43 protein-coding genes (2 of these 43 running past the window's edge) are annotated in these 57671 nt (G+C 66.0%); 20 read left to right on the forward strand and 23 right to left on the reverse strand.

The annotated features are described in order from the left end of the window. Both AWB78_RS04900 and AWB78_RS04905 read right to left on the reverse strand, forming a co-directional pair. Positions 1 to 709, reverse strand: the start of a protein-coding gene (locus AWB78_RS04900) for a DNA translocase FtsK (RefSeq protein WP_062602795.1). It extends 2960 nt beyond the left edge of the window; 709 of the gene's 3669 nt are visible here — the first part of the coding sequence; the start codon lies at positions 707 to 709; its stop codon lies beyond the left edge, outside the window. A gap of 200 nt (positions 710 to 909) precedes the next feature. Next, positions 910 to 1512, reverse strand: coding sequence for an META domain-containing protein (locus tag AWB78_RS04905; RefSeq protein WP_062602797.1), 603 nt, complete (start codon positions 1510 to 1512; stop codon positions 910 to 912). A 285-nt stretch (positions 1513 to 1797) separates the two neighbouring features. Here AWB78_RS04905 and purT point away from each other — a divergent pair, with 285 nt between their 5' ends. From purT to AWB78_RS04920, 4 genes are all read left to right on the forward strand, one after another. Further along, a complete protein-coding gene (purT, locus tag AWB78_RS04910) occupies positions 1798 to 3030 on the forward strand; it encodes a formate-dependent phosphoribosylglycinamide formyltransferase (protein ID WP_198399207.1) in 1233 nt (410 codons plus the stop codon). A 25-nt stretch (positions 3031 to 3055) separates the two neighbouring features. Continuing rightward, the gene (locus tag AWB78_RS47535) at positions 3056 to 3232 is read left to right on the forward strand and encodes a DUF6726 family protein (RefSeq protein ID WP_198399208.1); all 177 of its coding nucleotides are present in this window, start codon (positions 3056 to 3058) and stop codon (positions 3230 to 3232) included. A 44-nt stretch (positions 3233 to 3276) separates the two neighbouring features. After that, complete coding sequence (locus AWB78_RS04915; RefSeq protein WP_062602977.1) at positions 3277 to 3633, forward strand: MliC family protein; 357 nt, start codon at positions 3277 to 3279, stop codon at positions 3631 to 3633. A gap of 480 nt (positions 3634 to 4113) precedes the next feature. Further along, on the forward strand, positions 4114 to 5604 hold the full coding sequence (locus tag AWB78_RS04920; RefSeq protein WP_062602800.1) for a DEAD/DEAH box helicase: 1491 nt from the start codon (positions 4114 to 4116) through the stop codon (positions 5602 to 5604). A 61-nt stretch (positions 5605 to 5665) separates the two neighbouring features. On the opposite strand, the gene gluQRS is transcribed toward AWB78_RS04920, so the two are convergent. After that, positions 5666 to 6535, reverse strand: a complete 870-nt coding sequence (gene gluQRS / locus AWB78_RS04925; protein WP_062602802.1) for a tRNA glutamyl-Q(34) synthetase GluQRS — start codon at positions 6533 to 6535, stop codon at positions 5666 to 5668. A gap of 17 nt (positions 6536 to 6552) precedes the next feature. Continuing rightward, positions 6553 to 7416 (reverse strand): sulfurtransferase, encoded by an 864-nt coding sequence (locus tag AWB78_RS04930; RefSeq protein ID WP_062602804.1) that lies wholly within the window; start codon positions 7414 to 7416, stop codon positions 6553 to 6555. 210 nt (positions 7417 to 7626) lie between these two features. On the opposite strand from AWB78_RS04930, the gene dnaE reads away from it, so the two are divergent. Both dnaE and AWB78_RS04940 read left to right on the forward strand, forming a co-directional pair. Next, entirely contained in the window at positions 7627 to 11157 is a 3531-nt protein-coding gene (dnaE, locus tag AWB78_RS04935; protein ID WP_062602806.1) for a DNA polymerase III subunit alpha, read from the forward strand. After that, a complete protein-coding gene (locus tag AWB78_RS04940; protein ID WP_062602808.1) occupies positions 11157 to 12221 on the forward strand; it encodes a glycosyltransferase family 4 protein in 1065 nt (354 codons plus the stop codon). The genes dnaE and AWB78_RS04940 overlap by 1 nt, the downstream gene beginning before the upstream one ends. A 5-nt stretch (positions 12222 to 12226) precedes the next feature. On the opposite strand, the gene AWB78_RS04945 is transcribed toward AWB78_RS04940, so the two are convergent. Further along, positions 12227 to 12988: a glycosyltransferase family 2 protein gene (locus AWB78_RS04945; protein ID WP_062602810.1), complete on the reverse strand. Its 762-nt coding sequence runs from the start codon at positions 12986 to 12988 to the stop codon at positions 12227 to 12229. Positions 12989 to 13343: 355 nt separating this feature from the next. On the opposite strand from AWB78_RS04945, the gene AWB78_RS04950 reads away from it, so the two are divergent. The 3 genes from AWB78_RS04950 to msbA all read left to right on the forward strand — a co-directional run bounded on the left by AWB78_RS04950 (position 13344) and on the right by msbA (position 17708). Further along, positions 13344 to 14480: a glycosyltransferase family 9 protein gene (locus AWB78_RS04950; RefSeq protein WP_062602813.1), complete on the forward strand. Its 1137-nt coding sequence runs from the start codon at positions 13344 to 13346 to the stop codon at positions 14478 to 14480. Continuing rightward, a complete protein-coding gene (locus tag AWB78_RS04955; RefSeq protein WP_062602815.1) occupies positions 14477 to 15799 on the forward strand; it encodes an O-antigen ligase family protein in 1323 nt (440 codons plus the stop codon). Before AWB78_RS04950 ends, AWB78_RS04955 begins: the two co-directional genes overlap by 4 nt. Before the next feature lie 190 nt (positions 15800 to 15989). After that, the gene (gene msbA / locus AWB78_RS04960; protein WP_374729447.1) at positions 15990 to 17708 is read left to right on the forward strand and encodes a lipid A export permease/ATP-binding protein MsbA; all 1719 of its coding nucleotides are present in this window, start codon (positions 15990 to 15992) and stop codon (positions 17706 to 17708) included. Between the two features lie 406 nt (positions 17709 to 18114). Here the strand turns inward: msbA and rng are convergent, their stop codons facing one another. The 9 genes from rng to upp all read right to left on the reverse strand — a co-directional run bounded on the left by rng (position 18115) and on the right by upp (position 26287). Further along, a complete protein-coding gene (rng, locus tag AWB78_RS04970; protein WP_062602821.1) occupies positions 18115 to 19584 on the reverse strand; it encodes a ribonuclease G in 1470 nt (489 codons plus the stop codon). A 7-nt stretch (positions 19585 to 19591) separates the two neighbouring features. Further along, complete coding sequence (locus AWB78_RS04975) at positions 19592 to 20206, reverse strand: Maf family protein (RefSeq protein WP_096031746.1); 615 nt, start codon at positions 20204 to 20206, stop codon at positions 19592 to 19594. 64 nt (positions 20207 to 20270) lie between these two features. Further along, positions 20271 to 20741 carry a 23S rRNA (pseudouridine(1915)-N(3))-methyltransferase RlmH gene (rlmH, locus tag AWB78_RS04980; RefSeq protein WP_061124462.1) on the reverse strand — a complete coding sequence of 157 codons (471 nt, stop codon included), beginning with the start codon at positions 20739 to 20741 and terminating at the stop codon, positions 20271 to 20273. A gap of 14 nt (positions 20742 to 20755) precedes the next feature. Beyond that, entirely contained in the window at positions 20756 to 21208 is a 453-nt protein-coding gene (gene rsfS, locus AWB78_RS04985; protein ID WP_014190904.1) for a ribosome silencing factor, read from the reverse strand. Positions 21209 to 21221: 13 nt separating this feature from the next. Then, a complete protein-coding gene (locus AWB78_RS04990) occupies positions 21222 to 21911 on the reverse strand; it encodes a nicotinate-nucleotide adenylyltransferase (protein ID WP_062602825.1) in 690 nt (229 codons plus the stop codon). Continuing rightward, the gene (gene hemF / locus AWB78_RS04995) at positions 21902 to 22861 is read right to left on the reverse strand and encodes an oxygen-dependent coproporphyrinogen oxidase (protein ID WP_062602827.1); all 960 of its coding nucleotides are present in this window, start codon (positions 22859 to 22861) and stop codon (positions 21902 to 21904) included. Before hemF ends, AWB78_RS04990 begins: the two co-directional genes overlap by 10 nt. Positions 22862 to 23000: 139 nt before the next feature. Then, positions 23001 to 24302 carry a phosphoribosylamine--glycine ligase gene (gene purD / locus AWB78_RS05000; RefSeq protein ID WP_062602979.1) on the reverse strand — a complete coding sequence of 434 codons (1302 nt, stop codon included), beginning with the start codon at positions 24300 to 24302 and terminating at the stop codon, positions 23001 to 23003. Positions 24303 to 24572: 270 nt separating this feature from the next. After that, positions 24573 to 25301, reverse strand: a complete 729-nt coding sequence (locus tag AWB78_RS05005) for a YebC/PmpR family DNA-binding transcriptional regulator (protein WP_062602829.1) — start codon at positions 25299 to 25301, stop codon at positions 24573 to 24575. Between the two features lie 332 nt (positions 25302 to 25633). Next, positions 25634 to 26287, reverse strand: coding sequence for a uracil phosphoribosyltransferase (gene upp, locus AWB78_RS05010; protein ID WP_062602831.1), 654 nt, complete (start codon positions 26285 to 26287; stop codon positions 25634 to 25636). Between the two features lie 274 nt (positions 26288 to 26561). Between upp and AWB78_RS05015 the strand changes: the two genes are divergently transcribed. Genes AWB78_RS05015 through kdpE form a run of 4 tightly spaced genes read left to right on the forward strand, consistent with a single transcriptional unit; the run spans position 26562 to position 29490 of the window. Next, positions 26562 to 27341, forward strand: coding sequence for an SDR family oxidoreductase (locus AWB78_RS05015; RefSeq protein WP_062602833.1), 780 nt, complete (start codon positions 26562 to 26564; stop codon positions 27339 to 27341). A gap of 28 nt (positions 27342 to 27369) precedes the next feature. Beyond that, positions 27370 to 27762, forward strand: coding sequence for a methylglyoxal synthase (locus AWB78_RS05020; RefSeq protein WP_062602835.1), 393 nt, complete (start codon positions 27370 to 27372; stop codon positions 27760 to 27762). Between the two features lie 23 nt (positions 27763 to 27785). Further along, on the forward strand, positions 27786 to 28760 hold the full coding sequence (locus tag AWB78_RS05025) for a quinone oxidoreductase family protein (protein ID WP_062602837.1): 975 nt from the start codon (positions 27786 to 27788) through the stop codon (positions 28758 to 28760). 31 nt (positions 28761 to 28791) lie between these two features. Further along, on the forward strand, positions 28792 to 29490 hold the full coding sequence (gene kdpE / locus AWB78_RS05030) for a two-component system response regulator KdpE (protein ID WP_062602839.1): 699 nt from the start codon (positions 28792 to 28794) through the stop codon (positions 29488 to 29490). Here kdpE and AWB78_RS05035 read toward each other — a convergent pair. The 6 genes from AWB78_RS05035 to AWB78_RS05060 all read right to left on the reverse strand — a co-directional run bounded on the left by AWB78_RS05035 (position 29466) and on the right by AWB78_RS05060 (position 40093). Next, complete coding sequence (locus AWB78_RS05035; protein WP_062602842.1) at positions 29466 to 30158, reverse strand: SDR family oxidoreductase; 693 nt, start codon at positions 30156 to 30158, stop codon at positions 29466 to 29468. The two genes, kdpE and AWB78_RS05035, sit on opposite strands and share 25 nt — an antisense overlap. A gap of 105 nt (positions 30159 to 30263) precedes the next feature. Further along, positions 30264 to 33599: an efflux RND transporter permease subunit gene (locus AWB78_RS05040; RefSeq protein WP_062602844.1), complete on the reverse strand. Its 3336-nt coding sequence runs from the start codon at positions 33597 to 33599 to the stop codon at positions 30264 to 30266. Positions 33600 to 33602: 3 nt separating this feature from the next. Next, positions 33603 to 36725: an MdtB/MuxB family multidrug efflux RND transporter permease subunit gene (locus tag AWB78_RS05045; RefSeq protein WP_062602846.1), complete on the reverse strand. Its 3123-nt coding sequence runs from the start codon at positions 36723 to 36725 to the stop codon at positions 33603 to 33605. Between the two features lie 15 nt (positions 36726 to 36740). After that, positions 36741 to 38114 (reverse strand): MdtA/MuxA family multidrug efflux RND transporter periplasmic adaptor subunit, encoded by a 1374-nt coding sequence (locus AWB78_RS05050; RefSeq protein ID WP_062602847.1) that lies wholly within the window; start codon positions 38112 to 38114, stop codon positions 36741 to 36743. Positions 38115 to 38455: 341 nt separating this feature from the next. After that, positions 38456 to 39289, reverse strand: a complete 834-nt coding sequence (locus AWB78_RS05055; protein ID WP_096031747.1) for an IclR family transcriptional regulator — start codon at positions 39287 to 39289, stop codon at positions 38456 to 38458. A gap of 495 nt (positions 39290 to 39784) precedes the next feature. After that, entirely contained in the window at positions 39785 to 40093 is a 309-nt protein-coding gene (locus tag AWB78_RS05060; RefSeq protein ID WP_062602852.1) for a hypothetical protein, read from the reverse strand. Positions 40094 to 40471: 378 nt separating this feature from the next. Here AWB78_RS05060 and AWB78_RS05065 point away from each other — a divergent pair, with 378 nt between their 5' ends. Both AWB78_RS05065 and AWB78_RS05070 read left to right on the forward strand, forming a co-directional pair. Next, positions 40472 to 40945: a BCAL1086 family glycoprotein gene (locus tag AWB78_RS05065; RefSeq protein ID WP_062602854.1), complete on the forward strand. Its 474-nt coding sequence runs from the start codon at positions 40472 to 40474 to the stop codon at positions 40943 to 40945. A gap of 136 nt (positions 40946 to 41081) precedes the next feature. Beyond that, the gene (locus tag AWB78_RS05070; RefSeq protein WP_062602856.1) at positions 41082 to 43754 is read left to right on the forward strand and encodes a mechanosensitive ion channel family protein; all 2673 of its coding nucleotides are present in this window, start codon (positions 41082 to 41084) and stop codon (positions 43752 to 43754) included. Between the two features lie 7 nt (positions 43755 to 43761). Here AWB78_RS05070 and AWB78_RS05075 read toward each other — a convergent pair whose 3' ends face one another. Then, on the reverse strand, positions 43762 to 44346 hold the full coding sequence (locus tag AWB78_RS05075; RefSeq protein WP_062602858.1) for a cysteine dioxygenase family protein: 585 nt from the start codon (positions 44344 to 44346) through the stop codon (positions 43762 to 43764). 126 nt (positions 44347 to 44472) lie between these two features. Here AWB78_RS05075 and AWB78_RS05080 point away from each other — a divergent pair, with 126 nt between their 5' ends. Further along, entirely contained in the window at positions 44473 to 44946 is a 474-nt protein-coding gene (locus tag AWB78_RS05080) for an Lrp/AsnC family transcriptional regulator (protein WP_062602859.1), read from the forward strand. A gap of 144 nt (positions 44947 to 45090) precedes the next feature. On the opposite strand, the gene AWB78_RS47540 is transcribed toward AWB78_RS05080, so the two are convergent. After that, on the reverse strand, positions 45091 to 45567 hold the full coding sequence (locus tag AWB78_RS47540; protein ID WP_198399209.1) for a hypothetical protein: 477 nt from the start codon (positions 45565 to 45567) through the stop codon (positions 45091 to 45093). Positions 45568 to 45834: 267 nt separating this feature from the next. On the opposite strand from AWB78_RS47540, the gene AWB78_RS05085 reads away from it, so the two are divergent. Next, entirely contained in the window at positions 45835 to 46059 is a 225-nt protein-coding gene (locus tag AWB78_RS05085) for a hypothetical protein (RefSeq protein WP_062602981.1), read from the forward strand. A gap of 22 nt (positions 46060 to 46081) precedes the next feature. Here AWB78_RS05085 and AWB78_RS05090 read toward each other — a convergent pair whose 3' ends face one another. Next, positions 46082 to 48613 carry an FUSC family protein gene (locus AWB78_RS05090; RefSeq protein ID WP_062602860.1) on the reverse strand — a complete coding sequence of 844 codons (2532 nt, stop codon included), beginning with the start codon at positions 48611 to 48613 and terminating at the stop codon, positions 46082 to 46084. A gap of 192 nt (positions 48614 to 48805) precedes the next feature. Here AWB78_RS05090 and recC point away from each other — a divergent pair, with 192 nt between their 5' ends. The 3 genes in view from recC to AWB78_RS05105 are tightly spaced (each overlapping or abutting the next) and all read left to right on the forward strand, a layout consistent with a single transcriptional unit that may run on beyond the window. Then, the gene (gene recC / locus AWB78_RS05095) at positions 48806 to 52213 is read left to right on the forward strand and encodes an exodeoxyribonuclease V subunit gamma (RefSeq protein WP_062602862.1); all 3408 of its coding nucleotides are present in this window, start codon (positions 48806 to 48808) and stop codon (positions 52211 to 52213) included. After that, positions 52210 to 55914: an exodeoxyribonuclease V subunit beta gene (gene recB / locus AWB78_RS05100; RefSeq protein ID WP_062602864.1), complete on the forward strand. Its 3705-nt coding sequence runs from the start codon at positions 52210 to 52212 to the stop codon at positions 55912 to 55914. The genes recC and recB overlap by 4 nt, the downstream gene beginning before the upstream one ends. Further along, positions 55911 to 57671: the 5' portion of an AAA family ATPase gene (locus tag AWB78_RS05105; protein ID WP_062602865.1), read on the forward strand. The gene runs 288 nt beyond the window's last position; the window shows 1761 of its 2049 coding nt (coding positions 1-1761); its start codon is at positions 55911 to 55913; its stop codon lies beyond the right edge, outside the window. Before recB ends, AWB78_RS05105 begins: the two co-directional genes overlap by 4 nt.

The following is a 57671-nucleotide window of genomic DNA, read 5'->3' on the forward strand; positions in this document are numbered from 1 at the left end:
GGCGTTTGGCATAAGCCTCGGCGGTGGCAATGGCGCTCGTACCGGCGCCCGCCGCACGATTCGCGGCGCCCTTGCCCACGGCAGGCGGACGCCACACGGTCGGCCGCTGATAACGGCTGCCACGGCCACCGGTCGGAAGGCCGAGCGTCGGCTCGTCGGGTGAAATGCGCGACGGCGGCGCATCGGAACGTTCGGCGCGATGACTGCGTTCCTGGGTATCGCGCGAGGCTTTCACGCGGGAACGGCGCTCGAACCAGCCGCGCGCCTTATCGCGCTTCGGCGAGGCCTGCCGGGACTCGGCATCGCGCTCGCGAGGCGTGAGCCAGCTTTGCGGCAGGCCGAAGCCGAATGCCTCGTCGGCCCAGGCGAGCACCGAGCGCCAGCTGAACTCGATGAGCCACGGCAGGAAAATCGCGAGCACGATCGCTGCGATCGCGGTTGCGCCGCCCGGATGCGCGAGCGCGCTCAGCGCCGAGGCGAGCGCGCGTCCGAGGCGATTGATATCCGTTTGCGTTTCGAGCGCGTTCACGAGCGCGCCTTCGAGCGTGCTGCTCGAGAGCAGCACGGCGACGAAGCTGAGCCATAGGCGGATCGTGCCGGGACCGCGCCCGCCGCCACCGCCCGGCAGCACTAGTTTGACGAGGCGCCAGAAGAGCGCGAGGAACCAGATGACCGATGCACCGAACCAGCCGAGAACTACCATGTGCATGCTTGAGAATGAATCAATGTTGGGTGAAACGAATGTGACTGCAATCCGAACGATCGCGGCCCGATCGCAGCTTTCGCGCGTGTCGGCCGGGCCGGTCGATCGAGCAGTTTAACGGCTGCGGCACGCACACGAAGCACGTTCCGCAAGTACGCAACACCTGCGTTCGATAAAAGTGTGTGGCGTACTCGCGCACGCGGCTTTTACTTCGCGCGTGGCGTGAAGGTGAGCACCTGACCGTCGTCGAGCGTCAGTCGCAACGCTTGCGGCGGGTTCATCTGCACGCCGCTCTTCGCGACATGCGTGAGCGCGTCGAGATAGGGCCGCTCCAGCGCGGCGCCCGCGCCGGATACACACGCCATGCGCGTGCCGGCGAGCGGGCCGAAGCTGAGCTTGCCGTCCTTCAGCGCGTACGTGCCGCTGAAGCGGTTGCAGCCCGAGAAGCCGCTTGCCCGGCGATGGCCGCTCGCGGTCGACAGATCGAGCGTGATCGGCTGCGCGTTGTCCGGACCGGCGTGCGGCACCGCGCGCGGCTGGCCGGTCGCGTCGGTCCAGCTCGCGAGCTCCCACTGCGTGTCGTCGAGCAATTGCGTGGCGGCGGGATTGTAGGGATCGGTGGGCGGCGCGCCCGCATCGGGATGCTTCGGCATCGCGCAGCCCGCGACGACGCCCGCCGCGACGAGCACCGCGCAGGCGCGGGAAACCAGCGAAAGCGCTTCTTTGCGGCGCGACAGGAAACCTGACGATGAGCGCCGCGACCGGGAGACCGGCGAGGAAGCTGGCGCGCGAAGGAAGTGCGTGGGCATCGATGATCCTGAAGCTGGCTAAACCGTAAGCGTATCGCACTCGTCCTACGATTTGTCCAGCTTTCGCTTGCAACAAAATGAACGGCCCGACTGTTCACGCGCGTTCACCGATCGCGCCCGCGCGGGGAATTCCGACGCGCATTCGTGTGTCAATACCGCTTGTGACGACGCTGTCAATAGACCGGACGGCAAAGTGTCGCTGTGGACGCTGCGTGTTAACATCGCGCCCAATTCGGCCACCTTGCGTTTCATTGGCCTCATCACCCGATTCATTCCGGAGCACTCATGCAGACCGATCCACTCCGCGCGGACGCCATGCGCATCGGCACGCCGCTTTCCCCCAACGCCACGCGCGTGATGCTGCTCGGCGCGGGCGAGCTCGGCAAGGAAGTGATCATCGCGCTGCAGCGCCTCGGCGTCGAAGTCATCGCCGTCGATCGCTATGCGAACGCGCCGGGGCATCAGGTCGCGCATCGCGCGCACGTAATCGACATGACCGACGCCGCCGCGCTGCGCGCAATCGTCGAAAAGGAACAGCCGCATCTGATCGTGCCGGAGATCGAGGCGATCGCCACCGACGCGCTCGCGGACATCGAAGCGGCCGGCCTCGCGACCGTCATTCCGACGGCCCGCGCCACGCAGCTCACGATGAACCGCGAGGGCATTCGCCGTCTCGCGGCCGAGGAGCTCGGCTTGCCGACATCGCCTTATGCGTTCGCGCAATCGCTCGACGAGATGAAGGCGGCGATCGCGAAGATCGGCTTTCCGTGCGTGGTGAAGCCGGTGATGTCGTCGTCGGGCAAGGGGCAATCGGTGCTGAGAAGCGATGCCGACGTCGAACCCGCGTGGAACTATGCGATGGCGGGCGGCCGCGTGAATTTCGGGCGCGTGATCGTCGAGGGGTTCATCGACTTCGAATACGAGATCACGCAGCTCACCGTGCGCGCGGCGGACCCCGAAAGCGGCGCGACGCAGACGTATTTCTGCGAGCCGATCGGTCACGTGCAGGTGGCGGGCGATTACGTCGAATCGTGGCAGCCGCAGGCGATGAGCCCGGCCGCGCTCGACAAGGCGCGCGATGTCGCCGCCAAGGTGACGACCGCGCTCGGCGGGCGCGGGCTCTTCGGCGTCGAACTCTTCGTGCGCGGCGACGACGTCTGGTTCTCGGAAGTCAGCCCGCGTCCGCACGACACCGGCCTCGTCACGCTCGCGACGCAGCGCTTCTCCGAGTTCGAACTGCATGCGCGCGCGATCCTCGGCTTGCCCGTCGATACCGCCTTGCGCACGCCGGGCGCGTCCGCCGTGATCTACGGCGAGCTGGAGGAGAAGGGCATCGCGTTCGAAGGCGTCGCGCAGGCGCTCGCCGTGCCCGGTGCCGATTTGCGGCTCTTCGGCAAGCCGGAGAGCTTCGCGAAGCGCCGCATGGGCGTCGCGCTCGCGACGGGCGTCGACACGGACGAAGCGCGCGAGCGCGCGAAGCGGGCGGCGTCGAAGGTCAGGCCGGTGTCGGCCGTATGACGGGCGCCCGGGCGGGAGCGATGAGTTGAACACGAAGTGGAAAGTGCTGGCCGCGCTCGTCGCGACATCTCTCGGTGTCTCGGGCTGCGGGCTCGCGGCGGCGCCGTGCCGGATCGTGTCGGCGGGCCTCAAGATCGTGCCGGTCGTCGGTCACGTTGCGGCCGCGCCAACCGATGCGTGCGCGGACGTGATCGATCCGTGAACGGCAATGCCCGCATCGACCTCCAACGAATCGCGGATCGAATGATGAAGACACTTCTCGCGCTCACTATCGCGTCGCTCGTCGCCGAGGCGGCATTCGCGATGCCGCTCACCGTGCCGCAAATCCAGACCGCGTCGACGCAAACCACGCGCTACGACTGCAAGGACGGCAAGAGCGTATCGGTGCAGTACACCAGTACGCGCAACCATCAGAGCTTCGCGGCGCTGACCGTCGACGGGCGCAAGCTGCTGTTCGTGAACGTGATCGCGGGATCGGGCGCGAAATACGTCGCCGATCAATACACGTGGTGGACCAAGGGTCCGCAGGCCAATCTCTACGACGAGATGGCCGCGAAGGATGCGCTGCCGCTGCTCGCCGATTGCGAGGCGCGCAAGAAGTAGGCGCGGCGCGTGCCCGGATGCCGCCGGCCGTGCGCTGCGCGCCGCCGGAGCGCTTTGCCGGGCGGTGCTACAATGTGCGGCCTTCCGGTAGTGAAACTCGCAGCCGGACCGCATTTACGGATTTTCCGGCATCGCCGTCGATGCCGGCTCGAGCGGTGCACGGGCTTCGAACGAGCCGCCGCTTGACGAGAACGAGCGATGCCGCGTGCCTTGAAGGCGTCATCGAAGCCGTGTTCCATCTGGGAGCGCGGGCTCGCGAACTGAAACGGACGGCGCTCGAAACGGGCGAGCCAGGCTCGATGAACCGGCCGCCTCATCCAGCGCCGCGCACATTGCGCACGACTGACGCGCCGCGTGCGCCAACGAAATCCATCCGCGTGAGCAACCGATCGCGACGATCGACCGAACCATCCGACCGCCGACCGATTTATCACGCGCGCCGCATCGCGCGGCACTTTAGCGAAAGCCAATATAGTCACCATGTCCGATCCCGTCGCCACGAGCACGTCCACCGCACAGGCCGCCGCGCCTACGTTCGACCAGTTCGGCTTGTCCGCCGACATCCTGAAAGCGGTGCGCGAGTCCGGCTACACCACGCCCACGCCCATTCAGGCGCAGGCGATTCCGGTCGTCCTCGCGGGCCGCGACGTCATGGGCGCCGCGCAGACCGGCACCGGCAAGACCGCGAGCTTCTCGCTGCCGATCATCCAGCGCCTGCTGCCCTCGGCAAATACGAGCGCCTCGCCCGCGCGCCATCCGGTGCGCGCGCTGATGCTCACGCCGACGCGCGAGCTCGCCGACCAGGTCGCCGCCAACGTGCAGACCTACTCGAAGCACACGCCGCTGCGCAGCACGGTCGTGTTCGGCGGCGTCGACATGAATCCGCAGTCCGACGCGCTGCGCCGCGGCGTCGAGATCCTGATCGCGACGCCGGGCCGCCTGCTCGATCACGTGCAGCAAAAGACCGTGAATCTCGGCCAGGTGCAAATGCTCGTGCTCGATGAAGCCGACCGCATGCTCGACATGGGCTTCCTGCCCGACCTGCAACGCATCCTGAATCTGTTGCCGAAGGAGCGTCAGACGCTGCTTTTCTCGGCAACGTTCTCGGCTGAAATCAAGAAGCTCGCGTCCACTTATCTGCGCAATCCGCAGACGATCGAAGTCGCGCGCAGCAATTCGACCAACGCGAACGTGCGCCAGATCGTCTACGAGGTTCACGAGAGCGACAAATCCGGCGCGGTGGCGCAACTCATCCGCGAGCGCGAACTGAAGCAGGTGATCGTGTTCTGCAACAGCAAGATCGGCGCGAGCCGGCTCGCGCGCGTGCTGGAACGTGAGGGCATCGTCGCGACGGCGATTCACGGCGACCGCACGCAGAGCGAGCGCATGCAGGCGCTCGACGCGTTCAAGCGCGGCGAGATCGAAGCGCTCGTCGCCACCGACGTCGCCGCGCGCGGTCTCGATATCGCCGAGTTGCCCGCTGTCATCAACTTCGATCTGCCGTTCAACGCGGAAGATTACGTGCACCGCATCGGCCGCACGGGGCGCGCGGGCGCATCCGGCGATGCACTGTCGCTGTGCAGCGCGAACGAGCGCAAGCAGCTTGCCGATATCGAGAAGCTGATCAAGCGTCCGCTCGACGTCGAGCCGCTCGAAGTGACGACGCGTGCGCGCCGTGACGGCCCGGGCTCGTCACCGCGCCGCGAGGAGCGCTTCGGGCGTCCGGAGCGCGGCGAGCATCGGCATGCATCGCGCGATGAAGCCGGTTCGCGCCGCCGCACGACGGGCACGCATGATCGTCCGCGCGGCCGTCAGCAGCCCATCGACGAGTTCTTCCTGAAGCCGTATGAGCCGTCGCCCTCGGCGATGAAGCGTCAGGAGGAAACGGTCGAGCCCGAGCGCAAGACCGCGCCGAAGCAGCCGCTCGCGGCGTTGCTGGGCGGTTTGGGGATGCCGCGCAAGTCGTCGTGATCTCCATGTTTCGAATGAAAAAGGCAGCCCGCGCGGCTGCCTTTTTTGCATTCGAACGAATCTAGCGCCCGAAGCGCTTCGCCCATTCGGCTGTCGCTGCGCGGTAGAACGCGTCGAGCGTATCGGCCGATGCCTCGATGCCGAGATGCCGCGCCGCCTCGACGAGCGCATCGAGCGGGGCGTGCCGGTCGAGCGGCGCGGCGCCCGTCTGCTTGCTCAGCTTTTCGCCGATGCCGTTGTTGACGACGGGCACGTGCAGATAAAGCGGCGTCGGCACCCCGAGACACTGTTGCAGATAGACCTGCCGCGCGGTCGAATCGAGGAGATCGGCGCCGCGCACGACGTGGGTGATGTCCGCGTCGGCATCGTCGACGACCACGGCGAGCTGATACGCCCACAGACCGTCCGCGCGCTTCAGTGCGAAATCGCCGACGTCGGTGGCGAGATCCTGCGTCTGCGGTCCCTGCCAGCGATCCACAAAGCTGATACGCGCCGCGTCGCCGTCCGGCACGCGCAGCCGCCATGCGCGCGCAGGCTTTCCGTGCAGGCCGTTGCGGCACGTGCCGGGATAGGCGAGCGTGGCATGACGCGCATGCGCGTGCACGAGCGAATCGGCGATTTCGCGCCGCGTGCAGCCGCACGGATAGATGAAGCCCGCCGCCTGCAATCGCTCGAACGCGGCCTGATACGCCGCGCCGCGCTCGCTTTGCCAGACCGGCGTCTCGTCCGAATGCATGCCGAAGTGCGCGAGCGTCGCGAGGATGTCATCGGCGGCGCCGGGCACGGTGCGCGGGGCATCGACGTCTTCGATGCGCACGATCCAGCTTCCGCCGCGCGCGCGCGCATCGAGAAAACTCGCGAGCGCGCTGACGAGCGATCCCGCGTGCAACGGGCCGGTAGGCGAGGGCGCGAAGCGGCCGCGATAGGTCATGGGGCGTTCATTGGGCGTTATGCCGCCTGACTGACCTTGGCCTCGGGATGGCAGGCGGGGCACTTTTCGCCCGGCTTGTAGAGCGGCGATTGCTGATCTTCGATGCTGACCACCGCGCGGCAGCCGAAGCATTGCGCGGTCGCGGTTGGCTGCAGGTTCGGATCGAGCGCCGTGCGGTAATCGAACACGAAGCATTCGCCCGTGTAATGCGCGCCGCCGACTTCCTCGAAGTACTTCAGGATGCCGCCTTCGAGCTGATACACATGCTCGATGCCGACTTCCTTCATGTGAATCGCAGCCTTTTCGCAGCGGATTCCGCCCGTGCAGAAGGACACGACCGTCTTTCCTTCGAGGTCCGCGCGATTCTGCTCGATGACTTCCGGAAACTCGCTGAACTTCGTGATGCGGTAATCGAGCGCGTGATCGAACGTGCCGACATCGACTTCGAACGCATTGCGCGTGTCGAGCATCACGACCGGGCGGCCCGCGTCGTCGTGGCCGCGGTCGAGCCAGGCCTTCAGCGTGGGCGCATCGACGGCGGGCGCGCGGCCGAGTTCCGGCTGGATCGCGGGCTTTTTCATCGTGATGATTTCGCGTTTCAGCTTGACCAGCATGCGGCGGAACGGCTGCTTCGCGGAAAGGCTTTCCTTGAATTGGAGATCGGCGAAGCGGCCGCCGAAGAGCGCGTCCGTGCGCAGGTAGTCGATGAACTCGCGGACTTGGGCAATCGGCCCCGCGATGAAAAGATTGATGCCCTCCGGAGCCAGCAGAATCGTGCCTTTCAGGCCGAGCGCGTTGCAGCGTTCAGTGACGAGCGGCCGCCAGGCGGGGCCGTCTTCGATGGTGACGAATTTGTAGGCGGAGAGGTTCAGGATGCTCATGATCGGATGACGCGAAAAACGGCTGTAACGGGTAAAAAGTGCGGACGGCAATCCGCCGCAAAACACGTATTATCCCGCAAACGGCGCGCGGCTTTCCCGGATTCGCCTCGCCGCGTCGCGAGGCCTTGCGCGCGCGCAATTTCAGCCGCGCGGGCAGGCCTTGTCCGTTCGGCCAACACGGGCGCCGCATCCGTTTTCGAGATGGCCCGCATGTACAATACCGCCATGTCAGATCCCCGCTTCGTTCATCTCCGCGTCCACTCCGAATTCTCGATCGCCGACGGCATCGTGCGGCTGGACGACGTCGTCAAAGCTGCCGCAAAAGACGGGCAAGGCGCGCTCGCGCTGACCGATCTCGGCAATGCATTCGGCCTCGTGCGCTTCTATAAGGAAGCGCGCGGCAAGGGCGTGAAGCCCATCGCCGGCTGCGACGTCTGGATCACCAATCCCGACGATCGCGACAAACCCTCGCGCCTCCTTCTTCTCGTACGCGACAAGCAGGGCTATCTCAACCTGTGCGAGCTGTTGAGCCGCGCATGGCTGACGAACCAGTACCGCGGCCGCGCCGAAGTGATGGTCGAGTGGCTCGACGAAGGTCTGGCCGAAGGGTTGCTGGCGCTGTCGGGTGCGCAGGCGGGCGATATCGGTATGGCGTTCGCGGCCGGCAATGCGGCCAGCGCGCAACGCAATGCCGAGCGCTGGTCGAAGCTTTTTCCGAACGCGTTCTATATCGAGTTGCAGCGCGCCGGTCAGCCGGGCGAACAGGGCTACGTTCAGGAAGCCGTGAAGCTCGCGGCGAAGCTCAAGCTGCCGGTGGTCGCCACGCATCCGATGCAGTTCATGACGCCCGACGACTTCACCGCGCACGAAGCGCGCGTGTGCATTTCGGAAGGCGATATCCTCGCGAATCCGCGTCGTCAGAAGCGCTTCACGCAGGACCAGTTTTTCCGCACGCAGGACGAAATGTGCACGCTGTTCGCGGACATTCCGTCGGCGCTCGCGAACACCGTCGAAATCGCCAAGCGCTGCAATCTCACGCTCGAACTCGGCAAGCCGAAGCTGCCGCTTTTCCCGACGCCCGATGGCATGTCGCTCGACGACTACCTCGTGCAGTTGTCGAAGGAAGGACTGGAAGTTCGCCTGCAGCAGCTTTATCCCGATGAAACCGAACGCGCCGCGCAGCGCGAGACGTACTACGCGCGCCTCGACTTCGAGTGCGGCACGATCATCAAGATGGGCTTTCCGGGCTACTTCCTGATCGTCGCCGACTTCATCATGTGGGCGAAGAACAACGGCGTGCCGGTCGGGCCGGGCCGCGGCTCGGGCGCGGGCTCGCTCGTCGCGTATGCGCTCGGCATCACGGATCTGGACCCGCTGCGCTACAACCTGCTGTTCGAGCGCTTCCTGAATCCGGAACGGGTGTCGATGCCCGACTTCGATATCGACTTCTGTCAGGAAGGGCGCGACCGCGTCATTCAGTACGTGAAGGGCAAGTACGGCGCGGACGCGGTATCGCAGATCGCCACGTTCGGCACGATGGCCGCGAAGGCGGCGGTGCGCGATATCGGCCGCGTGCTCGATCTCGGCTACATGTTCACCGACGGCGTCGCCAAGCTGATTCCGTTCAAGCCGGGCAAGCACGTGACCATCGCGGATGCGATGAAGGAAGAGCCCACGCTGCAGGAGCGCTTCGATTCCGAAGACGAAGTGCATCAGCTGCTCGAACTCGCGCAGCGCGTGGAAGGGCTCACGCGAAACGTGGGCATGCACGCGGGCGGCGTGCTAATCGCGCCGGGCAAGCTCACGGATTTCTGCCCGCTCTACACGCAGGGCGAAGACGGCGGAGTCGTCAGTCAGTACGACAAGGACGACGTGGAAGCCGTCGGGCTCGTGAAGTTCGACTTTCTGGGCCTGACCACGCTCACGATTCTGGATTGGGCCGAGCGGTACATCCGCCGTCTCGATCCGTCGAAGAAGGACTGGAATCTCGCACAGGTGGCGCTGGACGATCCGGCATCGTTCTCGATTCTCAAGAAAGCGAACACCGTCGCCGTGTTCCAGCTGGAAAGCCGCGGCATGCAGGGCATGCTGAAGGACGCGCAGCCGGACCGCTTCGAGGACATCATCGCGCTGGTGGCGTTGTATCGACCCGGCCCGATGGACCTGATCCCGAGCTTCTGCGCGCGTAAGCACGGGCGCGAGATCGTCGAGTATCCGGACCCGCGTGTCGAGCCTGTTCTGAAAGAGACCTACGGCATCATGGTCTATCAGGAGCAGGTGATGCAGATGGCGCAGATCATCGGCGGCTACTCGCTCGGCGGCGCGGACTTGCTGCGCCGCGCGATGGGCAAGAAGAAGCCCGAAGAGATGGCGCAGCACCGCGAACTGTTCGCGGATGGCGCGGCGAAGAACGGCCTCACGCGCGAGAAGTCCGACGAAATCTTCGACTTGATGGAGAAGTTCGCGGGCTACGGCTTCAACAAGTCGCACGCGGCCGCGTATGCGCTGCTCGCGTATTACACGGCGTGGCTGAAGGCGCATCATCCGGCCGAATTCATGGCGGCCAACATGTCGCTCGCGATGGACGACACCGACAAGGTGAAGATCCTCTTCGAGGATTGTGCGACGAACGGCATGAAGGTGCTGCCGCCGGACATCAACCAGTCGGCGTATCGTTTCGAGCCGGTCGCGGAAGCCGACGGCACGCGCTCGAAGACCATCCGCTACGGTCTGGGCGCCGTGAAGGGCAGCGGCCAGAACGCGATCGAGGAAATCCTGCGTGCGCGCGAGGACGGCCCGTTCGTCGATCTGTTCGATTTCTGCGAGCGCATCGACCGTCGCGTGGTGAACCGCCGCACGGTGGAAGCGTTGATTCGCTCGGGCGCGTTCGACACGTTGCACGCGAATCGCGCGCAACTGCTCGCGTCCGTCCCGCTCGCGATGGAAGCCGCCGATCAGGCTGCCGCCAACGCGATGCAGGCCGGCCTGTTCGACATGGGCGACGCGCCGCTCGCCAAACACGAACTCATCGACGAACCCGAGTGGTCCGACAAGAAGCGCCTGCAGGAAGAGAAGACCGCGCTCGGCTTCTATCTGTCGGGCCATTTGTTCGACGCCTACAAGGGCGAAGTGCGCCGCTTCGTGCGCCAGAAGATCGGCGAACTGAAGGAAGGGCGCGACAAGCTCGTCGCGGGCGTGATCTCCGCGATGCGCACGCAGATGACCCAGCGCGGCAAGATGCTGATCGTCAATCTCGACGACGGCAGCGGCCAGTGCGAAGTCACCGTCTTCAACGAGCAGTTCGAAGCGAACAAGGCGCTCTTCAAGGAAGACGAGCTGCTCGTCGTGCAAGGCATGGCGCGTAACGACGCGTTCACGGGCGGCATCCGCTTCACCGTCGATACGGCGATGGATCTCGAGCGCGCGCGCAGCCGCTACGCGCAGTCGGTGAAGGTCGAGATGAACGGCAACGCCGATGCCTTGCGTCTGCGCCGTGTCCTCGAGGCGCATGCTGCCGGCGCGCAAGCTGAAGCGCCGCCACCCGCACCCGCAAGAGAAAACGGCCGGCAGCGGCAATCCGCGCCGATTCCGAACGGTCTGAACGTGAGCATCGTCTATCGCAGCGAGCACGCCGAAGGCGAGGTGCGCCTCGGCGATGCGTGGCGCGTCAAGCCCACCGACGATCTCATCACGGCGCTGCGCGGCGAGTTCGCGGGCAGCGCGATCGAAATCGTCTACTGATGCGCATCGGCATATCGGCGAATGCGCTGAAGCATTCCGGCGGCCTCGAACGCTATGCCATGGATCTCGTGCGCGGCCTCGCCGCCGCGGGCTTCGACGGCAGGCAGAAGCCCGCGTTCTTCGCGCGCAAGATCGATATGTCCCTGCCCGAAAGCCGGTTGATCGAGCCGCACCGCATCAAGGTGTCGTTTCTGCCGGGCAAGCTGCGCGACGCGTATTTCTCGTGGGCGCTGAAGCGCGCGCGCAGAAAAGCGAAGGTCGACGTGCTGATCGGCTGCAATCGCGTTGAAGGCTCGGACATCGCGATTTGCGGCGGCACACATATCGGCTTTCTGCGCGCAACAGGGCGGCGGGAGAAGCGTTCGGACACGCGGCAGATCGCGCTCGAGCGCCGCCAGTATGCGCAGGCACAGGTGATCGTCGCGCATTCGGACATGATGCGCGACGAGCTTCGCACGCTCTACGGCATCGACGATGAAAAAATCCGCGTGCTCTATCCGCCCGTCGACGGCGCGCGCTTCGCTCCGGTCGATGCCGCAGAACGCGCGCGCCTGCGCGGGCAGTTCGGCTTCAAAGCCGATGAAACCGTTCTGCTGTTTCCGTCGAGCAGTCATGTGCGCAAGGGCCTGCCGCTGATCGAAAAGGCGCTCGCCGGCATGAAGGTGGTCGTCGCGGTCGCGGGACGCGCACCCGAGAATCCGGCAGCGAACGTCCGCTATGTGGGATATGCGAAGAACATCGAGGACGCGTACCGCGCGGCCGATTTCACGATTCTCGCGTCGAGTTACGAGCCGTTCGGGCTCGTCGGCATCGAATCGGTGATGTGCGGCACGCCGGTGATTTTCCCCGCGTGCATCGGTTGCTGCGATGCCATCGCGGATCGCGCGAAGCACGTCTTCAAATCGGGCGACGCCGACGACCTGCGCCGCACGGTGCTCGATGCCATCGAAGCGCGGCGCGGCGATGCGCGTGTTTCGGGCGAGACCGTGCGCTACGACACGAGCGTCGCTTCGCACGTGCGCGCGCTGATCGGGCTCGCGAACGACATCCGCCAGACGCGCTGAGACGTTCAGCGCACTTCGTTCAGGTGCGCGAGCTTCAGAAAACGGTAGTAGACGGTCTGCGCGTTGAATGCCGCGATCATGAAGCCGGTCTTGCCGTCGAGAAATCCGCGCCGCAGCACGTAAGTCCGCACGAACGCCCATGCGCCGCGCGCGAGCGCAATGCCGAAGCTGCCGCGTTTGCTCGCGGCGTGGCGTTGCTGCGCGCCTGCCGTCGAGTACGCGTCCAGCTTGCGCAAGACCGCTTCGAAATCCTCGTAGGAGTAGTGCATCAGCTTGCCGGACAGGCGCGCGACGGGCTTGCCCGTGGACAGCACGAGCCGCTCGTGCACGAGATCGGGCGAGAAGCGCGCCGTGCCGCGCCGGAACAGCCGCGGAATCCAGTCCGGATACCAGCCGCTGTGCTTCACCCACACGCCGCAAAAGCTCGACAGACGATCGACCGCGTACACGTCCGCCTGTGGATCGGTGATCGCGGCGCGGATCGAGTCGGCCAGTTCCGGCGACACGATTTCGTCGGCGTCGATGGAAAGCACCCAGTCGGTCGAGAGCGCGTCGAGTGCGCGATTCTTCTGCGGGCCGAAGCCCGGCCAGTCGCGCGCCTCGATCACGCGCGCGCGATGCGCCTCGGCGATGCCCGCGGTGGCGTCGGTGCTGCCGCCGTCGACGACGACGATTTCATCGGCGAACGAGACGGCCTGCAGGCATTGCGCGAGCCGCGCGGCCGCGTTGTAGGTGATGATGGCGATGCCAAGCGTTGTGCGGGACATGGAGCGTGGACCGGCGTGCGTGTTGGTATAATTATTGAATACTGGTGGGCTGGGCGTCATGCGAGGCATTGCGCCATGCTCGGACCAGACGTGAAGAGTAAAGAGGCCGCGGGCCTCTTTTTGTTGTCAGGGTGGACAGAGGCCGATAGTGTGCCTGAGCGGCGCGCGTAGCAACAGATCGGCCGAGGCGAGTCTGGTTCCATCACAGCCGTCATCGAGGATCCGATTTTCACTTCGCGAGCCGCATCGACATTCATGAAAACAAAGCGGCCAGGCGAGCTCCACCTGCAAACGGGAGCGCGCATCGCACCTGTCCCGCCCGCGAGTCGGGCGCGAGCCATCCTGTTCTGATCCTATGAGCCGACTCTCCGGGCGCATCCGCATCATTGCCCGAGCGCTACCCAAGCTTGCGTTGAAGGCGTTTCGCCGGCGCCCGGCCGATGTGTCGAGCATTCTGATCGCGCATCATCTGCTGCTCGGCGACACCTTGCTGCTGACGCCGCTCGTCGCGAAGCTGCGCGATCGCTATCCGCATGCGCGCATCGCGCTCACGTGTCCCAAGGCGATCGTGCCGCTCTATGCCGGACGGCCCTATGGCGCCGACGCGCTGCCTTTCGATCCGCGCGACACGGCGAGCGTTTCGGCGGTGCTGAAGTCCGGCCCGTACGATCTCGGCATCGTCGTCGGCGACAACCGTCACGCGTGGCTCGCCATCGCGGCGAAGTGCCGCTGGATCGTCGGTCACGGCGACGATACGCCCGCGTGGAAGAACTGGCCGCTCGACGAGTCGCATCCCTATCCTGCGAAGCCCGCCGCATGGGCCGATATCGCCGCGACGCTCATCGAAGGGCCGCCGCCGGCGCGCTATCGGCCGGACGACTGGCCGGCGCCGGCCGTTGCGCCGTTCGCGGAAGCGGACGCGGCATTGCTCGCGCGGCCCTACGTGGTGCTGCATCCCGGCGCGAGCACGTCCGTCAAGCGCTGGCCGCACGATCGCTGGCGCGCGCTCGCGGCGCGCGTCGAGCAGATGGGCTACACGCCGGTGTGGAGCGGCGGTCCGGGTGAAGCCGACCTCGTCCGCGCGATCGATCCGGAAGGGCGGCATGCGAATTTCGCGGGCCGCGTGGGACTCGGCGAGCTGTGGCAACTGTTCGCGCGGGCGCGCGCGATCGTCTGCCCGGACACGGGCGTCGCGCATCTGGGGCGCATGGTGGGCGTGCCGACCGTCACGCTCTTCGGGCCCGGCAACGCCATGATCCACGGCGCGGGCGAGTTCTGGCGCGATGCGCCCTTCAGGCCGGTTACCATCGTCGACATGCCGTGCCGCGACGAGCCCTTCATCTTTCGACGGCGCGTGCCGTGGGTGCGCCGCTGCGACCGCAACGAAACGACGTGCGTCGCATGGCGCGGCGATCATGCCGAATGCATGGGCCTCATTTCGCTCGATGCGGTGAGCCGGGCACTCGAGGAGATGTTGACGGAAGGTCTATGACGACAAAAACGTATCGTTTTCAGCCCGATTGGTTTCTTTGGATCGGCGCGCCCGTCATTCTCTTCGTGGTCGCGTTCGCACATATGACGGCGGTCGAGAACATCGCGCTCGGTTTCGTCGGCATCGGCACGATCGCGGTGGCGGCGACGCGCGGTGCGCCTTTTCCGCTGCGCTGGCCGCTGCTCGCGCCCGTCGTGCTGTGGGCCGCGTGGGCGCTCGCGTCGGTGTCGTGGTCGGTGTATCCGTCCGAGAGCATGCATGCGTGGCTGGACGAAGTGTTCTATCCGCTCTTCGCCTTCTTCGGCTTCTGGCTCGTGGGCGCGCGCATGGCGAAACCCGAGCGGCTGGTCCTTGCGCACTGGCTCGGCTGCGCGCTCGTCGCCCTGATCAGCGTCGTGCACTGGGGGCAACTGCAGCCGCCCACCGCCGATACCTTCATGCTGCATTACTACAACCGCGTCGGTCACACGAGCACGATCGCGCTCTTCGCGATGGCGCTCTTCGCCGGGATGCTGTTCGACGGGAAGTGGCGCGCGATCGGCGTGACGGGCGTGCTCTTCTGCGTGTTCATCGGGGTGGCGACGCTCAACCGCTTCTTCGGACTTGCGGCTTTCGTCACGCTCGCGATCGCGCTGTATCCGCTTTATCGGCGGCACATGGTGCTGGCGGCGGTGGCGCTGTCGATCGTCGGTATCGCGGCGATCGGCACGCTCGAATTCAGCTCGCGCAGCCGCTTCGCTCAATTGCCGCCGTCGCTGGCCGCGCACGGCGTGACGATCGAAGGCGATCGCGTTCCGGTGCCGTCGTTCCTGCCGGGCATCGGCGACACCATCGCCGCCGACACGCGCCCGCGCCTGTGGGCCTTCTACAGCAAGGTCGGCGAGCCGCATTCGTGGATCGGCATCGGCTTCGGCAAGCCGCTGCCGGGCGAGGTTTACAGGAAGCAGATGCCGCCGCGACTGCTCGCCGCCGAACCGCAGGCGCTCACGCACGCGCACAACCTGTTCCTGAACACGTGGCTCGAGACGGGCGTCGTCGGCGTCGTGCTGGAAGCGGCGCTCTTCGTCGGGCTCGTGATCCGCTTCTGGCGGCTGAGGCGCGAGGTGCCGTGGCTTGCGGCGGGCGGCATCGCGCTCGTCGGCGGGATGATCGCAAAAAACTCGACCGACGATTTCATGTGGCAGACCACCGCGCTCGCGTTCTGGTGCTTCGCCGGGCTGATGCTCGGCCGCGGCGAACGCCTGACGGGCCGGCTGCCGCCGCCGCGCGGCGCTTTCGCAACCGCAACCGAAACCGAAACCGCCAATCCGCGGCAATAGGCGCTCCGGACACCTACATTCGACCGCGCCGCCCACAGGATTAGAATGGCGGATTCTCGTGTGCTGATCCGCACCGCGAATCGAACCGGCGCACTTTTACGCAAACCGAACACCGAGGAAAGATTTGAGCCAGAAGCAGACATTGCGCAAGACCATCGGCGCGGGCGAAAGCAGCTCGCCGACGGCCGTCATGAGGCGGCTATGGCCGTATATCCGCCCGCTGCTCGGCACGGTGTTTCTCGGCCTGTTGACGATGGGCATCGTCGCCGCGACCGAGGCGGGCATCCCGATGCTGCTGAAGCCGCTGCTCGACCACGGCTTCGGCTCGAAGAGCAGCGATCACGCGAAATGGCTCGTGCCGGCCGCCGTCATCGGGCTTGCGCTGGTGCGCGGCGGGGCGCAGTACGCATCGGGCTATTTCCTCTCATACGTGACGAACAAGATCCTGCTGCAACTGCGGCTCGAGATGTTCCAGCGCATGATCCACACGAGCGCCGGCTTCTTCCAGCGCGAGACGGCGAGTACGGTCATCAACGCGGTCGTCTTCGAGGTCAACCAGATTTTGAGCGTGCTGCAGAGCGTCGTCGTCACGCTCGTGCGCGACTCGCTGACGGTGGTGTTCCTGCTCGGCTATCTGTTCATCCTGAACTGGCGTCTCACGCTGATCGTCGCGGTGATTCTTCCGGCGATCGGCTGGCTCGTCAGCAAGATCAACCGGCGGCTGCGGCGCCTGAACCGCGAGCATCAGACCCTCACCAATGAGCTGTCGTATATCGTCGAGGAGACGGTCGGCGGCTACAAGGTCGTGAAGGTGCACAACGGCGAGCCGTACGAGATCGGCCGCTTCTCGGAAATGAGCCATCGCCTGCGCGGCTACTCGATGCGCATGCAGGTGTCGGGCGGCCTCGCGCAGCCGCTCACGCAGTTTCTCGCGTCGATCGCGCTCGCCATCGTCATCACGATCGCGGTCGTGCAGTCGGCGAACGACCAGACGACCGTTGGCGGTTTTGTCGCGTTCGTCACGTCGATGCTGCTCGTGATCTCGCCGCTCAAGCATCTGATCGACATCAATCAGCCCATGCAGCGCGGCATGACGGCGGCGGAGCTGATCTTCGGCCTGATCGACGAACCCGCGGAGCCGGAGGGTGGCGGCAAGCGTCTGCCGCGCGCGCGCGGCGAAGTCGAGTTCCGGGACGTGACCTTCAGCTACGGCTCGATCGACCGGCCGACGCTCGATCGCGTGTCGTTCAAGGTCGCGCCGGGCGAGATGGTCGCGCTGGCAGGCCCGTCGGGCAGCGGCAAGACGACGCTCGTGAATCTGCTGCCGCGGTTCTTCGATCCGCGCGGCGGTCAGGTGCTCGTCGACGGCGTGTCGATCACCGAATACAACCTCCACGACCTTCGCGATCAGCTCGCGATGGTCAGCCAGGATGTCGTCCTCTTCAACGATACGATCGCGGCGAACGTCGCATACGGCCAGACGCCGGATCGCGAGCGCGTGATGGCGGCGCTCGCGGCGGCGAATCTGTCGGATGTGGTGACTTCGTTGCCCGAGGGAATCGATACGCTGATCGGCGGCAATGGTATGCGTCTGTCGGGTGGGCAGCGTCAGCGTCTCGCGATCGCGCGGGCCATCTATAAGGATGCGCCGATCCTGATTCTCGACGAAGCCACCTCAGCGCTGGATTCGGAGTCGGAGCGGCACGTGCAGTCTGCGCTCGAGACGCTGATGAAGGGACGCACGACGCTCGTCATCGCGCACCGGCTGTCGACAATCGAGCGCGCGGACCGGATCCTCGTGATGGAGGCGGGGCGCATTGCCGAGCAGGGCAGCCATGCCGAACTGCTGCGCAAGGACGGACTGTATGCGCACTTGCATCGGATTCAGTATCAGCAGCAGGCGGCGTGAGAGTTTGACCGGACGAGGAATTTCTTGCGTGGAAACATAAGATATTCCTTGTTCACACGCTGCGCGGCAAACCGGATGATGTCCGCTCCAAGACGAGACGGACTCATCCTATGGCCAACTACAAATATCCCCAATTTCTCAATCAAAGCAATCACGCTGCTTTTGACTCGATCTCTGATCCCGGACAAGCCACTCCGAATTCTGGAATCTATCGATGCGAGGTTTGCGGTCACAGCGTCGTGTCTACGCTCGGTCATCCGCTGCCGCCGCAAAATCATCATCAGCATTCGAGTAGGCAAGCGATTCGTTGGCGGTTGATCGTAGCAACGCATTGAAGTCAAAGACGAGGGCGCGCGCTCGAGGAGTTCGATCGCATTGCCGGCGCCCTCGTGTATCGAGACCGAAGTCACATCAGCACGATGTCATACTGCTCCTGGCTGAGATTGCTCTCGACCTGCAACGAAACCGGCTTGCCGATGAAGTCCATCAGCATTGCCAGATGCTGTGACTCTTCCTCGAGAAACAGATCGATCACCTGCTGCGAAGCCACCACCCGAAACTCACGCGGATTGAATTGCCGCGATTCACGCATGATTTCGCGCAGCACGTCGTAGCACACCGTGCGCGGCGTCTTCACTTGCCCCTTGCCCTGACAAACGGGACAAGGCTCGCACAACACATGCGCGAGCGATTCGCGCGTGCGCTTGCGCGTCATCTCGACGAGCCCGAGCTGCGAAAACCCATTGACGGTCACGCGCGTGCGATCCCGCGACAACGCCTTCTTCAGCTCGCCCAGCACCTGATCCCGATGCTCGACATTTTCCATGTCGATGAAATCGATGATGATGATCCCGCCGAGATTCCTCAAGCGCAGTTGCCGCGCGATGGTATGCGCCGCTTCGAGATTGGTTTTGAAGATCGTGTCGTCGAAATTGCGCGCGCCGACATAGCCGCCCGTATTCACGTCGATGGTCGTCATCGCTTCGGTCTGGTCGATCATCAGATAGCCGCCCGACTTGAGATCGACGCGCCGCGATAGCGCCCGCTGAATCTCCGCCTCGATGTTGTACAGATCGAAGAGCGGCCGCTCGCCGGTGTAGTGATGCAGGCGCGACGCAACCGCCGGCGTGAACTCCGCGGCGAAATCCGCGAGCATCTGGAACGTCTCGCGCGAATCGACCTGAATGCGCGTGGTTTCGTCGTTGACGAAGTCGCGTAGCACACGCTGCGCGAGATTCAGATCCTGATAGAGCAGGCTAGTGGGCGGCACGCGCTGCGCTTGCGCCACGATCGTCGCCCACGTCTTGCGCAGATATGCGACGTCCGCCGCGAGTTCCTCGCTCGTCGCATCCTCGGCGATGGTGCGCACGATATAGCCGCCTTTCTCGTCGGCGGGCAGCACGGCCGTCAGACGCGCACGCACGGCCTCGCGCTCCGCTTCGCTCTCGATCTTCTGCGAGATGCCGATATGCGGCTCCTGCGGCAGATACACGAGCGTGCGCCCCGCGATGCTCACCTGCGTGGACAGGCGCGCGCCCTTCGTGCCGATCGGGTCTTTCACGACCTGCACCATCAGCGACTGACCTTCGAAGACGATCTTCTCGATGGGCACATGCGGCGCCGACGAATGCGGCTCGCCCGCGATGCGCGGATGCCAGATATCGGCCACGTGCAAGAACGCGGCGCGCTCGAGTCCGATATCGATGAACGCGGATTGCATGCCCGGCAGCACGCGCACGACCTTGCCGAGATAGACATTGCCGACGCGTCCGCGCGAAAGGGTGCGCTCGACGTGAAGCTCCTGAACGGCGCCTTGCTGAACCAGTGCGACTCGGGTTTCCTGCGGTGTGACGTTGATCAGGATTTCTTCGTTCATGGCCTGTTTAGAATTCGACGCGCGCCACGCGCAAGAGTGCTGCGGTTTCGAAAAGGGGCAGACCCATGATACCCGAATAGGACCCGTCGATTCGCTCGATGAACTCGGCCGCGCGCCCCTGTATGCCGTACGCGCCGGCCTTGCCGAGCGGCTCGCCCGATGCGGCGTAGCGCTGCAGCGCAGCACGATCCGCGCCCGCGAAGCGCACCGCCGAGCGCGAGAGCGCGGGTTCGAGCAACGTGCCGTCGGCATCGACGACGGCGATCGCGGTCAGCACTTCGTGCTCGCGGCCCGCGAGGCGTTCCAGCATCGCGACGGCGTCTTCTTCGTGGAGCGGCTTGCCGAGGATCAGGCCGTCGATGGTCACGGTCGTATCGGCGACGAGGATCGGCGCGCTCGCATGGCCGCCGGCAATGAGCCGCGCGCGCGCCGCGTGCGCCTTCAGCGCGCACACGCGCACGACATACGCATCGGCGGCTTCGCCCGGCAGCTCGGCTTCGAGCGCCTCGGCGTCTTCATCGGGACGGGGAAGAAGGAGTTCGTACCGCACGCCGAGCTGAGCGAGCAACTCCTTGCGGCGCGGGCTTTGGGAAGCGAGATAAACGAAGGGATAAGTCGGCATCGTGGGGTTGGATTCGAATGGCGCGCAGGTCATTCGATCCAGACTTCCCAGACTCCGAATGGCCTCACGCGCGATGATAAGGATGATTCTGCGTGATGCTCCACGCGCGGTAAAGCTGTTCGGCGAGCAGCACGCGCACCATGCCGTGCGGCAGCGTCAGGCTCGACACGCGTAGCAATAGTTCGGCCCGTGATTTCACATCGGGATGAAGCCCGTCCGCGCCGCCGATCACGAACGCGACGTCGCGCCCGTCCTGCTGCCAGCCGGGCAGGGCGTTCGCGAGTTGCATCGTGGTCCAGTCGCGGCCGCGCTCGTCGAGTGCGACGACGCGCGCGTTCTTCGGCAAGGCGGCTTCGATGCGCTGCTTCTCGGCGGCCATCACGCTCTCGGCATTGCGTCCCGACGAGCGCTGCTCGGGCTTGATCTCCTTGAGCTCGATGCGCAACTCGGGCGGCATGCGCTTCGCGTATTCGTCGAAGCCATTCGTGATCCAGTCGGGCATCTTGTGTCCGACGGCGAGGATGACCAGCTTCATCGAATGAAGCGGCGTCAGTGCTTGCGCGTGGTCTTGCGCGCGGGACGTTTGACCGCGGGCGCGGCGTCTTCGTCGTCCTCGTCTTCGTCGGCCGTGACGCTCGCGCCGCCGAACATGTTCGGCTTCTGCAGCTTCACGCGCACGGGCTTGTCGCCCCAGACTTCCTCGAGGTTGTAGTACTGGCGCAGCGCCGGTTGCAGGATGTGTACGACCGCATCGCCGCAATCGACCAGCACCCATTCGCCGATCTCTTCGCCTTCCGTGCTGATGATGTCGCCGCCGGCTTCCTTGACCTTCTCGCGCACGCTGTTGGCGAGCGCCTTGGTCTGCCGGTTCGACGTGCCGCTCGCGACGACCACGCGGTCGAACAGCGACGTGAGGTGGGTTGTGTTGAACACCTTGATGTCTTGCGCCTTGACGTCTTCGAGACCGTCGATGATCGCGCGTTGAAGCTTCTGAAGTTCCATAGTTACCGTGTCTTTACCGTGTCCGGTACAGATGATGTTGAACAATATAGTCCCATACAGCGCGTGGGACCTGATCCTGGAGCAGGGCGCGAGCCTCCGTCGCGCCCTGCATCGTGCGTGCTGCTTCGCGGATCGCCGTGGCGGATACGTCGAGCAGCAGCGTTTCGTCGATATGCATATGGCCGTGCGGGCTCGCGCGCAATACGTCGGGCGATGCGCGTCGCGCTTCGAGCTCGGCGGCGACTGCCGCGGGCAAGGTCGCGATGTCGAAGCCCGCGCGCGTTTCCACGCAGATGTGCGCGTAGTCGAAGAGGCGCTTCCACTGATGCCACGAATCGAGCTTGACCAGCTGATCCGCGCCCATCAGCAGCGCGATGGACGCATCGGCGCCTTCGCGTTCGCGCCAGTGCGCGAGCGTGTCGACGGTATACGTGTCGCCGTGGCGATCGATCTCATCGGTGGCGACGGTGACCCGCACGCCATCGAGCGAGAGCGATGCCGGCGCCGCGCGCGTCATCGCCAGCCGATGCTCCGGCGCCGATACGCCCGCCTTCTGCCACGGCTGACCGGCGGGCAGGAGCACGAGCTCGGTCAGTTGCAGCAGCTCGACGAAGCGCCTTGCGAGCGCGAGATGCCCGTTGTGAATCGGATCGAAGGTGCCGCCGAAAATGCCGACGCGTTTCGTGCAGGGCGTCACAGCCATTCGCGCCGCACCAGGAAATCGGCGTAGAGCCGCGCTTCCGGCGTGCCCGGCTCCGGCTTCCAGTCGTAGCGCCAGTTTGCGACGGGCGGCATCGACATCAGAATCGACTCGGTGCGTCCGCCGCTTTGCAGGCCGAAGTGCGTGCCGCGGTCGAACACGAGATTGAACTCGACGTAGCGGCCGCGCCGGTAGGCTTGAAACTCGCGCTCGCGCTCGCCATAGGGCGTGTCGCAGCGGCGCTCGATGACCGGCTGATACGCCTTCAGGAACGCATCGCCGACGCTGCGCATCATCGCGAACGAGCGCTCGAAGCCGGGTTCCGAGAAGTCATCGAAGAAAATGCCGCCGATGCCGCGCTGCTCGTCGCGATGTTTCAGATAAAAATACTCGTCGCACCACGTCTTGAAGCGCGGATACAGTTCCGCGCCGAACGGAGCGAGCGCGTCGCGGCAGACCTGATGGAAATGCCGCGCGTCTTCCTCGTAGCCGTAGATCGGCGTGAGATCCATGCCGCCGCCGAACCAGAAGATCGGCGCTTCGCCTTCCCTGGTGGCGGTCAGCATGCGCACGTTCATGTGCACGGTCGGGCAGTGCGGATTGCGCGGATGCATCACGAGCGAGACGCCCAGCGCCTCGAAGCCGCGCCCGGCGAGTTGCGGGCGCGCCGCGCTCGCGGACGGCGGCAGCGCGTCGCCCTGCACGTCCGAGAAACCGATGCCCGCGCGTTCGAAGAAGCCGCCGCCTTCCAGGATGCGCGTCACGCCGCCGCCGCGCAGATGCGCGCCGGGCTCGCGGGTCCAGGCGTCCGTGGCGAAGGCGGTGCCGTCGAAGGCGCCGAGCGCATCGGCGATGCGCGTCTGCAGGCCCGTCAGATAGTCGCGGACGGCCCCGATATCGTGGGCGGCGTCGTGTTCTTTGCGTTGTTCCGCGCTGCGGTTCGGTTCACTCATCGATTGCTGCGTGCGCCATGACGGCGGCCGTGAATGGGCGGGGGTTAACCCTTCGTGTCAAAACTCTCAAAAGCACGCTGCCGGACACGAGGTCCGGCAGCGCGTGTGCTCGTGCGGCCCGAGCCGCGCGTTGCCTTGCTTAATGCTTGTCGCCCGGCTTTTCCGACGATTGCTTGCGGTTCAGTGCGCGATAGCCGATGTCCCGCCGATACTGCATGCCGTCGAACGAGATCTGGTTCACTGTATCGTAGACCACGGATTGCGCGCCGCGCACGGAATCCGCCAATCCGACGACGCACAATACGCGCCCGCCCGAGGTCGCGAGCTTGCCGTCGGTGAGCGTCGTGCCCGCGTGGAAAGTGACGGATTGCTCGGTTTCCGCCGGAATGCCGCTGATGCGGTCGCCCTTGCGCGGCGTCTCCGGATAGTTGTGCGCCGCGAGCACGACGCCGAGCGCCGTGCGGCGGTCCCAGTCGAGCTCCACGGTGTCGAGCTTGCCGTCGATCGCCATTTCCACGACCTTCGAGAAATCGCCCTTCAGACGCGCCATGATCGGCTGCGTCTCCGGATCGCCCATGCGGCAGTTGAATTCGAGCGTCTTCGGATTGCCGTTCGCGTCGATCATCAGACCCGCGTACAGGAAGCCGGTGAAGCGGATGCCTTCGCTTTCCATGCCGCGCACCGTCGGCTGGATGATCTCGCGCATCACGCGCGCGTGCAGTTGCGGCGTGACGATCGGCGCCGGCGAGTAGGCGCCCATGCCGCCGGTGTTCGGACCCTTGTCGCCGTCGAGCAGGCGCTTGTGGTCCTGGCTGGACGCGAGCGGCAGCACGTGCTTGCCGTCCACCATCACGATGAAGCTCGCTTCCTCGCCCGCGAGGAATTCCTCGATCACGACGCGCGCGCCCGCATCGCCGAGCTTGTTGTCGGCGAGCATCGAATCGACGGCGGCGTGCGCTTCTTCCAGCGTCATCGCGACGACGACGCCCTTGCCGGCCGCGAGCCCGTCCGCCTTGATGACGATCGGCGCGCCTTTCGCGTCGATGTACGCGTGCGCGGCGGCGGTGTCGGAGAAGGTTTCGTACTCGGCGGTCGGGATGTTGTGGCGCTTCATGAACGCCTTGGCGAAGTCCTTCGAGCTTTCGAGCTGCGCGGCTTCCTTGCTCGGCCCGAAGATCTTCAGCCCGCGCGAGCGGAACAGGTTGACGATGCCCGCGGCGAGCGGCTGCTCGGGCCCGACGAGGGTGAACGCGACATGCTCCTTTTCCACGAATTCGGCGAGTTCCGCCGGGTCCGTGATGTCGACGTTGCGCAGGCGCTCGTCCTGCGCGGTGCCGCCGTTGCCCGGCGCCACATAGACGATCTGTACGCGCGGCGATTGCGCGAGCTTCCAGGCCAGCGCATGTTCGCGGCCGCCGGAACCGACGACGAGTAACTTCATGTGAATCCCCGAAATCCTGACAAAAAGCGGCTTGAGAAAAAGCGGCGGGCGCATCGCCCGCGAAGCGCACGCATGACGGACGTCATCACGTCGCGAAGGCGGCTCGCGCTGACATCGGCTGCGTCACGCGCCTTCCGTGGGCGATACTGCGCCGGGTCGATGGTTCATCGAGTGCGCGGCGCTGCTCCGGCATGCGAGCCGAAGCGAAAGACATTCCATGCGAGGGCGGGGCGGCTTTCGATCCGCCGCCGCGCCCCGGTGCGACCCGAGTCAGTCTTCGTCGATCGCGGCGTTCGTGTAGACCTCTTGCACGTCGTCGAGATTTTCGAGCGCGTCGAGCAGTTTTTGCATCTTGACCGCGTCGTCGCCGCTGAACTCGACTTCCGTCTGCGGTTTCATCGTCACTTCGGCGAGTTCCGCCTTGAAGCCGGCGGCTTCGAGCGCGTCCTTCACCTTTTGAAAATCGTTCGGCGGGCAGATCACTTCGATGCTGCCGTCTTCGTTCGTCACGACGTCGTCGGCGCCGGCTTCGAGCGCGGCGTCCATCAGCTTGTCTTCCGGCGTGCCGGGCGCGAACAGGAACTGGCCGACGTGATCGAACATGAACGACACCGAGCCGTCCGTGCCCATGTTGCCGCCGAACTTCGAGAATGCGTGGCGCACTTCCGCGACGGTGCGGGTGCGGTTGTCCGTCATGGTGTCGACGATGATCGCCGCGCCGCCGATGCCGTAGCCTTCGTAGCGGATTTCCTCGTAGTTCGCGCCATCCACGCCGCCGACGCCGCGCTGGATCGCGCGGTTGATGTTGTCCTTCGGCATGTTGGCGTCGTACGCCTTGTCGACGGCGAGACGCAGGCGCGGGTTCGAATCGACCTCGCCGCCGCCCATGCGCGCCGCGACCTGGATTTCCTTGATGAGGCGTGTCCAGACCTTGCCTTTCTTCGCGTCGGCCGCGGCTTTCTTATGCTTGATGTTGGCCCATTTCGAATGACCCGCCATTACCTTTCTCCATCGCGCGCGGGCATGAAGCCGTGCGCCTAGTGTGCTGTCGTGCTGAATGTGTCTGTTCGCGGCGCTGTGCTGCGCGTTCGCGCGCGTGGTTTCCCGGAGGGCCGCGGGGTTCGCTCGCGGATCGGTTTGACCCGGTGCAACCCGAATAGGAACAGACCGAAATTTTAGCATGGCGGCACGCGCTCCCTGTACCGCCGCGCGCGGACCGGAACGGGAGAAACGGCGCAAACCGCGTGAAATTTCGGCGAATCGGGGCGAATCCGCGCGTAAACGCAAACCGCCGCGCGGTGGCGCGGCGGTCGGAATCTCAAAGGGCGCGCTCAGTTCCTCGTGCCGAAGAGCCGGTCGCCCGCGTCGCCGAGACCCGGAACGATATACGCATGATCGTTCAGATGCGAATCCAGCGACGCAACGTAGAGCTTCACGTCCGGATGGGCGTCCTGGAACACCTTCACGCCCTCGGGCGCGGCCACCAGCGCGACGAAGATGATGTTCTCCGCCTGCACCTTGCGGCGCTTCATCACGTCGACGGCATGCACTGCCGAGTAGCCGGTGGCGACCATCGGATCGCACAGGATGAAGACGCGCTCCTCGAGATCGGGCGGCAGGCGCACGAGATACTCGACCGGCCGGTGATCCTCCGCACGATACACGCCGATATGCCCGACACGCGCGGACGGCACCAGATCCAGCAGGCCGTCCGACATGCCGATGCCCGCGCGCAGCACCGGCACGATCGCGAGCTTCTTGCCGGCGATCACGGGCGCGTCGATCTCGACGAGCGGCGTTTCCACGCGCTTGGTCGTGAGCGGCAGATTGCGCGTGATTTCGTAGCCCATCAGCAGCGTGATTTCCCGCAGCAGCTCGCGGAACGTGCGCGTGGACGTGTCCTTGTCGCGCATGTGGGTGAGCTTGTGCTGGATCAGCGGGTGATCGAGGATGAAGAGATTGGGAAAGCGGCTGTCTTGTTTCATGGGTCTCGCGCGCTGCGCGTCCTGCTCGTGTGGGGTTCTGCTTCTGACGCCCGGGAAGCCGCGCGGACGAAACGACGACGGCGCCGGAGCGGGCAGTGGCGACAGTTTACCCAAAAGCCCGCCGCCCCCTAAGAACATTCGCGATGTGCGCGCCACGGTGGCCGCCGACGTTGCCGCCCCGATTCTTCTAGAATTGCGCGAGAAGCATGAGACCCGGCATGCGCCGCAACGCGCGTGCCGAACCAACACAGCGAAGACAACGGAGGATACAACGATGGATATGGGAATCGCAGGGCGCACGGCGCTGGTGTGCGCGGCGAGCAAGGGCCTCGGACGCGGCTGTGCCGAGGCGCTCGCCGCCGAGGGCGTGAATCTGGTGATCACTGCGCGCACGGCCGAAGCGCTCGAGGCGACGGCCGCGCACATCCGCGCGCAATACGGCGTCGACGTGAAAACCGTCGCGGGCGACATCACGACGCCCGAAGGCCACGCCGCCGCGCTCGCCGCGTGCCCCGCGCCGGACATTCTGGTCAATAACGCGGGCGGCCCGCCGCCCGGAGATTTCCGTAACTTCACGCACGAGATGTGGATCAAGGCGCTCGAAGCGAACATGCTGACGCCGATCGAACTGATGAAGGCGACCATCGACGGGATGATCGAGCGCGGCTTCGGGCGCGTGGTGAACATCACGAGCTCGTCGGTGAAGGCGCCGATCGATGTGCTCGGCCTGTCCAACGGCGCGCGCTCGGGGCTGACGGGCTTCGTCGCGGGCGTCGCGCGCAAGGTCGCCGCGACCGGCGTCACGATCAACAACCTGCTGCCGGGCACCTTCGACACCGACCGCATCGCCGTGACCATGGAAGCGCAGGCGAAGGCGCAGAACGTTCCGCTCGACGAAGTGCGTGCGCGCCGCGCGGAAAGCCTGCCGGCCGGGCGCTTCGGCACGCCGGAGGAGTTCGGCAAGGCCTGCGCGTTCCTGTGCAGCGTGCATGCGGGCTACATCACCGGCCAGAACTGGCTGATCGACGGCGGCGCTTATCCTGGAACCTACTGAGCGGGCACGTATTGAGAGGAGCTTTCCGATGACCACACGCGTCGCGCTGATAGCGCACGACATGAAGAAGGACGACATCGTCACGCTCGCGGGCGAGTTCGTCGATACGCTCGCGCAATGCAGCCTGGTCGCGACGGGCACGACGGGCGGGCGCATCGCGGCGGCGCACGGGCTGGAAGTCGAGCGCAAGCTCTCCGGCCCGCACGGCGGCGACTTGCAGATCGGCGCGGAACTGGCGGAAGGGCGCGTGCAGATCGTGATCTTCCTGCGCGACCCGATGACCCCGCAGCCGCACGAGCCCGACATCAACGCGCTCGTGCGCGCCTGCGACGTGCACAACGTGCCGTGCGCGACCAACATCGCGACGGCGCGCATGATTCTCGACGACTTGCGCCTGCGTTTCGCGCAGGCTTCTGATTGATTGCATCTGGAGACGAACGAGCGATGACCAAGGCAATCCGATTCGACAAGGCAGGCGGCCCCGAAGTGATGAAGTGGGTCGACGTGGACGTGGGCGCGCCGGCCAAGGGCGAGATCCGCGTGAAGCATCACGCGGTGGGCCTCAATTTCATCGACGTGTATTTCCGCACCGGCCTCTATCCGATGCCGCTGCCCGGCGGCCTCGGCATGGAAGCGGCGGGCGAGGTGACGGCGGTGGGCGAGGGCGTCACGCAGTTCAAGCCGGGCGATCGCGTCGCGTATGCATCGCGTCCGCCGGGCGCGTATGCGGAAGAGCGGGTGATGTCGGTGGATTACGTCGTCAAGCTGCCCGATTCGATCAGCTACGAGGACGCCGCGTCGATCATGCTGCAAGGCCTGACCGCGCAGTATCTCTTGCGCCGGACCTATCGCGTGAAGGCGGGTGACACGGTGCTGATCCACGCGGCGGCGGGCGGCGTCGGCATGCTCGCGTGCCAGTGGGCGAAGGCGCTCGGCGCGACGGTGATCGGCACGGTCGGCTCCGACGAGAAGGCCGAGCTCGCGAAGGCGCACGGCTGCGACTATCCGATCGTCTACACGCGCGAGAACTTCACGCAGCGCGTGCGCGAGATCACCAACGGCGCGGGCGTGCCCGTCGTCTACGATTCGATCGGCAAGGACACGTATATCGCGTCGCTCGATTGCTTGTCGCCGCTCGGGCTGTTCGTGAGCTTCGGCAATTCGTCGGGTCCGCTGCCGCCGATCGATTCGTCGGAGCTTGCCGGACGCGGCTCGCTGTATTTCACGCGGCCGACGCTCTTCAGCTACATCGCGAAACGCAGCGATCTCGATGCGATGGCCGCCGAGCTGTTCGAAGTCGTCGCGTCGGGCAAGGTGAAGACGAACGTGCGTCAGCGTTATCCGCTGTCGGATGCGGCGCGCGCGCACGAAGACCTCGAAGCGCGCAAGACGACCGGCTCGACGATCCTGCTGCCTTGAAACGCCGACAAGCCGAACGGACGGCCACCCGATGAGCGAGCCGTCCGTCACCGTCGTCCTGATCGAAGACGAGAAGCAGATTCGCCGCTTCGTGCGCGTGTCGCTCGAAGCGCAGGGCATGACAGTTCACGAAGCCGAAACGGGGCAGAAAGGTCTCGTCGAAGCAGCGACGCGCAAGCCCGATCTCGTCATCGTCGATCTCGGCCTGCCCGATACCGACGGCATCGACGTGATCCGCGAGCTGCGCGGCTGGACCGGGCTGCCGATCATCGTGCTGTCGGCGCGCACGCAGGAGGAAGAGAAGGTCGCCGCGCTCGATGCCGGCGCGGACGACTATCTCACCAAGCCCTTCGGCGTATCGGAACTGATGGCGCGGATTCGCGCGCATCTGCGTCGGCGCAATCAGGCGTCGGCGAGCGAGACGCCAGTCGTCGCCTTCGGCGATGTGACCGTCGATTTCGCGTTGCGCCGCGTCACGAAGAGCGGCGAGCCCGTGCATCTGACGCCGATCGAATACCGGCTGCTGTCGACGCTCGTGCGGCACGCGGGGCGCGTGCTCACGCACCGGCAATTGCTGGTGGAGGTGTGGGGACCGTCGCATGTCGAAAGCCCGCACTATCTGCGGATCTACATGGCGCATCTGCGTCAGAAGCTCGAGCGCGATCCCGCGCAGCCCGAGCATATCGTGACGGAAACGGGCGTCGGTTACAGGCTCGTCGGCGCGGCGTGATGATGGGCGTGCATGGGCTCGTGCGTCAGCGCGTGGAGCACGACGTCGATCGGCTCATCGCCGCCGGTGAACGCGATCATCCTGTTGCCGATGCCAAGCGTCACGCATTGCACCGCGATGCGCGCGACGTCCGCGCGCGCCACGTCCGGCTTGCTCTTCGTGAGTTCGTTCGCGAGCGCGATCGCGCCGTGCGCGGGCTCGTCCGACAGCGGCCCGGGCCGAAGAATCGCGTAGGGCACGCCGCGATGCGCGATGTATTCATCGGCCTCGCGCTTCATCCGCGAGTAATGGCGTAGTGCGAACCCGCTGCGCTGCGGATCGAACGCCGACAGCGCGCTGATCGCGACGAGCTGCTGCACGCGCCGGCGCTTCGCGTAGTCGGCGGTGCGCATGACGGCGTCGCGGTCGATCGCACGCTCCTCGTGCACGCCTTCCGTCTCCGCCGATCCGGCCGCGTAGATCACATGCGTGATGTCGTCGAAGGCATGGGAGAAATCGTTGGTCAGATCGCCGAGCACGATTTCGGCGCCCATCGCCGTGAACTCGCTCTTGTGCGCGGACTTGCGCAGCATCGCGCGAAAGGGCACGGCTTCGTCGTGCAGACGCTGCGCGATCAGCCGGCCCGTGCGGCCGTGCGCGCCGATCAGCAGAACCTTTCGCGTCGTCATGGGGACACGCTCCTTCGCCGTGGGCCTTTACCCTCTACCTCTACCCGACAAAGTAGGCGATTTTCGCGCGACTTGCTGCGGGACGCGTTTGCGCCCGCAGCATTTTCACTCCGCCGCGTTCGCCGGACGCGCCCGGCCCTGACGACGCGCGCGCCGTTGTTCCGCGCGAATGCGGAAGCGGTCCATGTAGAGATAGACGACGGGCGTCGTGTAGAGCGTCAACATCTGGCTCACGATCAAGCCGCCGACGATCGCGATGCCGAGCGGCGCGCGCATCTCCGAGCCTTCGCCGCTGCCGAACGCGAGCGGCAGCGCGCCGAGCAGGGCGGCGGCGGTCGTCATCATGATCGGGCGAAAGCGCAGCAGACACGCCTCGCGGATCGCGTCCTGCGGCGTCTGGGCGCCGTGGCGCGTCGCCTCGATCGCGAAGTCGACCATCATGATCGCGTTCTTCTTCACGATGCCGATCAGCAGAATCACCGCGATCAGCGCGATGATGCTGAACTCCGTCTTGAACAAGAGCAGCGCGAGCAGCGCGCCGATGCCCGCGGACGGCAGCGTCGAGAGAATCGTGATCGGATGGATATAGCTCTCGTACAGGATGCCGAGCACGATATAGACGGCCGCGAGCGCCGCGAGAATCAACATCGGCTGATCGTTGAGCGATTGCTGGAACGCCTGCGCGGTGCCCTGGAAGCTGCCGTGGATGGTCGGCGGCACGCCGATCGCGGCCATCGTCTCGTAGATCGCGGCGGTCGCGTCCGACAGCGACTTGCCCGGCGGCAGATTGAACGAGATCGTCGACGCCACGAACTGGCTCTGGTGGTTCACGGAAAGCGGCGTGTTGCCCGGCCCGAACTTCGCGATGGCCGAAAGCGGCACCATCGTTTCCTTCGAGGTCGACACCGCCGAGCCCGACGACGAACCGTTCTTGCCCGTCGCCGCGATCGCGTTGGTCGCCGAATTCTTGACGGCGGCGAGCGCGAGGGCGGCGGTGGTGTCGGTCGCGCTCGTCGATGCGCCGCCCGCGCCGGTCGAGCCGGTTGCGGAAGTGGACGCGGTTGTCGACGATCCCGATGTCGTCGTCGATTGCGTCGATGCCGAGCCGCTCGCCGTGCCGCCCGACGTGCTGATATAGAGCTGCTTGAGCATCTCCGGGTCCTGCCAGTACTTCGGCGCGAGCTCCATCACGACGTGATACTGCGACAGCGGGTTGTAGATGGTGGATACCTGGCGCTGGCCGAACGCGTCATAGAGCGTGTTGTCGATCTGCGCGGGCTTGATGCCGAGGCGCGCGGCGGTCGCGCGGTCGAACGTGACCATTGCTTCGAGGCCGCCTTGCTGCTGGTCGGAGTTGACGTCGGCGAGCTCGGGGCGTTTTTGCAGCGCGTCGGTGAGTATCGGCCCCCATTTGTAGAGATCCGAGGTCGTGTCGGACAACAGCGTGAACTGATATTGCGCGTTCGACTGCCGCCCGCCCACGCGAATATCCTGCACGCCCTGCAGGAACGTGCGCGCGCCGGCGACTTCCGCGAGCGGCTTGCGCAGGCGGTTGATGACCTGATCCGCCGTCACCTTGCGTTCACTCTTCGGTTTCAGCGAAATGAACATGAAGCCGGAGTTCGTCGAGCGCCCGCCCGTGAAGCCCGCGACGCTGTCGACGGCCGGATCCGCCTCGACGATCTTCATCATCTGCGCGAACTTGATCTTCATCGCCTGGAACGACGTGCTCTGGTCCGCCTGAATGCCGCCGACGATGCGCCCCGTGTCCTGCTGCGGGAAAAAGCCCTTCGGCACGATGACGTACAGATAGATGTTCAGCCCGATGGTCGCGAGCAGGATCAGCAGGATCGTGCGCGGATGCGCGAGCGCCCAGCCGAGCGTGCGCGCGTAGCCGCGCTGCATGCGGTCGAACTGACGCTCCAGCCAGCGCGCGATGCGGCCTTCTTCCTTGCGCTCGCGCGGCTCCTGCAGCAGGCGCGAGCACATCATCGGCGTGACGGTCAGCGATACGACGAGCGATACGCCGATAGCGAGCGAGAGCGTGAGCGCGAACTCGCGGAACAGCCGCCCGACGATGCCGCCCATCAGCAGAATCGGCAGGAACACGGCGACGAGCGACACGCTGATCGACAGCACCGTGAAGCCCACTTCGCGCGCGCCGAGGATCGCGGCCTGCATGCGCGGCACGCCTTTCTCGACATGCCGCGTGATGTTCTCCAGCACGACGATCGCGTCGTCGACGACGAAGCCCGTCGCGATGGTCAGCGCCATCAGCGAGAGATTGTCGAGCGAGAAGCCGAGCAGGTACATCGCCGCGAAGGTGCCGATGATCGATATCGGCACGGCCACGCTCGGTATCAGCGTCGCGCGCCAGTTGCGCAGGAACAGGAACACGACCATCACGACGAGCGCCACCGCGATCATGAGCGTCAGCTCGGTGTCGTGCAGCGACGAGCGGATCGTGACGGAGCGGTCGGCGGTCGGCGTGATCTGCACGTCGGCGGGCAGCGCGGCCTGCAACTGCGGCAGCATCGACTTCACGCGGTCGATCGTCTCGATGATGTTCGCGCCCGGCTGGCGATACAGGATCACGAGCACGGCGCGCTTGTTGTTGATGAGGCCGAGGTTGCGCAAGTCCTCGACGGAATCGACCACTTCGCCGACGTCCGACAGCTTCACCGCCGAGCCGTTGCGGTAGGCCACCACGAGATCCTTGTACTGCGCGGCCTTGCTCGCCTGATCGTTGGTGTAGAGCTGGACGCGCGTGCCCTTGAACTCGATCGCGCCCTTCGGGCTGTTCGCATTCGCCGATGCCAGCGCGGCGCGCACGTCTTCCAGGCCGATGCCGTAGTGGAACAGCGCGCCCGGCTCCAGCTCGACGCGCACCGCCGGATTCGCCGAACCGCTCACGTCGACTTCGCCGACGCCCGGCACCGTCGACAACGTTTGTTGCAGCACGGTCGCGGCGGAATCGTAGAGCGAGCCCGCCGTGCGCGTGGGCGAGGAGAGCGCGAGCACGAGGATCGGCGCGTCGGCCGGATTGACCTTGTGATACGTCGGGTTGCTGCGCAGCGACGTGGGCAGATCGGCGCGCGCGGCGTTGATCGCGGCCTGCACGTCGCGCGCGGCGCCGTCGATGTCGCGGTTCAGGCCGAATTGCAGCGTGATGCGCGTCGAGCCGACCGAGCTCATCGACGTCATCTCGCTCACGTCGGCGATGGTGCCGAGATGCCGTTCGAGCGGACTCGCCACGCTCGTCGCGACCGTTTCCGGGCTCGCGCCGGGCAGGGACGCCTGCACGGAGATCGTCGGGAAATCGACTTGCGGCAGCGGCGCGACGGGCAGCCGCACGAACGCGAACATGCCCGCGAGCGCGATGCCGATCGCGAGCAGCGTCGTGGCTACCGGCCGGGCGATGAAGATGCGCGACAGGTTCATGGCTCAGCGTCCTTCGCCGGCGGCCGGCGTGCCCGGCGTGTCGCGATGAAAACGCGCGCGCAGCCTGGCGCCGAGCGAATCGAAGGCGAGATAGATCACGGGCGTCGTGAAGAGCGTGAGCAACTGCGACACGATCAGGCCGCCGACGATCGCGATACCCAGCGGATGCCGCAGCTCCGAGCCCGCGCCCCAGCCGACCATCAGCGGCAGCGCGCCGAGCAGCGCGGCCATGGTAGTCATGAGAATCGGGCGGAAGCGCAGGAGGCACGCCTGAAAGATCGCCTCGCGCGGCGACTTGCCTTCGTCGCGTTCGGCTTCGAGCGCGAAGTCGATCATCATGATTGCGTTCTTCTTCACGATACCGATCAAGAGCACGATGCCGATGATGCCGATGATGTCCAGATCGTGCCCGGTGATCATCAGCGAGAGCAGCGCGCCGACGCCCGCGGAAGGCAGCGTCGAGAGAATCGTGATCGGATGGATGAAGCTCTCGTACAGCACGCCGAGCACGATATACATCGTGACGATGGCCGCGAGAATCAGGAACAGTTCGTTCGACAACGACGCCTGGAACGCGAGCGCCGCGCCCTGGAAGCGGATCTGGAACGACGCGGGCAAGCCGATGTCCTGCTTCGCCGCCTCGATCGCCTTGACCGCCTCGCCGAGCGATGCGCCCTTCGCGAGGTTGAAGGAGACGGTCGTCGCCGGAAACTGGCCGAGGTGCGTGACGAGCAGCGGCGCGGCCCGCTCATGGAACTTCGCGATGGCCGAAAGCGGCACCTGACCGTTGCTCGCGGTCGAGGAGGGCAGATAGATGCCGTTCAGCGTCTCGCTGTAGTGCGCGTCCGAGGGTTCGGCTTCGAGAATCACGCGGTACTGGTTAGACTGCGTGAAGATCGTCGAGATGATGCGCTGGCCGAACGCGTCGTAGAGCGCGTTGTCGACGGTCGCGGGCGTGATGCCGAAGCGCGCGGCGGTGGCCCGGTCGATCTCGATGTACACCGACTGGCCGTTCTGCTGGAGGTCGGTGGCGACGTCCGTCAGGACCGACGTGTGCTGCAGGCGTTCGACGAGCTTCGGCACCCATTCCGCGAACTCGGACGGATTCGGGTCCGTCAGCATGAACTGATATTGCGTCGGGCTGACCGTGGAATCGATGGTCAGATCCTGCACCGGCTGCATGTAGAGCTTGATGCCGGGAATGTCCGCGACTTCGCTCTGAATGGTGCGGATGACGTCGCTCGACGTGTTGCTGCGATCGTCGCGCGGTTTCAGGTTGATGAGCATGCGCCCGCTGTTGAGCGTGATGTTGCTGCCATCGACGCCGACGAACGAGGTCAGGCTTTCCACGTCGGCATTCTGCAGAATCTTGGCGGCGAGCGCCTGCTGCTGCGCGGCCACGGCCTGATACGACGCGGCCTGCGGGGCCTGCGTGATCGCCTGGATCACGCCCGTGTCCTGCGTCGGAAAGAAGCCCTTCGGAATGAACACGTACAGCACGCCGGTCAGCACGAGCGTGAGCACGGCGACGACGAGCGTCGCGCGCTGGCGCTCCAGCACCCATTCGAGCGCGACCGCATAACGGCCGATCACGTAATCGATGAACTGGTGCGCACGCGCCTCGAAGCGCTTGCTTTCCTTCGGCGGCGTGTGGCGCAGGAGCTTCGCGCACATCATCGGCACGAGCGTGAGCGAAACGATCGCCGAAATCACGATGGTCACCGCGAGCGTGATCGCGAATTCGTGGAAGAGGCGGCCTACGACATCGCCCATGAAGAGCAGCGGAATCAGCACCGCGATGAGCGACACCGTCAGCGAGATGATGGTGAAGCCGATCTGCTTCGATCCCTTCAGCGCGGCTTCGAGCGGCGGATCGCCTTCCTCGACGTAGCGCGCGATGTTTTCGATCATCACGATTGCGTCATCGACGACGAAGCCGGTCGCAATGGTCAGCGCCATCAGCGAGAGATTGTCGAGCGAGAAGCCGCACAGATACATGACCGCGAGCGTGCCGACGAGCGAGAGCGGCACGGACAGGCTGGGGATGATCGTCGCGTAGACGTTCGCGAGGAACAGATAGATGACCAGCACGACGAGCACGACGGACAGCGCGAGCTCGAACTGAACGTCGCGCACGGACGCGCGGATGGTCGTGGTGCGGTCCGTGACGATGCGCACGTCGAGCGCCGCGGGCAGCGACTGCTGCAACTGCGGCAGGATTTTCTTGATGCCGTCGACGACTGCGATCACGTTCGCGCCCGGCTGACGCTGCACGTTCAGGATGATCGCGGGCGTCGAATCGACCCACGCGCCGAGCTTCGTGTTCTCCGGACCCTGCACGATGGTGGCGACGTCCGTCAGCATCACCGGCCGGCCGTTGCGATACGCGACTACCGCGCTCTTGTAGGCGTCGGCGTCCGTCAGCTGGTCGTTCGCGTTGATCGTGTAGGCGCGCGTCGGGCCGTCGAAATTGCCCTTCGGCGTGTTGACGTTGAGGTTGGAGATGGTCGTGCGCAGATCGTCGATATTGAGGCCGTAGGACGCGAGCGCGCGCGTGTTCGCCTGGATGCGCACGGCGGGGCGGTTGCCGCCGCTCACCGACACGAGGCCCACGCCCGCCACCTGCGAAATCTTCTGCGCGAGGCGCGTGTCCGCGAGATCCTGCACCTGCGTCAGCGGCAAGGTTTTCGAGCTCACGGCGAGCGTCATGATGGGCGCGTCGGCGGGATTCACCTTCGCGTAGATCGGCGGCGCGGGAAGGTCCGACGGCAGCAGGTTGCCCGCTGCGTTGATCGCCGCCTGCACTTCCTGCTCGGCGATATCGAGCGGCAAATCGAGGCTGAACTGCAAGGTGATGACCGATGCGCCCGCCGAGCTCTGCGACGACATCTGGTTCAGGCTCGCCATCTGGCCGAACTGCTTTTCGAGCGGCGCGGTGACGCTCGACGTCATCACGTCCGGCGATGCGCCCGGATAGAACGTCTGGACCTGGATCGTCGGATAGTCGACGGCGGGCAGCGCCGAGAGCGGCAGGAAGCGCAGCGCGACCAGGCCGACCAGCATGATCGCCGCCATCAGGAGCGCCGTGCCGACCGGGCGCAGGATAAAAATGCGGGATGGGTTCATGCGTTGGCTGACGTGTTACTGCTGCTGCGATTGCTGGCGGCGATGCCCGCCGTGGCGCGCGCCGGAAGCGGCGGAAGCGGCGGAAGCAGGCGCGGCCGCCGAGGCGCCGGACGCGCCCGAAGCCCCCGACGCCGCTTTCGCCTTCTCGGCCGGAATCGTGATCTTCGCGCCTTCCTTCAGGCGGTCCGAGCCGTCGATCACCACGCGCTCGCCCACCTGCAAACCGGACTTGATGCTCGTGCGCTCGCCATCGACCGGACCGACCTTCACGTTGCGCACGGTGACGGTATTGTCCGGCTTCACGATATACACGAACGCGCCCGACGAGCCGTTCAGCACCGCGGGCGTCGGCACGATGGTCGCGTCCTTGATGACATCGACGAGCAGCTTCGTGTTCACGAACTGATTCGGGAAGAGCATGCCGCCCTTGTTGTCGAACGTGGCGCGCAGCTTCACTGTGCCAGTGGTCGTATCGATCTGGTTGTCGACGGTTTCGAGGAAACCGGATTCGAGCGCCGTGGTGTTCGCGCGGTCGTACGCGGTGACCGACATCTTGGTGCCCGCGTGCAGCGGCTTGAGAATGGCGGTGAGGTTGTCCTCGGAGGTGGTGAAGATCACGCTGATCGGCTGCAACTGCGTGATGACGACGACGCCGTTCGTGTCGCCCGTCGTCACGTAGTTGCCCGGATCGACCTGGCGCAGGCCGACGCGTCCCGACACCGGCGCCGTGATGCGCGCGTAGGTGAGATCGAGCTTGTAGGTATCGACGTTCGCCTGGTCGGACTTCACGGCGCCTTCGTACTGCTTGACGAGCGACGCTTGCGTGTCGACCTGCTGCTTGGCGATGGAATCCTGCGACAGCAGCGTCTGATAGCGCTGCAGGTCGAGGCGCGCGGTCTGCAGCAGCGCCTGGTCTTTCGCGAGCGCGCCTTCCGCGTTGCGCAGCGAGATTTCATACGGCCGCGGGTCGATTTGCGCGAGCACGTCGCCCTTCTTGACCATCTGGCCTTCCCGGAACGCGACATCGACCAGCGTGCCGTTCAGTTGCGTCTTGACCGTGACGTTCGCAAGCGGCGTGACCGTGCCGAGCGAATTGATGACGACGGGCATTTCGCCCTGCGTAACAGTTGCCACATGCACGGGCTGCGGCTGATTCATCGCGTTCGGGCCGCCGCGCCGTCCGCCCTGACGCGCTTCCTGCGGGCCGCTCGTGCCGCCGCTGCCGCCGCGGCTCCACGGATGCCACCATGCGATCGCGCCGGCGACGATCAATATCGCGACGATGAGCGGCACGATTCTGCGGCGCCGCGGCGCGGACTCGATGGCGGGCGTGGCGGGCTTGGGAGGCGTCGGGCGCGGCTGCCCTGGGGGATTCTTTTGGTCGTCCATCGGTTCGGTGGCTGGGTCTTTCAAGTCTGTCGTACGGGGCGCGGACGGGCGGCGGTAGCGGTTCGGGCGCGACCATGCGGTGCGTCGCGCGCATGAACCGCGAACGGGGCGGAGGCCGTGAAGCTGAAGGCCGTGAATGAGGCGGGGCCATCGAAAGCAGCCGGAAAGCCGCCGTCCGAAGCCGGGTCGAGTCCACGGCGCGGCCCGGTGCGCGCGAAGCATGATGCTACGTCCCGCACCGGAGGCCGTCCACCGGGCTATCTTTCTGTTGATTACGACTGTTACATGCGCGCTGGCGCAGGCTTTCGATGTGCTTCGGCGGTCGATGGCCGCCGCGTAGTCTAACTGGCTGCTTGCGCGTCGTTCGTCGCGTGCGTGCCGCCGATCTCGCGCGTGATGCGCCCGACGCATTCGAGCAGCGCGGGCGCGACGTCGTCGACGAGTATCTCGCGCGGACACTGATGCGCGGCGCCGCCGCAATTGACCGAGTAGCGCTCGCCGGACGGCCCGACGAATCCTGCGGCGACCGCGTTCAGCCCGCGATGCCATTCGCCGACGGACATCGCGAAGCCCAGGCGCAAGGCCTCGTCGATGCCGCGCTGCAAGCCGCCCGCAATGGTCGGCCAGTCATCGCCCGATGCGGTCTGCAAGCTGCCGATGAGCGCGCGCCGGTCCGCCTCCGACAGCACCGCGAGATACGCGCGGCCGACCGCCGTGCGGCTCAGGTCCATTCTGCCGCCGACTTCCAGCCGCGATACCAGCACGGCGGATCGCGGCCGAATGGCATCGATTACAACCATCTCGAGACGATCGCGCACGGCGAGGTGCACGGACAGGCCGGTGCGTTCGGCGAGCCGGATGAGATAGGGGCGCGCCCGTGCGCGAATATCGAAATTGCGCAGGAATCCGTTGCTCAGTTCGAGGACCGAAGCGGTCAGCACGAAGCGCTCGCTGTCGGGCAGCCGATGCAGCAGTCCCGCGCCGACGAGCGTCGCGGTGATGCGCGAAATCGTCGGCTTCGGGATGCCGGTCCAGTCGGTCAGTTCACGATTACTCACCGGCGCATCCGCGCCCGCGATCCGGCGCAACACGTCGAGCCCGCGTGCGAGCGCCGTGACTTCCTCACCATCCCTCTCGCGGATGCGTTCCCGGCTCGGCGATCGATCATTGTGCATTGGCATTCATTTTGTGAAACATCGTTTTGATTGATGGCGGAGCGTAATTCTACAAGCGCGGCGGGGCAAACTTGCAAACGATGCAAACCTTCCGATAACCAGCATCGGGAGCGAAGCAACGGCGTTCCGTTGAACGAAACTTGGGCAGTTGCCCGGACCGTGAAATTTTGCTTGACTTGAGCAACGAACCCGTAAAAAATGGAACCGAATTTCGAAACTCGAAACGACGTGCGCATTAGCGCTTTCCGTTCGAGGCTCGGAAGACAGGCTCTCAGGTTCTAGCACGGCCCTCGGAATGGCTAGAACTTTTAAGGCGCTACGGCAACGTAGCGCCTTTTTTTTCGTCCGCGCGTTCCCTGCAATGCGTTCGCGCGAATATACCTGCAAAGCGGGAGAGCCGCATGCGGTCAGGCGCGAGGGGGCGTCAGCCCGGGAGGGAAAGGAAGGGAGACCGGCGGCGCTGGAAGAGTTTTGCAGCCGCCGGCGCCAGGGGATTCAATACATGTTGCTGAAGACGCGGCGCTGCCTGAGCAGGCGTTTGCCGCGCACGATCCAGTAGACGCTCGCGAGTACGAGCAGCGAGGCGACTGACAGCACGATGAGCGGCGAGATGCGTTCGGGCGCCGGCGGACTGGTCGCGATGAGCAAGGCCGCGAAGAACGCTGCCGCCGCCTGATAGAAGGACCGATGGGCGAGGTTGCGGCGCATGCGGGGCGTGGTGAATCGGGAGACGGGAGCGCGGGTAAACGGCTCGAACAGCATCAGCGCTGCAACGAGGGCGATGGCGGCGTTCATCAGGAACATGGTGCGGACTTCGTGGGAGGCGGGGACGCGGGCGACTATATGCCAACGGAATGTCCTGCCAAAAGCAGAAGTCTCTTAAATGTAGAGGGAAAATTCTATTTCTCGTTGGCTCGCATGGCGCGGCCCCACAATCTTTTACATGGGCTTGTCGCAGGCGCCGTGCGTCGGCGAGGTTCCCCTATGATGCAAGGTTTCCTCGTCGATTCGTGCGGCAGACTCACGATCACGCGACATCGACCGGATCATTCGCGGACGGGTTTTCCCGAAAGCGTATGATGAGCGCCAATTTCAAGATGTAAGCCCTGCGCGCGATGCCGTGCGCAGGGCGATTTCCGTAGGACTGCGCGATGACGCGCACGCACCAGGTGGAAGGTGACCATGCAGATGACTCCCATGACCCGCATCGCCGTCGCGCTCGCGGCGCTCGGCGTGCTCGCCGCTTGCGAGAAGCACGACGCGACCGCCGGACAGGCCGCGAGCGCATTCAACAATTTCGCGAGCCAGACCAGCCAGAAGTTCGACCAGGCAGCCAGTTACGTCGGCCAGAAGGTCGATGCGGCCAAGCAGTCGGCGCAGCAGAATGTCGACAGCGCCGGCTCGATGCCCGATATGTCCGCGAGCAGCGCCGCGGCAACCGCGCGGTCGAACTTCGACAGCGCGGCGAGCGCCACGAACGCCGCGATCAACAATGCCGCGAGCGCGACCGGCGCCGGCTTGCAGTCGGCGGGGCGCAAATTGCAGGAATGGTCGGCGAAGGACGGCGGCGCGTCGAGCACGCATGCCGGCGCGCAGGCATCGGGCGCGAGCCCCTCGGCCGACGCCAGCGGCGCGCGTACCGAGATGGACAAATAGCGCGTCGCGCTGCGTCGCCATCGCGCGGATTCGTCCGAAAAAACACGCGCGAACACTAACATTCGGTTACGTCCGCATTGGGCGGCGTGCCAGCCCCAGCCGCTAAACTGGCGGTCTTTCAGAAATCGAGACCGTTATGAAGTCACGCAAGCTCGCGTCTGAATGTGCGTGGGCGATCGTCGCGATGTCGTGGATGGCGGCGCTCATGCTTCGCGGCGCCGCGCTCGTGCGCCTGCGCGCGTTGTCATTGACGATGCCGTCGGTGCTGGCTGCGTCGATCGCGCTCGCGGCGCCCGCCGCCCAGGCCACGCCCGCACTCACGCTGCCTTCGTTCCAGGAACTGATCACGCCCGCGGCGCCCGCGTCCGCGCCGGCCGCCGCATCGGGCGCCGAGGCGCCGGCCATGTCCGATGCCGAGATGCTGCGCTCGCTCGACAACGTCATCACGACGCTCGACAGCGACAAGCAGCGCGCCGCGCTCGTCGCGCAACTCAAGCATCTGCGCGATGCGAAGCGCGCCGCCGATGCCGCCACGCCGGCATCCGGCGCCGCGGCGGCATCGGCGACGACGGACGCCGCTGCAAGCGGCACGACGGCCGCGGGCGCGACGCCGACATCGGGTTCGACGGCGTCGTCGGTGGTGGCGACGATCGCGCAGAACGCGGGCCTGCTCGGCGCGATCGCGTCGGCGCTCACCAACATCGAGGCCGACGTGAAGCGTGGCAAGACGCCGATCGCCTATTGGGGCGGCCGCTTCAACGCCGCCGGCAACGAGCTGTTCACGATCGTCACGAGCCAGAGCCGCGAACCGTTCTGGCGCACGCTGTTCAATTACTTCGCGACGCTCGCCGGCTGGGGCGCGTGCGCCTTCGTGCTGGTTTATCTGCAGCGGCGCGGTCAGGCGCGTTACGGCATCGACACCGGCCTGCATTCGAATCCGACGACGCGCGAGCTGCTGCTCTTCACACTGCGCCGCGTCGCGCCGTATCTGTTCGCGTTTCTCGCGGCGCTGACCTTCACGCACTACATGCCGCTTTCGCTCGGGCGCACGCTCGCGATGGTCACCGCCTACGCGATGGTCGCGGGCGCGGTGTTCTCCGCGATCTGCCTCATCATGTTCTCGCTGTTCGGCTCGGCGCACCGGCGCGTCGCGGTGAACCTGCTGATCCTGCGCGCACGGCGGCTGTTGTTTCTGATCGGCACGCTCGGCGCGCTCGGCGACGCAGCAGCCAATTACGACGTCGCGCAGCAGCTTGGCACCAATCTCTCCGCGCTGATCTCGACGTGCGCGAACATGGGCGCCGCGTGCCTCACCGCGTACTTCGCGCTCGCGTTCCAGCGGCCCGTCGCGCACCTGATCCGAAGCCGTTCCTACGAGCAGCGCAACACGCGCAAGGCCGCGACCGAAACCTTCGAAGTGGTCGCGTCGCTGTGGCAATTGCCGCTGTTGCTGCTCGCGTCGGCGTCGGTGGTGGCGACGCTGATGGGCATCGGCACTTCGGAGAATGTGCTGCAGATGGCGATCGCGACCGCGGGCCTGCTCGTCGTCGCGTTCTTTCTCTCCGCGATCGTCGTGCGGATCACGCGGCCCAAGTCGAGGAAGCCGAGGCGGCAGTCCGCGTATGTGCGCAGGCTCGTCAAGTTCGTCGGCACGATGATCGTGGTCGGCGTATGGCTCGTGTTCCTCGAACTGTCATCGCGTTTCTGGGGCTTCTCGCTCGCGCACATGGCCGAGGAGAGCGTCGCCGCGCGCGGCATCACGCACGCGGTCGCGATGATCGTGCTGACCTTTTTCGTCGTGTGGCTGATCTGGATTCTCATCGACACGGGCATTCAGGAAGCGCTCAGGCCCGACGCGGCGCGGCGCGGCGGACGCGGCCCGAGCATGCGCGCGCGCACGATGCTGCCGCTCGTGCGCAACGTCGTGTTCGTGTTCCTGCTGACGGTCGCGGCGATCGTCACGGCCGCGAACCTCGGTCTGAACGTGACGCCGCTGCTCGCGGGCGCGGGCGTGATCGGCCTCGCGGTCGGCTTCGGCGCGCAGTCGCTCGTCGCGGATCTGATCACGGGGCTTTTCATCATCATCGAGGACACGATTTCGGTCGGCGATTCGATCGAGGTCGAGGGCGGGCATGCGGGCATCGTCGAAAGCCTGACGATTCGCACGGTGCGGCTGCGCGACGGCCAGGGCGCGATTCATGCAATTCCGTTCTCGCAGATCAAGACGGTGAAGAATCTGTCGCGCGATTTCGCGTACGCGGTGTTCGAGGTGCGCGTGCCGTTCACGGCGGACGTCGATGAAGTCACGCAGATGATCCGCGAAGTCGGCGCCGAGCTGATGGCCGATTTCCGCTACCGGCTCGAAATGCTCGGGCCGGTGGAAGTGTGGGGGCTGGACCGCTTCGATCCGAACTGGATGGTCGTGAAAGGGCAGATCAAGACGCGGCCGCTGCAGCAATGGAGCGTCGCGCGGGCGTTCAATCTGCGCATCAAGCGCAAGATGGACGAAGCCGGCATCGAGATTCCCGTGCCGCAGATGCACGTGCAGATGACGCGCGACACGATGCCGGGCGCCGACCCGACGGAAGCACGCGAGCGCGCGCGTCGCATCTGGACGGGCGAAGCGCCCGCGCCGACGGAAGACGAAGAGGCGCTCGCGGCGGGTCCCGAGCTTCCTCGCGAAACGAAGGCCGCCGCAGCGGCGGCGCGCGATGTCTCGCACGAACCGCGTCCGGCGCCGCCGCCGACCGATCAGTCCGTGCAGATTCCGCCGCAGATCCCGACGGCGTCCGAGCCGGGCAAGGGCTGAGCTTTCGTCAGGCGGCGAGCAGATCGTTGACGTGCGTGGCGATCTGCTCGCCCGCGACGCCGTACACATGCAGCGACACGGCGCGCGCGGCGGCATCGGCTGGATTGCCGAGCTGATGGATCGCGCCGCGCCCCGCATCCACATAAGAGACCGCGCCGCGCGCGCGCGGATGACGCCGCGTCTCGATCGCGCGATGCTCGAGTGCATCCCAGCGATACAGCGTTTCTTCGAGCGTGCCGTCGATGACCGCATAGCCGCACCATGTCCGATGACCGTGCACGGGGCTCGCTTGCCCCGGCTCCCAGACGAGCGCGACGATCGCGTAGCGGTTGAGCGGATCGGCGGCCAGCAGATGGCGGCAATAGTTCAGCGGATTGCCGATGCGCTGATCGAGGCGCAACAATGCCGGATCGGCAATCGCGCGTTGCAGCGCGAGGCGCACACGCTCCCCGAAAGACGCGTGCGGCCCGGTATCGGCGGCCGCGAAAGCGGCATCGATTTCGCGGCACAATTGCTCGAGCGCCGCGCTCCGGCTCGCGTGGGAAGCCGGCGGAAGGGGCCGCGTCGGGCGGCTGACATGTTCGAGTTGCATAGTGAAAAAGCCGTCGCTTTCTTGTTGTCCATTCGGCTCATTTATACCGGCTTGCCTCCAGAATTAGTTTCCATATAATTCCGCTCGAACACACAGAAATAGAATAATTTCCTATAGGGGTGCAGCATGGGAATGGACCTCATCGACCGCAAACTGCTCGAGTTGCTGCAAAACGATGTGACGATGCCCATCGCGGAGCTCGCGCAACGGGTGAACCTGTCGCAGACGCCTTGCTGGAAGCGCGTGCAGCGTCTGAAGGAGACCGGCGTGATCCGCGCGCAGGTCGCGCTGTGCGATCCGAAGAAGCTGGGCGTCGGCACGACCGTGTTCGTCGCGGTGCGCACGAATCAGCACACGCAAACGTGGGCGGACGACTTCACGCGCGCGGTGCGCGATATTCCGGAAGTGGTCGAGGTGTACCGGATGAGCGGCGAAACCGATTATCTGCTTCGCGTCGTGGTATCGGATATCGATGACTACGACCGCGTGTACAAGCAACTGATTCGCGCCGTGCCGCTCTATGACGTGAGCTCCAGCTTTGCGATGGAGCAGATCAAGTATTCGACGGCGTTGCCGGTACGGCCAACGCAGGAGCCGTGATCGATTGGTTGCCTGCGGCCCGCTTGAGCGGAAGTTCAGCGGGATAGCGCGTATATCGAGCATTTAACTTAGCTATATGACTGCTCGACAGCAAATAAACTTAGGAGTTTTAATGGATGCTTTGGACCTTATGTAAGCGTATTATTAAGTCATCCCCGCCATTCGATTCGTGATCCAAATCGATTCGAGAGAGGCATGGCAGGGGAGGTGGCGGGTATATCCCGTTTCGTCGCGGCCCGAGTGCCCGAAATGTGAATGAGGTTCTAGAAGATGATTCAAATCGATCGCAGTGCATTGGCTCAATCGCGCATCGCTGGCGGCGTCCAGAAGCAGACCGGCACGTGCTCCAATGACTCGACGCCCGCCGTTTCCTCGGATCATGGTTCGACCAGTTCGCTCGTTGTGGTCAACGGTAAGACGGTTGTCGATCGTACGGTCACGTACTGACCGTTCATCTCCCACGCCGAGATGATAGAAGCGGATCGCACGATCCGCTTTTTTGTTTGCTCCGGCCGCGTGGCGCGTCCCAACCGATGTGCGGATCACCCGATGAAACGGTTGCCGCTCGATCGCGTGAAACAAAAAGCCGCCCGGGGAGGGCGGCGCAACACGTCCGGTCACTAGGTATCCCGGCCTTGCCCCTGACAGCCCTCGCCGGGATCGGACGCGCATGGAATCGTGAGTAGTATCGTCAATCGGGCGGGCCGCGTTCAAGCGCGTTATTGCAGCAAAGAATTTCGCGGCGGGCGCGCGCGTATCGAAACATCCTGACGCGTAGCGCGCGGGTGCGCGCCAATGCTTGCCATCGGGAACGCAATCCAACTGAAACCCAACAGGCGTAGGATGGCGTTTCTTTCCTCGAAACAGCGCCGCATTACGCTTCCCCTCATGACCCAAGACCGACACGACCCTCGCCGCCCGGACGATAACCGCAAGAAGAATCCGACCCGTGCTGTCAGCGTGTTCATCGTCGTGGTGGTGCTGCTCGTGATCGGCACGGTCCTCTTCAATGCGATCCGCGAAAAACGCGAGTTCGATCAGGAAAACGCGCGGCCGTCCGCCGCGAGCGACGTGCGTCCCGCCGTGCCCGCGCTCGGCGGCGCGTCGCAATAGCGCGTCTGTCGAATAGCGCCGGTCAGACCGGCAGGCGAATCTGCGCGGCGTCTTTGCCGATGAGCGCGGAGGCGGTCAGCATCTGCTTGCATTGATGCACGAGCAGCTTGAGATCGTGCAGCGCGTCCGCGGGAAGCGATTGCGCGCGCTCGGCATCGACGACCATCTTGTCGAGATCGCGTCGCAATGTCTTGAGCGCGTCGGCTTGCGCGGGCGGCGCGTCGGAACCGGGTGGCGAGGGCAGTTCGCCTTCCGCGCCCGCGAGATTCTCGCGGACGACGCCGAAGGTGCGCTGCACCGGTTCGAACGGCTGGCCACCCGCTTCGTTGAGCGATTGCAGAAGCGGCGCGGCGGCGGTGATCTGCGAGGCGAGCACATGGCTTTGCACGAGCAGATCGTTCAACTCGGCGGCGTATTTTTGCTGCGCCTTCGGCTCCAGCATCATGCGCTGGAAGGCCTGCGCGAGATTGGCGAACGCGATGTGCACGTTCTTGCGCGCGAGCCGGTAGCGGAAGTCGCGGTCGAGCGCCGTGGCGGCGACCGTCGCGGCGGCGGACGCGCCCTTGCTCGTCGTAGCCGCCGTGCTTTCCCCGATGCTCACCGAGGACAGGCGTTCAGCCGTCGCGCTCGCGGCTTTTAACGCCGAATCCGCTGCCGGCGCCGGCTCGCTGGCCGCTTCGGCGGTCATGGTCGCGTTGGCCGCCGGAGCCTCGGCGGTTGCCGATGACGAGGAAGACGCCACCACGCCCGCGTTCGCATCGGCGAACACGGCGCGATCGACCGGGCTTTCCACCGTCGATGAAGAAGCCGCACGCGCCCGCTCGGTCTGGGAAGCCGGCTTCGCTCTCCACCACCAGCTGGCTTCGAGATAATTGCGCGTCGCGGCGAGCAGATCCTTCACGAGCTTGCCCATCAGACGATATTCCCAGTACGGGAAGAGGTGACTCGCCGCGATGGCGATCGCGCAGCCGACCACGGTGTCGATCGCGCGCTCGCCGATGATCCGCAGGCTGCCCGGCGCGAGCAGATGGAACATCAAGAGCACATACGACGACGTGAACACCACGCTCGCCGCATAGTTGAAGAGCAGGAGGCTGTAGCTCATGACCATCGACGCGAACATCACGACGAGCAGGATATGCGGCTCCTTCACGAAGAGAATCAGCGCGATGGTCACCGTGCAGCCGATCGCCGTGCCGATGATCCGCTGCGTGTTGCGTTGCTTGGTCAGCGAATAACCGGGCTTCAGGATGATGACCGTGGTCATCACGATCCAGTACGCGTTCGTGAGCGGCAACAGGCGCCCGAGCCAGAAGCCGATGCCCACCGCGATGGTCACGCGCAGCGCGTGACGGAAGCTCGGCGAAGCCATCGTGAGGTTCGAGAAGATCTGCATGAACGGCACGCGCCGGCTCGAGATGAAGCGCGACAGCGCGTGATCGATCTGCACTTCGGTCTCGGTCTGGCTCGCGTCGTGGCGGGTGCGGCGGCGCATCTTGTCGATGAGACGCGTCGCGCTCCACAGGCGCCTGAAGACGGCCGCCGCCGCCGCGTAAGCCTCGGGATTCTTGTCCGGCAGGCCGTGCTTGCGCATCAGTTCGAGCTCGTATTCGATCGCGCGCAATTCGGCCTTCATGCTGATCTGTCTGCCTGCCGGATTGTTCTGCAGCACGGCGAGGCCGATCTCTTCGAGATCCGCGCTCGCCTTTCTCATCAGGTCGCGATAGAAGATGAGCACGTCAGAGCCCGCGAAGGTCTTGCGCACGAGCGGATAGTCCGTGTGCGCGCCGACGAAGAATTCGTGCAGGTCCACCACGTTGATGAACAGATTGAAGAGCCGCGCGCGCCGGGCGTCGAGCTTGCCGGTCTTTACTTTCGGCAGATTGCGCAGCACGATGTCGCGCGCCGCTTCCTGCCGCTCGACGGCCGCGATCTGCTTTTCGATCAGCTTGCGATAGCATTCGTCGAGATCGGCGTCGCTGTCGTAGAACTCGGCGCGCGCGAGCAGATACTCCGCGCAGCTGAAAATGCTTTCGGCCAGGGCCTGCTGCTCGATGCGATACACGAGCAGGCGACTCACGAGCGTTGCCCAGTACGTGTACCAGAGGCCGCCCACGAGAATCCACGATGCGTTGATAAGCGCCTGCAGCGGCGTGAAATGGTCTTCGAGCGTGACGACCATCATGAAGAGCGTCGCGAAGCTGATCTGCGGCCAGCGATTGCCATACACGACGATGAGCGACAGCACGAACGTGAGCGGCACGATGGTCAGCCAGAGCGTCAACGGATGCGCCGTCGCGATGCCCGTGGCGAGCGCCGCGACAAAGCCGATCGCCGAGCACGCGAGCATCTCGTTGTGCTTGTGCCGCAGCGGCCCGGGCATGTCGACGACGCATGCGCCGAGCGCGCCGGTTGCGATCGTGAAACCAAGCTCGCGATTGTGAAAGACGATGAGCATCAGCACGGCGGGCAGCGACACGCCCAAAGCGATGCGCAAGCCGCCGAAGAAATACTGGCTGTAAATGAACTTCCTGATTTCGAACGAATAGCGCATCGACTTCCTGAATTGACGCTCGTTGTTGTCCTGGGACGAAGGCGAGATCGAGTCTAACTCAACTCATCAGCGCTTCGGACCTCGGCCATTCGGCCAGGTTCTCGGCATCGCGCCTGCTTTGCTATGCTGGCGCCTGAACTTACAAACCTTTTCAAATCGCGCCATTCGAGGCCGCACAGCACGCCGCTTTCCATGCTCGAACTCTTTTATTCGAACCGTCACGAGACACTCGCCGCCGCGCTCTTCGAAGACCTCGACGCGTTCGCGATGCGCGAGGGCAATCCTTTCGCGCGCGAGGCCGTCATCGTGCCGAGCGCGGCCTTGCGCCGGCGGCTCGAGCTCGACATGGCCGAGCGCTTCCGCATCTGCGCGAACGTCGATTTTTGCTATCTGGCGCAGTGGCTATGGGCGCAGATCGGACGCGTGCTGCCGGTGCCGGCGCATTCGCCGTTCGCGCCCGACCGGCTCGCGTGGCGCTGCTACCGGCTCTTCGAAGATCCGTCGCTCGGCGATTCGGCGCGGCTGTCGACATATCTCCATGCCGCCGACGATTCCATGCGCTACGAGCTCGCACGCCGCATCGCGACGGTCTTCGATCACTATCTGACCTATCGCCCCGAGTGGCTCACGCACTGGCAGTCGGGCGGCTCGATCCTCGCGGGCAGTGGCGCCGAGATCGATGCACGCGGCCCGCGCCTCGCGGGCGCGAACGACATCCAGCGCGAGGACGAGCGCTGGCAGGCGGCGCTGTGGCGCGCGTTGCTCGCGGACCTGGCCGGCCTCACGAGCGATGCGAGCGGCGACGCGAAGGACCCGACGCCGCCCGCGTACCGCTTTCTCGCCGATGCACCCAATCTCGATCTCGACGCCGCGATGCGCGCGCAGTGGCCGCGCCGCATCAGTGTGTTCGCGCTGCCGACGATGCCGCCGCTCCATATCGCGTTGTTGCGCGAGCTGTCGCGCTGGATCGACGTGCGCGTCTATGCGCAAAATCCTTGCCGCGAGTTCTGGTTCGATATCGTGAGCGAGGCGCGCGTCGAGCAACTCGAACTGAAGGGCGAAAGGGACTTTCAGGAAGTGGGTCACCCGCTGCTAGCGGAGTGGGGCCGTCAGACGCAGGCGCAACTGCACATGCTGCACGAGTTGACCGAGCGCGCGGCGTCGAGCGAGCGGCAGCTTTTCGAGGACAATCCCGCGCCGACATGGCTCGCGCGCGTGCAGAACGGCATCCTCGCGCTCGATGAAGAGCACGCCGGGCCGCAGCCGGAAGCGATCGTCGAGAACGGCATCGAGGTGCATGTGTGCCACAGCCTGTCGCGTCAGCTCGAAGTGCTGCACGACCGGCTGCTCGACTGGTTCGACGAGATCGAAGGCCTGGAGCCGTCGGACGTGCTCGTCGCGTTTCCGGATCTCGCGGTGGCGGGGCCGCTCATCGACGGCATCTTCGGCACGGCGCCCGCGGGCGCGAGCAACGAGCGGCGGCGCATTCCGTATCGCATCACAGGCTTGCCGCCGTCGCAGGCGAACCCCGTCGCGCGCGCGCTCATCGACTGGCTCGCGCTCACCGAACGCAGCGTCGGCGCGCCGGAGCTCGTCGAATGGCTGCGCGTGGACGCGATCGCGGCGCGTTACGGCATCGACGCCATCGCGCTCGAAACGGCGCAGGCGTGGCTCGCGGCCGCGGGCGCGCGGCGCGGTCTGCGCCCGGACGAAGTCACGGCCGACGATGTGCCCGCCGCGCGCCACACCTTCGCCGATGCGCTCACGCGTCTCTATCTCGGCTACGCGCTGCCGGGCGGCGGCGCGCCGGTGGCCGAATGGCTGCCGATCGAAGGCGCGAACGGCTCGGACGCCGAGCTGCTCGGCCGCCTCACGCGTTTCGTCGACGACATCGACGCGTTCGCCGAGCGCATCGCGACGCCGCGCACCGCGCGCGCGTGGGGCGACCTGCTGCTCGATGCGCTCGAGCGCTTCTTCGACGCGGGCGTCGCGTTCACCGATGCGATCGGCGATGTGCGCGGCGCGGTCGATTCCCTCATCCTCGCGATGGACGAAGGCGCGGGCGATACCGAAGTATCGGCCGCCGTGATCCGCACCGCTTTGACCGATACCCTCGACGATCCCGCGCGCGGCGGCGTGCCGTGGGGCGGCGTCACGTTCTCGTCGCTGACGAGCCTGCGCGGCTTGCCGTATCGCGTCGTGTGTCTGCTCGGCATGGACGACGGCATGCTGCCGAGCCTCGCGCGCGCCGACGAGTTCGATCTGATGGCGCGTTTCGGCAAGCTCGGCGACCGCCAGCGGCGCGACGACGAGCGCAATCTGTTCCTCGATCTCCTGCTCGCGGCGCGCGACCGGCTGATGATCGCGTACACCGGCCGCAGCATCCGCGACAACGCCGTGCTGCCGCCCGCCGCGCTCATCGACGAATTGCTGGATTATCTGGCGCAGTCCGTCGCGGGAAAGCACGCAGGTCCGGACGAGCTCGAAGAGGCGCGCGGGCGCTTCGTATTCGAGCATCCGTTGCAGCCTTATGCGCCCGACTATTTTCATGCGGACGGCAGGCTCTTCACCTACGAGCCCGAGCGCGCGGAGTTGGCCCGCGCACTGGAGTCCGGCAAGACGCAGCCCCTCGCGCGATTCTTCTCCGCGCCCTTGCCGCCGGAAGACGACGTGCAGACCGTCGCGTTCGACGACTTCGTGCGCTTCTGGCGCCATCCCGCGCGCGCGCTTCTGCGCGACAGGCTCGGCATCGCGCTCGTCGATTCCGAAGCCGAACTCGACGACACCGAGCCGATCGAACTCGGCTTCGCGGGCCGCGATGCGCTCGCCGCGCGCGTGCTGCCCGCGTTGCTCGATGCCGCCGACGAAGGCGAGCGCGCCGCGCGCGAACGCGCGAGACGTGTCGCGCGCGCGAGTCCCGAAATGCCGGGCGGCGCGACGGGCGGCGTATGGCAGGCGCGCGAGCTGCATGCGCTGCATCAGTTGGCCGAGCGCGTGCGCGCGTCGACGTCGGCGGGCGTCGAACGCTTGCCGTTTGCGCTGGATCTCACGCCGCGCTGGCCCGATAGCGAAGGCATCGCGCTCTTCGGCCTGCACGACGACGCGCTCGTCGACACCCGCCCGATGACGCTCGTCGGCACGCTCAACGCGCTGACGCCGCAAGGCCAGGTGATCTATCGCTACGACGCGCCGCGCGCGCGCGATTACCTGTCCGCGTGGCTCGCGCATCTCGCGTATTGCGCGGCGTTGCCCGATGGGCCGCGCCGCACCGTATGGCATGGGCGCGGCGCGCAATCGGCGGATTTCGAGCTGACGCCCGTCGCCGATCCTCACGCGCATCTCGCGGCGCTCGCGGCGCTCTATCGCGCGGGACGCCGCATGCCGCTCAGGTTCTTTCCGAAGAGCGCGTGGCTCAAGGTGAAGGAGGGCGATTCGAAAGCGCAGGCTGCGTGGGAGTCCGAACGCACGCGCGCCGAATCCGACGATCCGGTGTTTCGCATCGCGTTCCGCGGCGCCGACCTCGCGCTCGACGACACCTTCGCCGCGCTCGCGCGCATCGTGTTCGAGCCGCTCGTGCAACATCTGCGGAGCGGCGCATGACGAATCTCACAACCTCCGTGGATAACATCGACGTGCAGGAACTCGACGTCTTCAATTGCGCGCTCGACGGCGTGAACCAGATCGAGGCCTCCGCCGGCACGGGCAAGACCTGGAACATCTGCGCGCTCTATGTGCGTCTGCTGCTCGAAAAGCGGCTGTCCGTCGAACAGATTCTCGTCGTCACCTTTACGAAGGCCGCGACCGCCGAGCTGCACGAGCGCATCCGCTCGCGGCTCGCGGGCGTCGCGCATGCGATCGAAAATGGCGATGCCGCCGGCGATCCGTTCATCGAGCAACTGTTCGAGACCACGCTCGCCGACATCGACGCCGACGAAGCCGCGAAGCGCCTGCGCATCGCGGTATCGACCTTCGATCAGGCCGCGATCCACACGATTCACGCGTTCTGCCAGCGCGCGCTGCAGGAAGCGCCGTTCGCCGCCGCGATGCCGTTCGCGTTCGAGATGGAAGCCGACGACAGCGCGCTGCGCTTCGAGCTCGCGGCGGACTTCTGGCGCGAGCGCGTGGAGCCGGTGGCGGCGCGCACGCCGTCGTTCGCGTCATGGCTCGTCGCGAAGGGCGCGGGCCCGGCATCGCTCGATGCGCAACTCGCGCGGCGCCTGAAAAAGCCGCTCGCGGCGCTGCGTTTCGGCGATACGGACGCGGCGCAAGCCGCCGACATGCAGGCGCTCTTCGACGAAGCCTGCGCGCTGTGGAACGCCGAGCGCGACGCCATCGCGAAGCTGCTCTTCGACGCCGAGGCGATCCTCAACAAGACGACGCACAAGCGCACGATCATCGATGCCGCCATCGACGCGTGGAGCGCGTACTTTGCCGAAGCGGACTGCCACGCGCCGCCGCCCGAGAAGGCGCTCAAGCTCACCGCCACGGCGCTCGCGAAGGGCACGAAGGCGAAGAACACGCCGCCCGCGCACGCCTTCTTCGATCAGGCCGATGCGCTCGCCGCGTCCGCCGCCGCCGCCGAAGCATCGCAGCGCGCGATGTGGCTCGACATCGTGCGCGAATGGCTCGATCACGCGCCCGGCGAACTCGCCGCGAGAAAGCGCGCGCGCCGCGTCGTGTCGTTCGACGATCTGCTCTCGAACCTGCATCACGCGCTCGTGAAACACGCGTGGCTCGCCGAGGCGCTGCGCGCGCGTTATCCCGCCGCGCTCATCGACGAATTCCAGGACACGGACCCGCTGCAATACGCGATCTTCAACCGCGTGTTCGCGCCGCACGGGCCGCTCTTTCTCGTCGGCGATCCGAAGCAGGCGATCTACAGCTTCCGCGCCGCCGACCTGCACACGTATCTCGCCGCGCGCGACGGCGCGAGCGCGCGCTATACGCTCGCGGTCAATCAACGCTCGACGCCGCCGATCATCGAGGCGTGCAACCGCGTGTTCGAAGCGAATCCGTCGGCCTTCATTCTCGATGGCCTCGACTATCAGCCGGTGCGCGCGGGCACGCGCAAGCGCGGTCCGTTCATCGACAACACGCCGGCTGCGGCGTATTCCGATATCGCGGATTTTTGCGTGTGGATGCTGCCGCACGGTGAATCGGCGCTCGCGAAAAGCAGCGCGCAGCGCGAGGCCGCCGAAGCGTGCGCGGCCGAAATCGCGCGGCTTCTGCGCGGGGCGCAGCGCGGCGAAGTGACGATCGGCAAAGAGCCGCTTACAGCGGGCGATATCGCCGTGCTGGTGCAGACGCATCGGCAGGGCAGCATCGTGAAGCGCGTGCTCGCGGCGTGGGGCATCGGCAGCGTGGAGCTTGCGCAGGCGTCGGTGTTCGGCTCGCTCGATGCCGAGCAGATCGAGCGCGTGCTCGCCGCCATCGATACGCCCGGCGACTTGCGCCGCCTGCGCGCCGCGCTCGCGACCGACTGGTTCGGCCTCGACGCCGCCGCGCTCTGGCGGCTCGAACACGCGGACGCCGCCGATCCGCACGGCGAGCCGATCGATTCGACGAGCTGGGTCGAGCGCTTCTCGCGTTATCGGACGATCTGGCACGAGCGCGGCTTCGCGGTGATGTGGCGCACGCTCGCGCGCGAGCTGTCGATCGCGACGCGCCTCGTCGCGCGGCCCGATGGCGAGCGCAGGCTCACGAACGTCAATCATCTCGCTGAGTTGTTGCAGGCGCGCTCGGCGGAGCAGCCGGGCATCGCGCCGACGCTGCGCTGGCTCGCCGCGCAACGCGAGCAGCAGGGCGGCGGCGAGGAGGCGCAACTGCGTCTCGAATCCGACCGCAATCTCGTGCAGATCGTGACCGTGCACAAGTCGAAGGGCCTGGAGTACGCGGTCGTGTTCTGTCCGTTTCTCAACGATGGATCCGCGCGGGATGCGTCGAAATCGGGCTTGCCCGATGCGCGCGAATATCACGACGACGCGGGCGTTGCCGTGCTGCATTACGGCATCGAAGGCGAAGAGGACGATCACGTGAGCGCGGCCATCGCGCGCGAACAGGCGGCCGAGCGCGCGCGCCTCGTCTATGTCGCGCTCACGCGGGCGGTGTTCCGGTGTTACGTCGTCGCGGGCTTCTATCTGTCGAACCGGTCGACGAAGGAATCGCGCCGCAGCGTGCTCAACTGGCTCGTCGCGGGCAAGGGCCGCGCGTTCGACGCGTTCTGCGACGAGCCGCCCGAAGAAGCCGACATCGTCGCGGCGTGGCATGCGCTCGCGGCACAAGCGAACGGCGCGATCGGCGTCGAGCCGCTGCCGGTGATCGAGGGGCGCGAGCCGCTTGCGGCGCAGGCGTCGAACGAGCATGACATCGCCGCGCGCACGAATCAGCGCATCCTGCGCGATCGCTGGCGCATGGCGAGCTTCAGTTCGCTGATCGCCGCCGGCGCGCGCGACGAGGCGAATCAGGCGCATCCTGCCGAAGCGCGTCCGGATCACGACGAGCTCGCCGCGCAGAACGACGACACGCGGGCAGAAGCCGCCGCGCGCGACGAATCGCCGCTCGCCCACGACGACATCCTCGCGTTCCCGCGCGGCGCGGCGGCGGGCGAATGCCTGCATCGCATGTTCGAGCTTGCCGATTTCACGGAGCCGTCCGGATGGGCCGCTGCCGTCGAGCGCGCGCTGCACGAGCATCCGACGCCCGCACCCGAGGCGCTCGCGCCCCGTCTTCGTCCGATGATGCTGCGTCTGCTCGCCGATACCGTCGGTGCCGAAATCGCGCCCGGCATGCAGCTTCGCGATATCGCCATGACGCGCCGCATGAACGAACTGGAGTTCCTGTTCCCGGCGGAAGCGCTCGATTTCACCGCGTTGCGGCGTGTGCTTGCCGCACACGGCTTTCCCGACGTCGCGCTCGAGAGCGGCGCGTTGCGCGGATTCATCAAGGGATTCATCGACATGATCGTCGAGCACGACGGCCGCTACTGGATCATCGACTGGAAGTCGAATCATCTCGGCGACACGGTTTCCGACTACGCCGCCGAGCCGCTTGCCGTGGCGATGTCGGAGCACGCGTATCACCTCCAGGCGCTCATCTACGTGGTCGCGCTGCATCGCTATTTGCGCTCGCGCTTGCCCGGTTACGCGTACGACACGTATATCGGCGGCTATCTGTATCTCTTCGTGCGCGGCGTGCGCCCCGACTGGCGCGACGGCGAAGCGGCAAGCGGCGTGCATCGCGGGCGGCCGTCGCTGGAACTGGTCGAAGCGCTCGATCGGCTGATGGCGGGAGGCGCGGCATGAGTACGCCCGATACGCTGGATCGCACGCGCGACGTGCCCGCGCCCGCGGACGAAAGCGCGGCGCTCGCGGAAGGTTTCGCGCGGCGCATGAGCGCGCTCGCGGCGCGCCTCGGCGCGGACGAGCGCGGTGTGCTGTGGGCGGAGCGCGCGTCGCTCGCGATGAGCCGCGCGACCGCGCAAGGCCATGTGTGCCTGCCGCTCGCGGCGCTCGCGCGCCGTCATGGCGAGCGCTTTCACGAGGCGCGTGACGCGCTGCTTGCGAGCGGCGTCGCGTGTCTCGTGCGGGGCGATGCGCGCGCGGACGCCGCCGATCTGCTGCCGCTCGTCATCGATGAAGACGGGCGGCTCTATCTCGCGCGCTATTTCGACTACGAGCGGCGGCTCGCGCGGGCGCTCGTCGAGCGCTCCCGCGATGCGCGCATGGCGGTCGCACCGCAGGACATCGCGCGGCAGGCCGAGCGCATCGCGCGCTATTTCGGCCCGCCAGCCGACGGCGACATCGACTGGCAGCGCGTCGCCGCATTCGTCGCGCTGGCCGGACGGCTGACGATCGTGAGCGGCGGGCCGGGCACGGGCAAGACGACGACCGTCGTCGGCGTGCTCGCGTGCCTGCTCGACGCCGATCCGGACACGCGCATCGCGCTCGCCGCGCCCACCGGCAAGGCCGCGCAGCGCATGCAGGAGGCGCTCATCGAACGCGCGGACAAGCTGCCGCCCGCGCTCGCGCAACGGTTGCCGCGCACGTCGTTCACCTTGCAGCGGCTGCTGGGTACGCAGGCGGACGGGCGCTTCCGGCATCATCGCGACAACCCCTTGCCGTACGACGTGATCGTCGTCGACGAAGCGTCGATGATCGACGTCGCGCTCGCCGCGCATCTGCTCGAAGCTATCGCGCCGTCGAGCCGTCTCGTGATGCTCGGCGACAAGGATCAGCTTTCGGCGGTCGAAGCGGGCGCGGTGTTCGCGGAACTGAGCGCGGCGCCGTCGTTCAGCACGGCGGGCGTCGGGCGCATCGCGGCGGCGCTTTCGCTCGACGCGAAACGGCTCGAAGCGGCGTTGCCGCGTGCCGACGCGACGCCGCCCCGTGCGCAAGCGCGCGAGACGAAGCCGCGCCCGGCGAGCGAACCGCAGCTCGGTTTGTTCGATGCCCCGCCCGCCGACGATTCCGAAGGCTACGGCGAGCTTTTCGACACGCTGCCCGAAGACTGGAGCGACGCGCCTTCGAAGCACGAGCCCGCGCTCACGGATTGCGTCGTCTGGCTGCAGAAGAACTATCGTTTCGGGCTCGATTCGGACATCGGGCGTTTGTCGATCGCGATCCGCGACGGCGACGAACAAGCCGCGCTCGAAGCGCTCGATCCATCCGGCGAGCGCGCGGCCGTGCTCTTCGACGATGGCGACGCCGCGCTTGCCGAGCGCACGCTCGCGCGTCTCGCCAAAGGCTTTGCGCCGTATGCGCAGGCACTGTCCGCGGTGCTCCAAGGCGAGGAAGAGGATCACGCGCAACTCTTCGACGCGCTCAATCGCTTCCGCGTGCTCTGCGCGACGCGCAAGGGACCGCGCGGCGTCGATGAAGTGAATGCGCGCATCGCCGCGAAGGTGCGCGAGCAGGCGGGCATCGCGCTCGCGCTCGGCGCGCAGTGGTTCCCGGGGCGGCCGGTGATCGTCACGCGCAACGACTATGCGCTCGGGCTCTTCAACGGCGATATCGGCATCGCGCTGCCGGGCGCGGGCGGCCTCTTGCGCGTCGCGTTCCGC

It is taken from the genome of Caballeronia calidae (assembly GCF_900044055.2).
GTDB classification, from domain to species: Bacteria; Pseudomonadota; Gammaproteobacteria; order Burkholderiales; family Burkholderiaceae; genus Caballeronia; species Caballeronia calidae.

Bases quoted from the DNA above. Each gene is read 5' to 3' on its own strand.
- AWB78_RS04905 (WP_062602797.1), bottom strand. From the start codon at position 1,512: ATGCCCACGCACTTCCTTCGCGCGCCAGCTTCCTCGCCGGTCTCCCGG.
- purT (WP_198399207.1), top strand. From the start codon at position 1,798: ATGCAGACCGATCCACTCCGCGCGGACGCCATGCGCATCGGCACGCCG.
- AWB78_RS04915 (WP_062602977.1), top strand. From the start codon at position 3,277: ATGAAGACACTTCTCGCGCTCACTATCGCGTCGCTCGTCGCCGAGGCG.
- AWB78_RS04920 (WP_062602800.1), top strand. From the start codon at position 4,114: ATGTCCGATCCCGTCGCCACGAGCACGTCCACCGCACAGGCCGCCGCG.
- gluQRS (WP_062602802.1), bottom strand. From the start codon at position 6,535: ATGACCTATCGCGGCCGCTTCGCGCCCTCGCCTACCGGCCCGTTGCAC.
- AWB78_RS04930 (WP_062602804.1), bottom strand. From the start codon at position 7,416: ATGAGCATCCTGAACCTCTCCGCCTACAAATTCGTCACCATCGAAGAC.
- dnaE (WP_062602806.1), top strand. From the start codon at position 7,627: ATGTACAATACCGCCATGTCAGATCCCCGCTTCGTTCATCTCCGCGTC.
- AWB78_RS04940 (WP_062602808.1), top strand. From the start codon at position 11,157: ATGCGCATCGGCATATCGGCGAATGCGCTGAAGCATTCCGGCGGCCTC.
- AWB78_RS04945 (WP_062602810.1), bottom strand. From the start codon at position 12,988: ATGTCCCGCACAACGCTTGGCATCGCCATCATCACCTACAACGCGGCC.
- AWB78_RS04950 (WP_062602813.1), top strand. From the start codon at position 13,344: ATGAGCCGACTCTCCGGGCGCATCCGCATCATTGCCCGAGCGCTACCC.
- AWB78_RS04955 (WP_062602815.1), top strand. From the start codon at position 14,477: ATGACGACAAAAACGTATCGTTTTCAGCCCGATTGGTTTCTTTGGATC.
- msbA (WP_374729447.1), top strand. From the start codon at position 15,990: ATGAGGCGGCTATGGCCGTATATCCGCCCGCTGCTCGGCACGGTGTTT.
- rng (WP_062602821.1), bottom strand. From the start codon at position 19,584: ATGAACGAAGAAATCCTGATCAACGTCACACCGCAGGAAACCCGAGTC.
- AWB78_RS04975 (WP_096031746.1), bottom strand. From the start codon at position 20,206: ATGCCGACTTATCCCTTCGTTTATCTCGCTTCCCAAAGCCCGCGCCGC.
- rlmH (WP_061124462.1), bottom strand. From the start codon at position 20,741: ATGAAGCTGGTCATCCTCGCCGTCGGACACAAGATGCCCGACTGGATC.
- rsfS (WP_014190904.1), bottom strand. From the start codon at position 21,208: ATGGAACTTCAGAAGCTTCAACGCGCGATCATCGACGGTCTCGAAGAC.
- AWB78_RS04990 (WP_062602825.1), bottom strand. From the start codon at position 21,911: ATGGCTGTGACGCCCTGCACGAAACGCGTCGGCATTTTCGGCGGCACC.
- hemF (WP_062602827.1), bottom strand. From the start codon at position 22,861: ATGAGTGAACCGAACCGCAGCGCGGAACAACGCAAAGAACACGACGCC.
- purD (WP_062602979.1), bottom strand. From the start codon at position 24,302: ATGAAGTTACTCGTCGTCGGTTCCGGCGGCCGCGAACATGCGCTGGCC.
- AWB78_RS05005 (WP_062602829.1), bottom strand. From the start codon at position 25,301: ATGGCGGGTCATTCGAAATGGGCCAACATCAAGCATAAGAAAGCCGCG.
- upp (WP_062602831.1), bottom strand. From the start codon at position 26,287: ATGAAACAAGACAGCCGCTTTCCCAATCTCTTCATCCTCGATCACCCG.
- AWB78_RS05015 (WP_062602833.1), top strand. From the start codon at position 26,562: ATGGATATGGGAATCGCAGGGCGCACGGCGCTGGTGTGCGCGGCGAGC.
- AWB78_RS05020 (WP_062602835.1), top strand. From the start codon at position 27,370: ATGACCACACGCGTCGCGCTGATAGCGCACGACATGAAGAAGGACGAC.
- AWB78_RS05025 (WP_062602837.1), top strand. From the start codon at position 27,786: ATGACCAAGGCAATCCGATTCGACAAGGCAGGCGGCCCCGAAGTGATG.
- kdpE (WP_062602839.1), top strand. From the start codon at position 28,792: ATGAGCGAGCCGTCCGTCACCGTCGTCCTGATCGAAGACGAGAAGCAG.
- AWB78_RS05035 (WP_062602842.1), bottom strand. From the start codon at position 30,158: ATGACGACGCGAAAGGTTCTGCTGATCGGCGCGCACGGCCGCACGGGC.
- AWB78_RS05040 (WP_062602844.1), bottom strand. From the start codon at position 33,599: ATGAACCTGTCGCGCATCTTCATCGCCCGGCCGGTAGCCACGACGCTG.
- AWB78_RS05045 (WP_062602846.1), bottom strand. From the start codon at position 36,725: ATGAACCCATCCCGCATTTTTATCCTGCGCCCGGTCGGCACGGCGCTC.
- AWB78_RS05050 (WP_062602847.1), bottom strand. From the start codon at position 38,114: ATGGACGACCAAAAGAATCCCCCAGGGCAGCCGCGCCCGACGCCTCCC.
- AWB78_RS05055 (WP_096031747.1), bottom strand. From the start codon at position 39,289: ATGCACAATGATCGATCGCCGAGCCGGGAACGCATCCGCGAGAGGGAT.
- AWB78_RS05060 (WP_062602852.1), bottom strand. From the start codon at position 40,093: ATGTTCCTGATGAACGCCGCCATCGCCCTCGTTGCAGCGCTGATGCTG.
- AWB78_RS05065 (WP_062602854.1), top strand. From the start codon at position 40,472: ATGCAGATGACTCCCATGACCCGCATCGCCGTCGCGCTCGCGGCGCTC.
- AWB78_RS05070 (WP_062602856.1), top strand. From the start codon at position 41,082: ATGAAGTCACGCAAGCTCGCGTCTGAATGTGCGTGGGCGATCGTCGCG.
- AWB78_RS05075 (WP_062602858.1), bottom strand. From the start codon at position 44,346: ATGCAACTCGAACATGTCAGCCGCCCGACGCGGCCCCTTCCGCCGGCT.
- AWB78_RS05080 (WP_062602859.1), top strand. From the start codon at position 44,473: ATGGGAATGGACCTCATCGACCGCAAACTGCTCGAGTTGCTGCAAAAC.
- AWB78_RS05085 (WP_062602981.1), top strand. From the start codon at position 45,835: ATGACCCAAGACCGACACGACCCTCGCCGCCCGGACGATAACCGCAAG.
- AWB78_RS05090 (WP_062602860.1), bottom strand. From the start codon at position 48,613: ATGCGCTATTCGTTCGAAATCAGGAAGTTCATTTACAGCCAGTATTTC.
- recC (WP_062602862.1), top strand. From the start codon at position 48,806: ATGCTCGAACTCTTTTATTCGAACCGTCACGAGACACTCGCCGCCGCG.
- recB (WP_062602864.1), top strand. From the start codon at position 52,210: ATGACGAATCTCACAACCTCCGTGGATAACATCGACGTGCAGGAACTC.